Source organism: Streptomyces sp. HNM0574 (assembly GCF_012726235.1).
GTDB lineage: Bacteria > Actinomycetota > Actinomycetes > Streptomycetales > Streptomycetaceae > Streptomyces.
This window is the reverse complement of the sequence record NZ_JAASAH010000023.1, coordinates 1-57,671: the sequence shown is the minus strand read 5'-3', so window position 1 is coordinate 57,671 and position 57,671 is coordinate 1. Positions and strand designations below refer to the sequence as shown.

Genomic DNA, 57,671 nt, shown 5'->3' with positions numbered 1-57,671 from the left:
GGAACTACCCGCTGTACTGGTGGTGACCGCCCCCGGCGGCGGTGCGGCTTCCGGGAGTCTGCGGCCGGGGGAGGCGCGGGCGCTACCGGTGCGTGCGTGGCTCGTTGAGCGGAGATGTGTCGAATCTGTGGTCAGCGCCACGTCGACTCCCTACCATCGATCTTCGCCAGGTCGTGTGCCGTCGCACGACCCTCGCCGCCGCCGGGAGGCCACATGCACAGCCGTCGCCGCAGGTCCGCGCTCGCCGTCTCCGCCGCCCTCCTCGTGGGAGCACCCCTGCTCACCGCCTGCGGCCAGGAGGCGCACCCCGGTGCGGCGGCCGTGATGAAGGGCGACCGGATCAGCACGGGGGCGCTCCAGGGCCGCGTCGAGGCGGTGCGGACGGCACAGCGCTCGGCGCCGCAGAGCGAGCAAATGATCTCCGGCAGCGGGCAGTTGACCCGCGCCAAGCTGGACGGGATGCTCCGCGACCGGATCGTCGCCAAGGCCGCCGAGGACGCGAAGGTGTCCGTCAGCCGGGGCGAGATCCAGCGCACCCGCGCCGAACTCGCCAAGCAGGCGGGCGGCCGGGAGCAGCTGGAGGTGATGCTGCTCCAGCAGCAGGGCGTCGCGCCTGACGAGATCGACGACCGCATCCGGATGCAGCTCGCCGTCGACAAGATCGCGCGGAAGGCGGGCATCGACCCGCGCTCCCCGCAGGGCAACGCGCAGTTGAACGCCGAGCTCGCCAAGACCTCCGAGGCGATGGGCATCGACGTCAACCCGCGCTTCGGCACCTGGGACGCGAAGAAGGCCACGCTCAGCTCCACCACCGAGCCGTGGCTCCAGGACCTCAGCGCCAAGCAGGCCGACCGCGCCGCCCAGCAGCAACAGGGCGCGATCCCGCAGTGACGCCCGGCTCCGGGCGGGGGCGGCCGGGGGCCGGGCCCCGCCGCCGCCCGGCCTGCGCTACGTTCGAAGCGTGAACGCCTCCGACGCCTCCCGCACCGCCCCCGGCCACCACGGCGACCCCGGCACCGGCCGCATCGTCCTGCTCACCACCACCCACCGGGTGGCCCCCGGGCTGCTGTCCTGGCCCGCCTGGCAGGCGCTGCGCACCGCCGACCGCGTCGTCTGTGCCGACCCCGCGCACCCCCAGCTCCCGTACCTCCGCGAGGCCGGCGTCGAGGTCGAGTCCGGGGTGCGTCCCACGGCGCGCGAGCTGGTCGACCTGTGCCGCGAGGGCGGGCGCACGGCGGTCGTCGTCGCCACCGCCGAGGGGGAGCCGCGGCTGACGGACGGGCTGGCCCGGCTCGCCGGTTCCGGACGCGAGGACATGCCCGAGCTCGAACTGCTCCCCGGCAGCTACGACCTGCCCGGCGCCCGGCTGATCGACGTCGTGCAGGTCATGGACCGCATCCGCGAGGAGTGCCCGTGGAGCGGCGCCCGGGACCACCGCGGGCTGGCGAAGTACGCCGTCGAGGAGGCGTACGAGCTGGTCGAGGCCATCGAGGAGGGCGACCGGGGCGCGCTGTGCGAGGAGTTGGGCGACGTCCTGCTCCAGGTCGTCTTCCACGCGCGGATCGCGCAGGAGGACCCGGAGGCACCGTTCGCCGTCGACGACGTCGCCGCCGGGATCGTGGAGAAGCTCATCCACCGGCACCCGCACGTCTTCGGCGAGGAGGAGGCCGCCACGCCCGAGGACGTCCGGGCCCACTGGCTCCGCGCCAAGGCCGCCGAGAAGGGGCGCACGTCCGTGACCGAGGGCGTCCCGCTCGGCCAGCCCGCGCTCGCGCTCGCCGCGAAGCTCGCCGGACGCGTCCGCACGGAGGGCCTCCAGGTGCCCTTCCCGCAGCCCGCGGAACTCCCCGAGGGCGGCGCCTTCGGCTACGAACTGCTGGCCCTGGCCGCCCGGGCCGAGGCCGAGGGCACCGACCCGGAGACCGCCCTCCGCGCGGCGGCCCGCACCTACCGCGACGCGATCCGCGCGGCCGAGGGCGCTGGCGCGGACGACGACGAGGCGTGAGCACAACACCCGCCGCCCGGCCCCGAGTTACCCCCGGGTATTGACCGGGGGCCCGTCGCTCGCCAGCCTGTACGCCATGACGATCACGGCGAGTGCGGCAGGTGCGGTGCGGACGGCGGTCTCCGGGCCGGGAGTGCGGACGCTGCTGAAGGAGGCCACGGCCCGCTTCGCCCGCGCGGACGGGCACGGGCGCGGCGCCCTCGTCGCGTACGGCGCCTTCGCCGCCGTCGACCTCCTGGCCACGGCGCGTTCCCCGCGCGGCGCCCGGCGCGCGGCCAAGCCGCTGCTGATGCCCGCGCTCGCCTCGTACGCGCTGCGCCGCCGCACCCCGCGCGCCGGTGAGCCCGAGCGTGCGCCGAAGGCGCTGGTCGCCGGGCTCGCCTGCGCCACGGTCGGGGACACGGCCCTGCTGTGGGACGAGCGCGAGGCCGCGTTCCTCACCGGCATGGCCGCCTTCCTCGGCACCCAGCTCAGCTACACGGCGGGCATGGCGGGCCAGTTGGGCGGCCTGCGCGGCATCCGCGACCGCCCCGCACCGGCGCTCGGCTGCCTCGCCGCCTGGGCCGCGGCCAACGCCGCGCTCGCCCCGACGCTGCCCGCCGCGCTCCGGCTGCCGACGGCCGGGTACAGCCTGGCGCTCGCCGCGATGGGGGCCGCGGCGCTGGGCGTGGGCGGCAAGGTGGCCGTCGGCGCGGCCTCGTTCCTCGCCTCCGACCTCCTGATCGGCCTCCAGGCCGCGGGCCACGAGTTCCCCTCCCAGGAGGTGCTGATCATGGCGGGCTACATCCTCGGCCAGTACCTGATCGCCACGGGCTGGGCGGAGGCGGCGGAGGCGGCCGCCTAGGGGTGCTTCGCGGGGTGCCCCCTCTTGTACGTCGCGGGGTGCGGGTCCGTCGTGGCTCGGGTTTTCGCGCAGTTCCCCGCGCCCCTTTTCGCGGGCCCGCCCCGCTTGGGAGAACTGCGCCATAGGCGCAGCGCCCGCCACCCCCGCGCGGGGTGCTCAACTGCCGTCACCGGGCCACCCCGTACACCGTGCCCGTTCGCGCAGTTCCCCGCGCCCCCAACGCCGAGCAACCTGGCGTGAATTGGGCCCCCGAGGAACAGGCGCGGTTTGCGCTCCGCGTGCCCCGTGCAGGATGCATATACATAGGTGGCCGATACACATGACCTTTGGTGCAGCCTGTGCAACTGAGCGTGACAACGGGGGAGTTGAGACGAACCGTCGGCCACGCACCAGAGGTCGGAGCCGGAGGACGACATGTGCGGAATCACCGGGTGGATCTCCTACGGGAGGGACCTCGCCTCCGAACGCGACACCGTCGACGCCATGACCGCGACGATGTCCTGCCGGGGACCCGACGACACCGGCACCTGGATATCCGGGCCCGCGGCACTGGGACACCGCAGGCTCGCCATCATCGACCTGCCCGGCGGCAGGCAGCCGATGAGCGTCGACACCCCCGAGGGCCGGGTCGTCCTGGTGTACTCGGGCGAGACGTACAACTACACCGAGCTGCGCCGCGAACTCGCGGGCCGCGGGCACGAGTTCCGCACCGACTCCGACACCGAGGTCGTGCTGCGGGCCTACCTGGAGTGGGGTGCGGCGTTCGCCGAGCGGCTCAACGGCATGTACGCCTTCGCCGTCTGGGACGGCCGGACGCGGCAGCTCGTCATGGTCCGCGACCGGATGGGCATCAAGCCCTTCTACTTCGCCGAGACCGCGGACGGGGTCCTCTTCGGCTCCGAACCGAAGGCGATCCTCGCCAACCCGCTGGCCCGCCGCGAGGTCACCCTCGACGGCCTGCGTGAACTGTTCGCCTTCGTCAAGACACCGGGCCACGCCGTCTGGGAGGGCATGCGGGAGGTCGAGCCGGGCACGGTCGTCACCGTCGGCGCCGACGGCGTCCGCACCCACGTCTACTGGCGGCTGGAGACCCGCCCGCACCCGGACGGCCGGGACGAAACCGTCGCGCACGTACGGGAGTTGATGGACGACATCGTCGCCCGCCAGCTCGTCTCCGACGTGCCCCGCTGCACCCTGCTCTCCGGCGGCCTCGACTCCTCCGCGATGACCGCGCTCGCCGCCCGCCGGCTCGCCGGGAGCGGCGAGACCGTACGCAGCTTCGCCGTCGACTTCGTCGGCCGGACCGAGAACTTCGTGCCCGACGAGCTGCGCGGCACCCCCGACACCCCGTTCGTGTACGACGTCGCCCGCGTCAGCGGGACCGAGCACCAGGACATCGTCCTCGGCTCCGCCGAACTCGCCGACCCCGAGGTCCGCTCCCGCGTCATCAGGGCCCGCGACATCCCGGCCGGCTTCGGCGACATGGACGCCTCCCTCTACCTGCTCTTCCAGGCCATCCGGCAGCACTCGACCGTCGCGCTCTCCGGCGAGTCCGCCGACGAGGTCTTCGGCGGCTACAAGCAGTTCTTCGAACCGGAGGCGCTGCGGGCCACCACCTTCCCCTGGCTCACCGGCGCCTCCGGCGCGACCTTCGGCGAGGACGACGGCATCCTCACCGGCTCCCTCGCCCGCGCCCTCGACATCCCCGGCTACGTCGCGGACAGCTACGCCACGGCCGTCGCGGCGGTCCAACGCCTCGACGGGGAGAGCGACTTCGAGTACCGGATGCGCCGCATCTGCCACCTCCACCTCACCCGCTTCGTCCGCGTCCTCCTCGACCGGAAGGACCGCGCGAGCATGGCCGTCGGCCTGGAGGTACGCGTCCCGTTCTGCGACCACCGGCTCGTCAGTTACGTCTACAACGCGCCCTGGTCGCTGAAGTCCTTCGACGGACGCGAGAAGACCCTGCTGCGCGAGGCCACCGCCGACGTCCTGCCGCGCTCCGTCTACGACCGGGTGAAGAGCCCGTACCCCTCCACCCAGGACCCGGGATACCACCAGGCGCTCCAGGAGAGCCTGAAGGACCTGCTGTCCCGCCCCTCGCACCAGGTCTTCGACCTCGTCAGCCGCACCTGGCTGGAGCGGGCCGTGAAGGTCGACACCCCGCAGATCACCCAGTCCGCCCGCCGCGGCCTGGAGCGCACCCTCGACCTCGCCCTCTGGATCGACATGTACGCGCCCACCCTTACACTCTCTTGACCTGATCAGGACGAGCCCATGGGGGAGCGATGGGGGCCCGCGAGGACGACGGTGCGGCACTCGAACTGGTCCTGTCCCTGCACCGGTTGCTGCGGTCCCTGCGCAGGGCGGGGGCCACGGGAGGGCTGCAGCCGACGCAGCTGATCGTCCTCTCGCTGCTGACCGAGGGCGGGCCCAGCCGCGTCGGCGTCCTCGCCGAGCGGGTCCCGTGCTCCCAGCCGACGGCCACCGCCGTCGTCGCCGAACTGGAGTCGGCCGGCCTCGTGCGGCGTGAGCCCGACCCGACGGACGGCCGCGCCACCCGCGTCGCCGTCACCGAGGCAGGCGGCCGGACGCTGAGCGGCGTCGCGCACGGGGAGGCCGAGGCGCTCACCCGGCGCCTCGGCCTCCTCGCGCCCGAGGACGCGGCGCACGTCCTCGCCACGGCCCCGCTGCTCCGGCGCCTCGCGGACCCGGCCGTCCCGGGCGCCGGGGGCTGACGGGCCGCGCCCCGCCGCGCTCCGTTAGCGTCGGAGGGTGCACGACGCGACCTCCCCCGACCCGGCCTCACCGCCCGTCCCCGCACCGGCCCCCGGCTGCCCGTACGCGGAAGGGGACGGCGCGCCCCCGATGCCGACGCTGTTCGACTGGGAGTTCGCGGCCGACCCGTACCCCGCGTACGCCTGGCTGCGCGCGCACGCGCCGGTGCGCCGGACGCGGCTGCCCAGCGGGGTCGAGGCGTGGCTGGTGACCCGGTACGCGGACGCCCGCCAGGCCCTCGCCGACCAGCGGCTGAGCAAGAACCCGGGGTACCACGGCGAGCGTTCGGCGCACGGCAAGGGCAAGGTCGGCATCCCGGGCGAGCGCAGCGCCAACCTCATGACGCACCTGCTCAACATCGACCCGCCGGACCACACCCGGCTGCGGCGGCTGGTGGCCAAGGCGTTCACCCCGCGCCGCGTCGCCGCCTTCGCACCGCGCGTCCAGGAGCTGACGGACCGGCTCATCGACGACATCCTCGCCCGCCAGGAGGGGGACGGTCCCGGCGAGGCGGACCTGATCCACGAGTTCGCGTTCCCGCTGCCCATCTACGCCATCTGCGACCTGCTCGGCGTCCCGGCCGAGGACCAGGACGACTTCCGCGACTGGGCCGCGATGATGCTGCGGCACGGGAACGCCCCGCGCGGCGGCGTCGGCCGGGCCGTGAAGAAGATGCGCAACTATCTGGCGCAGCTCATCCACCGCAAGCGCGCCGAACTCGCCGAGCAGCCGGCCGGCGCCGACGAGGACCTGATCTCCGGCCTGATCCGCGCCAGCGACCACGGCGAGCACCTGACGGAGAACGAGGCGGCCGCGATGGCCTTCATCCTCCTCTTCGCCGGTTTCGAGACCACCGTCAACCTGATCGGCAACGGCACCTACGCGCTGCTCCGCCACCCCGAGCAGCGGGCCCGGCTGCAACAGGCCGCCGGCCAAGGGACGGACGGGGACGAGGAGTTCCTCGCCCGCGCCGTCGAGGAGCTGCTGCGCTACGACGGGCCGGTGGAGCTGGCCACCTGGCGCTTCGCGACGCAGCCGCTGACGCTCGGCGGGCAGCGGATCGAGGAGGGCGAGCCCGTCCTCGTCGTCCTGGCGGCCGCCGACCGCGACCCGGAGAAGTTCGCCGGCCCGGACGTGCTGGACCTCACCCGCGCCGACAACCAGCACCTCGGCTACGGGCACGGCATCCACTACTGCCTCGGGGCGCCGCTCGCCCGCCTGGAGGGACAGACCGCGATCGCGACCCTGCTGCGCCGGCTGCCGGACGTCCGGCTGGCCGCCGAACCGGAGGATCTGCGCTGGCGGGGCGGCCTCATCATGCGGGGTCTACGGACACTGCCCGTCGCGTTCAACCCCCCGGAGCACCCCGGAAAGTGACGCGGCGTCACCGGTGTGACCGTGGCGTGATGTACGCGACACGGACTTGTGACTCCCGGGATTCGACGCTACGTTCGGGCGCCACTCGCTGTTGCGGTTCCGCTGTCCTACGAGAGGTCACCCATGCGTTCCGGTAACGGTCGCCACCGACGACCCCGCCAGGCCCCCACCGTGCTCGTCACGGCGGGCGTCACCGGCGCGGGTCTCGCCCTGCCGCTGCTCGGCGCCTCGGGCGCCTCCGCGGCCGACGCCGCCACCTGGGACAAGGTGGCCGAGTGCGAGAGCGGCGGCCTGTGGAGCGCCAACGAGGGCAACGGTTACTACGGCGGGCTCCAGCTGACCCAGCAGACCTGGGAGCAGTACGGCGGCACCGACTTCGCCGACCGCCCCGACCTGGCCAGCCGCGGCCAGCAGATCACCGTCGCCGAGAAGATCCTCGACGCGGAGGGCCCCGAGGCGTGGCCCAGCTGCTCGGCGGGCGCCGGCCTCGACGCGGGTGACCAGGAGGACCCCGGCGTCGACCCGGGCAGCATCCTCGACCCGCCCCTCGACCTCCCGTCCCCCGGCGAGGACACCCCGACCCCCGGCGGTGACGGCACGACGGACGACGCCACCCCGGTCCCGGGCGACTCGACGCCGCCCACCGGCGACCCGTCCAACCCGCCCACGGACGACGCCACTTCACCCGGCGAGGACACCTCCGGCGAGCCCACGGAGGCGCCCACGGACGACACCTCCGCCGACCCGACGGCCCCCGGCGCGGAGGACCCGTCCCAGAACCCGTCGGGCGACGCGTCCGACGCTCCGTCCGACGGCTCCCCCGAGGGCGACGGCGGCGACACGGCTCCCGGCGGCCACCCCGGCCAGGGCGGCGACGCGGAGCAGGACCAGGAGCCCTCCCAGCCCGGCACCGGCAAGCACCGCGGCGAGCCGGCCGAGGACGGCGGGCACCCCTCCGGCGAGGACGGCGGCGACCGCGACGGGCACCCCTCGCGCGGCGGCAAGCACGCGCGCCCCGGCACGGGCGTCGAGGTGCGGCCGGGGGACTCGCTCTCCCGGATCGCCGCCGAGCACGACGTCGAGGGCGGCTGGGCGGGGCTCTACGAGCGCAACGAGCGGACCGTCGGCGCCGACCCCGACCTGATCCTCCCGGGCCAGCACCTCACCCTCTGACCCGGCGGGAAGCACCCGGCCCCGAGGCATTTTCTTCCCGGGCGAAACAAAAACATTCCCCGCCGGCCGCACCCCGGCGTCCCTCCGCCCCGCCACCGCTGAACAGCGGTTTCCCGCGGTACGCCGGTTCCGGCGCGCGCCCGCGCCGCGCTCCGGCACCGGGCGGGACAGGAGTGGCCCGCCGGAATCGTCATCCGGGCCGGTTAGGCTCTGGGCAGCAAGCCAGACCCAGATGAAGGAGATCCTCGTGCCGTCCATCGACGTCGTCGTAGCCCGCGAGATCCTCGACTCGCGAGGCAACCCCACGGTCGAGGTCGAGGTCGGCCTCGACGACGGCAGCACCGGTCGTGCTGCCGTTCCGTCCGGCGCCTCGACCGGTGCCTTCGAGGCCCTTGAGCTCCGTGACGGTGACTCGGCCCGCTACCTCGGCAAGGGTGTCGAGAAGGCCGTCCTCGCCGTCATCGAGCAGATCGGCCCGGAGCTCGTCGGTTACGACGCCACCGAGCAGCGCCTGATCGACCAGGCGATGTTCGACCTGGACGCCACGGCCGACAAGTCCTCGCTCGGCGCCAACGCCATCCTCGGCGTCTCCCTCGCCGTCGCGCACGCCGCCTCCGAGGCCAGCGACCTGCCGCTGTTCCGCTACCTCGGCGGCCCGAACGCGCACATGCTGCCCGTGCCGATGATGAACATCCTCAACGGCGGCTCCCACGCGGACTCGAACGTCGACATCCAGGAGTTCATGATCGCTCCGGTCGGCGCGGAGTCCTTCTCCGAGGCCGTCCGCTGGGGCGCCGAGACGTACCACGCGCTCAAGGCCGTCCTGAAGCAGCGCGGCCTGGCCACCGGCCTGGGCGACGAGGGCGGCTTCGCGCCGAACCTCGGCTCCAACCGCGAGGCGCTGGACCTGATCCTCGAGGCGATCCAGAAGGCCGGTTACACCCCCGGCCAGGACATCGCCCTCGCCCTGGACGTCGCGGCCTCCGAGTTCTACAAGGACGGCCAGTACGAGTTCGAGGGCAAGCAGCGCTCGGCCGCCGAGATGACCGAGTACTACGAGCAGCTCGTCGCCGACTACCCGCTGGTCTCCATCGAGGACCCGCTGTACGAGGACGACTGGGACGGCTGGAAGATCATCACCGGCAAGCTCGGCGACAAGGTGCAGCTCGTCGGCGACGACCTGTTCGTCACCAACCCCGAGCGCCTCTCCCGCGGCATCGAGGAGGGCGCGGCCAACTCGCTGCTGGTCAAGGTCAACCAGATCGGTTCGCTGACCGAGACCCTGGACGCCGTCGAGCTGGCCCAGCGCAACGGCTTCAAGTGCATGATGTCCCACCGCTCCGGCGAGACCGAGGACGTCACCATCGCCGACCTGGCCGTCGCCACCAACTGCGGCCAGATCAAGACCGGTGCCCCGGCCCGCTCCGAGCGCGTCGCCAAGTACAACCAGCTGCTGCGCATCGAGGAGATCCTCGACGACGCCGCCGTCTACGCGGGCCGCAGCGCCTTCCCGCGGTTCAAGGGCTGACCCCCACCGCAGGACCAGCAGGCCCTCACTGACGCCGGGCCGTGGCGGAGCCCCGGTGGCGAAGCCCCGGCGAGGCTGAAGTGCGCGAGTCCCCGTCGCCGTTCCCGTACGGTGGCGGGGACTCGCTTCCGTCCGACCGTGGGCGGAGGCGGTCCGTCCCCGGACGGACGAGGACAGCCATGACCGGCGCAGCCGTGCCGGATGGACAGGGGAGAGGAACGTGCCCGCGGACCGGTTCTCCACCGCGACAAGGCTCAGGGCTCTCGGTACGCAGGCCGCGGAGCGCGTCTACCGTGCGCAGACCCGCCGCGTACGCGCCCCCCGCAGCAGGCTGACGGGCCGCGCCGCGCTGCTCGCGCTCGTCGTGTGCTCCCTCGTCGTGGCCCTGGCCTATCCGATGCGGCAGTACGTCTCGCAGCGTTCCGACATCGCCGATCAGCGCCGTCAGGCCGAGCAGGCCCGCGAGCAGGTCAGGAAGCTGCGCGAGGAGAAGGCGCGCTGGCGCGACCCGGCCTACGTCGAGCAACAGGCCCGCCGCCACCTGCACTTCGTCCGTCCGGGCGAGCTCGGGTACATCGTCCGGGACGGCACGGCCGACCCGACCAGACCGGCCGACCGGCGCCCCGCCGACCGCCCCTGGTACCAGAACCTCTGGGACGGGGTCGACCGCGCCGACCAGGGCGACTGATCCCCTGCCGCGTCCCGCCCCCGCCCTGCCCCGTACTGTCTCCGAGCCCGTCCCTGTCCCGTACGCAGAAAGTCAGCGAAAGCACCCGATGGAAACGCCCCCGCCGCAGACCGAGCCCACCCCGCCGACCGACGCCGACGTCGCCGCGTTCCAGGAGCAGCTCGGCCGCCCGCCGCGCGGCCTGCGGTCCATCGCGCACCGCTGCCCCTGCGGGCTGCCGGACGTCGTGGAGACGGCACCGCGCCTGCCCGACGGCGCCCCGTTCCCGACGACGTACTACCTGACCTGCCCGCGCGCCAACTCCGCCATCGGCACGCTGGAGGCGAACGGCGTGATGAAGGAGATGACGGACCGGCTCCAGGAGGACGAGGAGCTGGCCGCCGCCTACCGCGCCGCGCACGAGGACTACATCGCCCGCCGGGACGCCATCGAGGTGCTCCAGGGCTTCCCCAGCGCGGGCGGCATGCCGGACCGCGTGAAGTGTCTGCACGTCCTCGTCGCGCACTCGCTGGTCGCGGGTCCCGGCGTCAACCCGCTGGGGGACGAGGCCCTGGCGATGCTGCCCGAGTGGTGGAGCAAGGGCCCCTGCGTCTCCTGCGGCCCCGAGAAGACCCCCGGTGAGGAGAAGGCCCAGTGACCGTCACCCGCGTCGCCGCCGTCGACTGCGGCACCAACTCCATCCGGCTGCTCGTCGCCGACATCGACCCGGCGACGGGTGAACTGACCGAGCTGGACCGGCGGATGGAGATCGTCCGCCTCGGCCAGGACGTCGACCGGACCGGCCGGTTCGCGCCGGAGGCGCTGGAGCGCACCTTCGCCGCCTGCCGTACGTACGCCGGGGTGATACGCGAACTCGGCGTCCCCGCCGGGCGCCTGCGCTTCGCGGCCACCTCCGCCTCCCGTGACGTCGCCAACCGGGACGAGTTCGTCGCGGGCGTCGTGGCCATCCTCGGGGTGGAGCCCGAGGTCATCACCGGGGACGAGGAGGCGGAGTTCTCCTTCACCGGTGCCACCAAGGAGCTCGCCGGCCGCGGCGACCTCGCGGCGGCGCCGTACCTGGTGGTCGACATCGGCGGCGGCTCCACCGAGTTCGTCGTCGGGGACGCGCACGTGACGGCGGCCCGCAGCGTCGACGTCGGCTGCGTCCGCATGACGGAGCGGCACTTCGTCCAGGACGGCGCCGTCAGCCCGACGCCGACGGACGCGCAGATCCGCGCCGTGCGCGCGGACGTCGAGGCCGCGCTCGACACCGTCGCCGCGACGGTCCCGCTGGAGCGGGCCCGTACGCTCGTCGGCCTCGCCGGTACGGTCACCACGCTCGCCGGGATCGCCCTCGGCCTGGAGGCGTACGACTCCGCGGCGATCCACCACTCGCGGCTCGGTCACGAGCAGGTCGCCGAGATCACCGAGCGGCTGCTGGCGGCCACCCACGACGAGCGCGCGGCGATCCCGGTGATGCATCCGGGGCGGGTCGACGTGATCTCGGCGGGCGCGCTGGTGCTGCTCGCGATCATGGAGCGCACGGGTGCCGAGGAGGTCGTCGTCAGCGAGCACGACATCCTCGACGGCATCGCCCACAAGGTGGCCGAGGAGGCCGTGGCCGAGCGGTAGTTCCGCGAGCCCGAGCACCACGGCGCGGTCCCGCCCGCCGTCCCCGGAGGACGGCGGGCGGGACCGCGCTTTTTCGTGTCCGCGTCCGGGTACCGTCCGCTCCGGTTGATAGGTAGCCGTTCGGCTGCCTATGCTGAAGGCAGCCAAACAGCTGCATATCCGGGGAGGGAGCACGTGATGGACGAGGTGTTCAAGGCGCTGGCCGACCCCAGCCGCCGTGCCCTGCTCGACAGCCTGAACGCACACAACGGGCAGACCCTGCGCGAACTGTGCGCGGGACTGGACATGGCGCGGCAGTCCGTCAGCAAGCATCTGGCGCTGCTGGAGGCGGCGCATCTCGTGACGACCGTCCGGCGCGGCCGGGAAAAGCTCCACTACCTCAACGCCGAGCCGATCCACGCGCTCTCCGAACGGTGGATCCGGCAGTACGACCGAGAGCGCGTGCGCGCCCTCGCCGACCTGAAGACCGCATTGGAGCAGCCCGCCATGACCAGCAACGACGCCTTCGTCTACATGACGTACATCCGCACCACGCCCGAGCGCCTCTGGCAGGCGCTGACCGACCCGGCGTTCACCCGCAGGTACTGGGGCGTCGCCCTGGAGACGGACTGGGCCGTCGGCTCGGCGATGGTCTGGGAGGAGGGCGGCGACGGCGCGCAGAGCCGCAGCCGGACCGAGGACCCCGGCCAGGTCGTCCTGGAGGCGGAGCCGGGCCGCAGGCTGGCGTACACCTGGCACACCTTCACGCCGGAGTGGGCCGCCTCCGTCGGCGTCGACGAGGAGACCCGCGCGCGGCTGGCCGCCGAGCGCCGCTCCAAGGTCACCTTCGACCTCGAGCCGCTCGGCGAGATGGTCAAACTCACCGTCGTGCACGACGACTTCGAGCCCGACAGCACCCTGCGCGGCATGATCGGCGAGGGCTGGCCCGCGCTCCTCGCGAGCCTCAAGACCCTCCTGGAGACGGGCGACCCGCTGCCGCAGTGAGCCGGGCCCGGAGGCCGGCTCAGGGGCGCGCGAGGGCGTACGCGCGCAGCTCGCGGAAGTTGTCCCGGTAGGCGTCGTGCACGGCCGCGCCGGGGACCCGCAGGACGTTCTCGTCGTCGTCCACCAGCGAGCTCATGTTCAGGTTGTGCGAGCCGACCCAGACGGTCTTGCCGTCCGGCGAGCCGGCCAGATTCCCGTCCACGGCCAGGTACTTGGAGTGGACGGTCTTCGCGCCGCTCGCCGCCCCGTCGAGGTGGTGCAGCGTGATGTTCGGGTGCTCCAGCATCGGCCCGGCGGACGCCCCCATCGCCGTGTACGCGATCTCGACCTTCGCCCCCGCCCGCGCGCGGGAACGCAGGGCCTCGGCCACGGACGTCCGGGTGAGCGAGGGCGTCGCGACCCGGATGACCGCGGGCTCGCCCCCGCCGTCCACCGCCTCCACGCCGCTCACCGCTTCGGCCAGCGGGTCCCCGGAGGCGCGGGGGAAGGTGGCCAGCTCCAGGCCGCCGGGCAGCGAGGACGTCGTCCCGTAGTCCTCGGTGCGGACGGTGCCGCTCGCCTGGTCCGTCCAGAAGTCGCGGTAGGCGCGGTGCAGTTCGGGGCTGTCCGGCTGGGTGTAGACGTTGTTGAAGAAGCGGGTCAGGTTCAGCCCGGTGAAATTCGCCGACGAGGTGACCACCACGTTCTCCGCGTCCCCCGTGCGGGAGAACAGGAAGAACTTGTTGTGGTTGATCGACGGCCGCACCGTCGAGACACAGCCCGTTCCGCGCGGGCACACCACCACGTGCGAGGGCCGGCTCCGGTCCGTCCCCAGGGCCCGCAGGACGGCCCGGGAGGCGGGCGCGGCCGAGTGCTTCTCGTCGAGGACCAGCCGGACGGCGACGCCGCGCCGGTGCGCCGCGATCAGCGCGTCGGAGACGACGGTGTCGTCCAGCGCGTACAGCGAGGAGTGGATCACCGCGCCGCGCGGGGCCAGGCCGATCAGCCGCACGATGTGGTCCCGCACCCGGCTCTGCTCCGCCGCGCTCCCACCCGGATCGTTGAAGACGGCCCCGGTCCCGACGCCGGGCACCTCGTGCGCGGTGGCCGGGGCGGTGGCGAGGACGGCGAGCGCGAGGGCGCTCAGCACGGCACGGGCGGCGAGGTACGGCTGCTTCACGGCGCTCTTCTCACGGGGGACCGGCGGGGAGAGAGGCCACAACGTAGTGACCGCCGCGCGCGCCGGGGCGGAGGTGCCGCCGCCGCATCCCGTGAACGGCCCCACGACTCCTGCCGATCGGGCGACGGGACGACGGCCGGGCGGGCGTTCCTCCGGGACCGGTCGGGTGTCCGTCGGCGCGGCGCTGCCACACGCGGGCCAACTGGCCCTGCGTACACGGGAGTTCGGACCGGGAATCCGGTCGCCACCGGACCCGGTCGTCCGTAGGGTGGCGGGATGTCACGCGCGAGGACCTCGTACGTCTGCCTGCCCTGCCGGGGGGCGTACAAGCTGGAGTACGGCCCCGGGCGCGAGCGGCGCTGTCCGCGCTGCGCCGCGCCGATGTTCCATGCCGGGTCCGCCTTCGCGGCGCCGAAGCGGCGGGACGCGGAGGGCTGGCGGGTGCTGACGGTGCTGCTGAACGCAGGGGCGGGCTTCCACAAGAGCTGCTGCGGCGGACCGGGATACCGGCCGCGCACCTGGGGCGAGGTGCGGGAGCGCATGGCCTGGGCACGGCGTACGGGGGAGCCGCCGGAGCGGGCGCTGGTGCGCCGGGAGCTGCCGTAGGGGCGGGATCGCCGCGCCGGGGGTGCGTGGGTCCGGACCGCCGTGCCGAGGGCGGGAGTTGGCGTTCCGCGCGGTCCCGGCAGCGGGACTCACTTGAGCGCCCCGTGTCTCCCTTGGTAGACATGAGCGGCCGCTCACGGGTCGGGAGGCGGGTCTCGGCGAACGGGCTTCGTGAATTTCTTCACATGAGAAAGTGCCCCGCGCGGCCCAAAAAGTGACGCCAAAGACAGGATAGCGGCCGATCCGGCGGGCCCAATCCAAGGCCAAGGCTCCTCGGGCGGCGCCGCGGGAAACCGTGCCACCGCCCCGTCCGCCGGGCTCCCGGGCGGCGATAAGCGCAGTTCACGCGGGCTCTGAACGGCCAGTGGATCCGTACGGTTCCCCGGAAACGCTGTGGTCTCGATCACGAGGGCGGCGGAGTGTAGCAGAGGGGGCACCGAACCTTGTGAAGGCCCTCACGAGGGTCCCCTCCGCAGGAGGTGGATACTCGAATCCATGAGCACCACGGAGCGTCCCCGAATCCTCGTTGTAGGTGGCGGGTACGTCGGCCTGTACGCAGCACGGCGCATCCTCAAGAAGATGCGGTACGGCGAGGCGACCGTCACCGTCGTCGACCCGCGCTCGTACATGACGTACCAGCCCTTCCTGCCCGAAACCGCGGCCGGCAGCATCTCCCCGCGCCACGTCGTCGTCCCGTTGCGGCGCGTGCTGCCGAAGGCGGAGGTCCTCACCGGCCGTGTGACGACCATCGACCAGGACCGCAAGGTCGCGTCGGTCGCGCCGCTCGTCGGCGAGCCGTACGAACTGCCCTTCGACTACCTCGTGGTGGCGATGGGCGCGGTCTCCCGCACCTTCCCGATTCCCGGCCTCGCCGAGAACGGCATCGGCATGAAGGGCGTGGAGGAGGCCATCGGCCTGCGCAACCACGTCCTGGAGCAGCTGGACAAGGCCGACTCGACCACCGACGAGGAGGTGCGCCGCCGCGCGCTGACCTTCGTCTTCGTCGGCGGTGGCTTCGCGGGCGCGGAGACCATCGGCGAGGTCGAGGACATGGCCCGCGACGCCGCCAAGTACTACCCGAACGTCCGGCGCGAGGACATGCGCTTCGTGCTCGTCGACGCGGCGCCCGGCATCCTGCCCGAGGTCGGCCCGAAGCTCGGCGCGTACGGCCTGGAGCACCTGAAGCAGCGCGGCATCGAGGTCTACCTCAACACCTCGATGGACTCCTGCGTCGACGGTCACGTCGTGCTGAAGAACGGCTTCGAGGCCGACTCCAACACGATCGTCTGGACCGCCGGTGTGAAGCCGAACCCGGTCCTGTCCGAGTTCGGTCTGCCGCTCGGCCCGAAGGGCCACGTCGACGTGGACGCCACCATGCAGGTCAAGGGCGTCGGGTACGCCTGGGCCGCCGGTGACAACGCGCAGGTGCCGGACCTGGCCTCCGACAAGGACCCGGCGTTCTGCCCGCCCAACGCGCAGCACGCGCTGCGTCAGGCGAAGGTCCTCGGCGACAACGTCATCTCCGGGATGCGCGGCTTCCCGCAGAGCGACTACAAGCACGCCAACAAGGGCGCGGTCGCCGGTCTGGGTCTGCACAAGGGCGTCGCGATGATCGTCCTCGGCAAGACCAAGATCAAGCTGAAGGGCCGTCTGGCCTGGTACATGCACCGCGCGTACCACGGCATGGCCGTCCCGACGTGGAACCGGAAGATCCGGGTCTTCGCCGACTGGACGCTCGGCATGTTCCTCAAGCGCGAGGTCGTCTCCCTCGGCGCGATGGAGCGCCCGCGCGGCGAGTTCTACGAGGCCGCCGCACCGGTGACCGCCGCGGCGCAGGCCAAGGCGAAGGCGGCCAAGGAGTCCGAGGGCTCCGAGGGCAAGGCCAAGGCCGAAGCCGGCGCCAAGGCGTCCTGACGCCAGGCACGTTGCCGCTGCCGTGACCCCGGCGGCCGCCGCGGGCTCTGAGGGTGAGCCCGCGGCCCCGCGAGGCAGGTGAGGCCGGTCCGCCGCACGCGGACCGGACTCGCACCGGGCCACGCGTCTCCTGACCTGCGGTCAGGAGGCCGCCGAGGGCCGGGAGTCCGGTACGCCGCACCGGCCGCGCCCGGTCCGCGCGTATGCGCCGGGCCTCCGGCGCCGGTACGCGGGCGCACCCGGGCCCAACTGTCCCGCGCGGGCAGGGAGTTCCGGTCCGGCCGGGCAGCGAAACACAGCACAGCACCCCGTCGAAGGGGGTATCCGCCATCCGTGGGGCGGATACCCCCTTCGGCTTTTTTGTGCCCGCACGCGGGCGCACAGGGCCCGCGCGCGGGAGAGACATGCACCGGGAGGCGCGAGCGGCGCGGTGGGCGTGCCCGACCGCGGCCCCGGGGAAGAAAATCACCGAATACCCGCCCGGGACCGGCATACACCGCAGCACGATCTTGTTAGCTGTATGGGGAATCCACCCCTTCATTCCACGGAGGTGTGTTTCATGACTGACACAGCGTCGCGGATCGCCGCGCTCGCTGAACGGATCCTCGGCACCCCGCTCCCGGTGCGCGTCCGCGCATGGGACGGCTCCGAAGCGGGCCCCGCCACCGTGGCCCGCACCGGGCCCCCGAGCCCCTCCGATCCCGCCCCCGTCCCCGCCCCCGTCCCCGCCCCCGTCCTCGTGCTCCGCAGCCGGCGTGCCCTGCGCCGGGTGCTGTGGTGTCCGGGCGAGCTGGGCCTGGCCCGCGCCTGGGTCGCCGGTGAGATCGACGTCGACGGCGACCTGTACACCGCGCTGGACCTGATGGCCGGCCTGATCTGGGAGCGCGGCGAGGACGGCGGGCCCCGGCGCGGCGCCCTCGCGCTCGCCCGCGACCCGGCCGTCCGGTCCGCCGTACGCGAACTCCTCGCGCTCGCGGGCCCGTTGCCGCCCCCGCCGCCGCCCCGCGAGGAGAACCGGCGCCGCAAGGGCCTGCGGCACACCCTCGGCCGCGACCGCGAGGCGATCAGCCACCACTACGACGTCGGCAACGACTTCTACGAACTCGTCCTCGGCCCGAGCATGGTCTACTCCTGCGGCTACTGGAGCGACGGCGGGACGCTGGAGGAGGCCCAGCGCGACAAGGTCGACGTGATCTGCCGCAAGCTCGCGCTGCGCGAGGGCCAGCGGCTGCTGGACGTCGGCTGCGGCTGGGGCTCCCTCGCGCTGCACGCGGCCGGCGAGTACGGCGTCCAGGTCGTCGGCGTGACGCTCTCCCAGGAACAGGCCGCGTACGCGCGCAAGCGCGTCGCCGACGCGGGGCTCACCGACCGCGTCGAGATCCGGGTGCAGGACTACCGCGAGATCCCCGACGGCCCCTACGACGCGATCTCCTCCGTCGGCATGGCCGAGCACGTCGGCAAGGTCCGGTACCGGGAGTACGCGGACGACCTGTACGCGCTGCTCAAGCCCGGCGGCCGGCTGCTCAACCACCAGATCGCCCGCCGCCCGCTGCGGGACGAGGAGACGTACGAGGTCGACGAGTTCATCGACGCGTACGTCTTCCCCGACGGGGAGCTCGCGCCCGTCGGGACCACGGCCGGGCTGCTGGAGGACGCCGGATTCGAGGTGCGGGACCTGGAGAGCATCCGCGAGCACTACGCGCTCACGCTGCGCGCCTGGGTCGCCAACCTGGAGGACGGGTTCCGCCGCGCCTGCCTGCTCACCACGCCGGGACGCGCGCGCGTGTGGCGGCTGTACATGGCCGCCTCCGCGCTCGCCTTCGAACGCAACCGGATCGGCGTCAACCAGATCCTCGCCGTCCGCACCCCGGACAGCGGCGCCTCCGGCCTGCCGCTGCGGACGCGGGAGTGGCGCGCGGAGTAGCCCGTACGCCGCGCCCCGAACGCACGGTTCCCCGCGCCCCGGGAAGGGGGCGCGGGGAACCGTCACGTCGGGAGCGGGTCCTTCACTCGCTCTTGATGGACGCCAGCATGTTCAGCCGGGCCGCGCGGCGGGCCGGCCACAGCGCGGCCAGGATGCCGACCAGGGCGGCCATCGCCAGGAACACGCCGATCCGGCCCCAGGGCAGCACCAGTTGGTACGTCGGCAGCGAGGACGCCAGCAGCTCACCGGCGGCCCAGCCGAAGAAGACCCCGAGCCCGATACCCATCACGCCGCCGAACAGCGAGATGACCAGCGACTCCATGCGGACCATCCGCTTCACGCCGCGCCGGTCCAGACCGATCGCCCGCAGCATGCCGATCTCCTGCGAGCGCTCGAAGACGGACATGGCCAGCGTGTTGATCACGCCGAGCACGGCGACCACGACGGCCATCGCGAGCAGCCCGTAGAGCATGTTCAGCATCAGCGTGAAGATCTGCGCGATGCCCTCGGAGACGTCCTTCTTGTCCTGGACGAGCACCGCCGGGTTGTTGCCCAGCGTCTTCTCCAGCGAGGACTTCACCGCGTCCGTCGCGCCGTCCGCCGTCTTCACCATGACCTTCATGTCCGCGACGTGCTCGATGTGCGGGGTGAGGGTCTTGGTGTCGACGATGATGCCGGTCACCATCTCGTTGCCCTCGTAGACGCCGGAGACGGTCAGCTCGCCCTTCGCGCCGTCCTCGTAGGTGACGGGGAAGGAGGAGCCCTGCTTCCAGCCGTGCTCCTTCGCGGTGTCCTTGTCGACGACGACCTTGCCGCCGCCGAGGGCGCTGTCGTCGCCCGAGGTGAAGTCGAGGTTCGTCAGCTGCGCGAAGGCGGAGCCGTTGACGCCGGTGAGGTACTCGGTGCCGCCGTCGACCTGCGCGGCCGAGTTCCGCATCGGGCTGCTGGCCGTGACCTGCGGGTCCTTCGCCAGCTTCTGCCCGACCTCGGGGGAGAGCGGCATGAAGTTGGCCATGGAGACGGTGTAGTCGGCGGCGAGCGACTCCGTCGCCATCCGGTCGATGCCCTTCTGCACGCTCCCGGCGATCACGGTCATGCCGGTGATGAGCGTCAGACCGATCATCAGCGCCGAGGCGGTGGCGGCGGTACGGCGCGGGTTGCGCACCGCGTTCTGCCGCGCGAGCTTGCCCGAGACCCCGAAGATCCGCAGCAGCGGCGAGGCGGCGGCGATCAGCGGCCGGGACAGCAGCGGCGTCAGCACGAACACGCCGATCAGCATCAGCCCGGCGCCCAGCCCCATCGGGCCCTTGCCGGAGTCCGCGTCCGACATCCCGGACGCGGTGACGACGAGCGCCGCGCCGGCGCCGGTCAGCAGCGCGCCGAGGGTGTTGCGCACCAGCAGGGAGCGCGTCGTGGCGACCGCGTGCACGCTGCTCATCGCCGCCACCGGCGGGATCTTCGCCGCGCGCCGCGCGGGCAGCCAGGCCGCGAGGACGGTGATCAGCACGCCCGTCACCAGCGAGGCGACCACGGCGGTCGGGGTGACCACGAGCGGCCCGTCCGGCATCGTCGCGCCGAAGTTGCCCATCAGGGCACGCAGTCCGGCACCGATGCCGATGCCCGCCAGGAGACCGGCGACGGCCGCGACCGTGCCGACCACGAAGGCCTCGATCAGCACCGACCGCGTCACCTGACGGCGGCTCGCGCCGACCGCCCGCATCAGCGCGAGCTCCTTCGTACGCTGCGCCACGAGCATGGTGAAGGTGTTGGCGATGATGAAGACGCCGACGAACAGCGCGATCCCGGCGAAGACCAGCAGGCCGGTCTGCATGCCGCTCATCGACTGCTCGATCATCTCCGACTCGTCCTCGGCCAGCTTTTCGCCGGTGACGACCTCGGTGCCGTCCGGAACGGCCTTCTCGACCGCGGACTTCAGCTGCGCCTGGGACGTCCCCTCGGCGGCGGCGACGGTGATCTCGGCGAACTGGCCCGGCTGACCGAGCAGTTGCTGCGCGGTGGCGGTGTCGAACAGCACCAGCGTGCCGCCCGCGGCGACGCTGCCGCTCTCGGTGGTGAAGACGCCGGTGACCTTCTCGGTGCGGACCGGGCCGTCCACCGACAGGCGGGCCTCGTCGCCGACCTTGTAGCCGGTGCGCTCGGCGGTCTTCGCGTCGATCGCGATCTCGCCGGAGCGCTGCGGGGCGCGGCCGTCCCGCATCGGGTAGCGGTCGTCGCGGCCGTCGGCGCCGTCCGCGTAGTAGTTCGCGCCGGAGGAGGTGAAGCCCTCGCCGACGGGCTTGCCCTTCTTGTCGGCGAGCGCGGTGAACCCGGTGACGGAGCCGGTGACCTCGCCCGCGCCGGGCAGGTCACGGACGGCGTCGAGGGTGCGCTGGTCGAGCTTCGGGCCCTCGTCGGCGGCGCCGGGCGCACCGGGGCCCGCGGGCTGGCCGGCGCCCGGGCCGGGGCGGACGGCTACGTCGACGTTGCTGTAGCCCTTTTCCGAACTCTTCTGGAAAGCCTGGGAGATGGTGGAGGTGAAGACCAGGGTGCCGGACACGAAGGCCACGCCGAGCATGACGGCGAGCACGGTCATCAGCAGCCGGGCCTTGTGCGCGAGCACGTTGCGCAAGGCGGTACGGAGCATGGGTGATCGTCCCTAGAGGGGGCTGGAGAAAAAGCAGGGGGAGGGTGCCGGGCGGGGCCGGCCGTGACGCGGCGCGGTGGCCGCCCGGCTCAGCTCGTACGGCGTCCCGCCTCGAAGCCCTTCATCCGCTCCAGGACGGAGTCGGCGCTCGGGTCCCGCAGGTCGTCCACGATCCGCCCGTCCGCCAGGAAGACGACGCGGTCGGCGTACGAGGCGGCCACCGGGTCGTGCGTCACCATGACGACGGTCTGGCCCAGTTCGCGGACGGAGTTGCGCAGGAAGCCGAGCACCTCGGCACCGGACTGCGAGTCCAGGTTGCCGGTCGGCTCGTCACCGAAGATGATCTCCGGCTGTCCCGCGAGCGCCCGGGCCACGGCGACGCGCTGCTGCTGGCCGCCGGACAGCTGGTTCGGCCGGTGCTTCAGCCGGTCCGCCAGGCCGACGGTGCGCAGCACGCGGTCCAGCCACTCCTGGTCGGGCTTGCGGCCCGCGATGTCCATGGGGAGCGTGATGTTCTCGATGGCGTTGAGCGTCGGCAGCAGGTTGAACGCCTGGAAGATGAACCCGATCCGGTCCCGGCGCAGCTGCGTGAGCTTCTTGTCCTTCAGGCCGGTCAGCTCGGTGTCGCCGATGCGGGCGCTGCCGCCGGAGATCGAGTCGAGGCCCGCCATGCAGTGCATCAGGGTCGACTTGCCGGACCCGGAGGGCCCCATGATCGCGGTGAACTCCGCCTTCCGGAATTCGACGGAGACCCGGTCCAGGGCGACCACCTTGGTCTCCCCCTGTCCGTAGACCTTCGTCAGGTCCGTGGCACAGGCGGCTGCGGTGCCGGAGGCGGCCTGCGCGTCGGCCGTGCTGGCGCCGGCGTGGGTGGTCGTGGTCACGGGTGGTGCTCCTGTCTGTTCCGTGTGGTGTCTGCGGGTCGTGCCGTGTGCGGTCGGGCGGTGCGGCTCCGGCGGGCTCGGTGCCCTCGGGCTCCGGTGGTGCGGGACGAGCCGCGTTGCTCGTCTCCGTCACGTGCCGCTCGTCCGGCGGGTGCCGCCGGTCCGTGCCGCCGGTCCCGGGTGCGGTGCGGGTGCGCCGCGTCGGCCGGGACGGGTGACGGGCCTGGTGCGGGAGCGGTGGGCGCCCGCACCGGCACGGGTGTGCCGGGGCCGCGGCTCCCTCCGCCGCCTGCCGTGGCGTGCGCACGCCGGTGGCTCACGGGTGAGGGAACTTTTCCGTCTACTTCATCGTCGCGGCCGAGCGGCCCCGCCGGATCAGCCCCCGCTCCCGTTTCCGGGGCAGCCTTCGGAGGTAGCCGGACCCGCCCCCGTCATCCCTGGGTAGGAGAGCGACCCTGAGCCCCGGTCGGACGCTCGCGCGCCGAGCCGGGGCGCTCGCGGCTTCGCGTACGGGGGCCCCGAACTCCGGAAGTCGCGTTCGCCGGTGCCGGGTCTTCCGGCCGAACTCCGGAAGTCGTCTTCTTCCCGAAGGTGATCTTGGTGCATATACCGGGCGCACGGTTTTCACGTGGCCGCCCCGTGGGTGCCCCCGCTGCGCCCTGTGTGCTTCGGCTCGTACTGTGCGGTCCAGGCCCCTCTCCGGGGCCCCGCGTTACCGCTCGTCACCACGGAGAACAGGCGTCGAGGGGGGTGCGGCACCCCCACCGGGGACAGCGAGTTTCCGTCATTCCGCAGGCCACAGGCCGCCTCACGGGCGTGGCCCCGAGGTGGCACATGCGGCACTGACGTCACGTCAGTCGCCAATAAAATAAGACAACATCCGTACACCGCGCGGCTGTTCGGACTCTGACGCTGGATAGGCTCGTACCTGCGCCCTGGGGAGGGCTGCACGCGCTCCGAACGCACCCGATGCGGTCTGGAGCCGGTGCCCGGATGGTGGAATGCAGACACGACGAGCTTAAACCTCGTTGGCCCACGGGCCGTGCCGGTTCAAGTCCGGCTCCGGGCACCTTCAAATCCCCTGGTCACAAGGGTTGTTGAAGATTCTGACGCTCCATCATGGGAACACGCGCTCCGGCACGGTGTGATCTGCTCGCCTCAGCGAGGCTGTGCATTGGAGGGTGTGCAAGGGGTGGTCGCAATCCGGTGATACCTGATGTTGCCGCTGAAACGGAGCCGCGTCCCCGAGGGCGCGGTGACGACGGCGTCCCAACGGTCCCCTCGCGGCATCGAGGGGCCTCAAGGGAGCCGCGCCCCCGGAGGAAGCGGTGACAACGGCCCAGGCCCCGGTGCAACTTCCGGTCGGAGGTGCCGCAACGGATCCGCGCCCCCGAGGGCGCGGTGACTGGTCGACGAACCGGTCCGCATCGAGCTGGTAGTGCTGCCACAACGGAGCCGCGGCCCTGAGGACGCGGTGACAGAAGTGCGTGCCGGGGTGGACGTCGCCGATGACCTTGCCACAACGGAGCCGCGTACCTGCGGACGCGGTGACCGGTTGATTACCTCAAGGGCGCGCACAAGCGCTACACGCGGCAATGGAGCCGCGCCCTGGCGGACGCGGTGATACTCGACCTGGCTACCGAGCTGCACAACGTCCTGCTCGCCACAACGAAGCCGCACGCCTGAGGACGTGGTGACCGTCGCCTTCGTCGTGTGGAAAGTCTGCGAAGAAGACGGTGCCCACAACGGAGCCGCACGCCTGAGGATGCGGTGACCGAGTTCCAGGGGTGCCTGGAATGCGTACATCTCAGCCCGCCGCAACGGAGCCGCGCCCCTGAGGACGCGGTGACCCTCGCGTCGTGCCCGCATGCGTAGTCGATGTGCTCGCCGCAACGGGGCCGTGCCCCTGAGGACGCGGTGACACCCCCGCGCCCTCGTCACGCCGACGGTCGACGCCACGGGCCGCAACGGAGCCGCGCTCTTGAAGACGCGGTGACACGGACAGGGCCGGCGAGTCCATGCGGTGCGGGGTCACGCCGCAACGGAGCCGCGCCCCTGGGGCGCGGTGAAAGGCCGATCTCGCCAGCGAGTCGGTCGCAGCAGTGCCACAGCGGGGCTGCGCCTCTGGTCGTGACCGCCGACTTCCAGTTCCTCCCTCAACTCGTTGGCCGCCCCAACTGGACCCCTCCCCCGAGGAACGCAGCGCTGGATCGTTCATGTGGCCTGGTGCACCCGGACGTTGAGAGAGGTGAGTACGCCAGCCGATTTCCGTCCTGGGATGGTGACACGGCGGGCGGCGCCCGCGGTGAAGATCGACAGCGGTTGCCACAGGGTGGGGTCCAGTGTGGGTGGGGTGTTTCGGTCGGTCGTTGGGAGCGGGCGGAGGGCGGGGTGGTCGAGGACGGCTTGGACGCTGGGGACGGTGAGGGGGGTGTGCCACAGGGGCCAGATCATCACGGGGCGGTTGGCGATGGTGTGCCAGAGGGTTGCCTGGACGCGGGTGCCGTCGCCGGAGAGGTGGAGGAGCGGGAGTGCCATGGTGGCGAGCCAGGTGGCGCCGGGGATGCCGCGTTCGCTGCTTTCGCCGTGTGGGTCGTCGGCGGCGCTGTTGAGGACCTGGTGGTCGAGGTATTCGCCGGTGACGCCCGGGATGCGGCGCCATTGGACGAGGGCCTCGCGCAAGTAGGCCGGGGTGCGGCGGACGAGGCCGAGGGGTTTCTCGAAGAAGGTGCGGACCGTCTGTTTTCCGCTGGGCGCCATGTAGGGCGTGAGGGCGACTCTGCCGCGCTGGTCCTCTGCCTGATCCGTGACGAGGTGGGGGAGCCAGCGATCGGCGAAGCCGGGGTCGATCTTCCTGATTCGCTGGTCGAGTGTGCGGTAGTCCCCACGGAGGGGGCGCATGGGGTCGCCGCCTGTGCTTCCGGCGGGGAAAGGGAGGTCGGGGTGGACTCCGGGCAGGACCGCGTCCTCGGAGACCGAAGTTGCGATGCTGGAGAGCTGTTCGGTGATGCTCTCCAGGTCGGGGAAGTGGCTGGTGAGGATGGCTGAGCCCGTGGTGCGGGAGAAGGACAGCCGTGGCCAGGCTTCGGCGGGGTCGTCGGGGGTGAGGAGGCGGAGGAGGCCGAGGGCGGCGAGGAAGCCGAGCTGGTGACGGCCGTCCAGGGCGGGGAGTTCGACTTGGTGCTGGCTCATGAGCCGGCCTCCTCGGGTGCCGGGTGTTGTTCGTTGCGTACGGAGGCCCAGATGTCGGCGAGGCGGACGAGGGATTCGAGGCGGGCCAAGCCCCAGTGCCCGTAGCGCTGGTTGAGGAGCTGGAATCGCACCGGGGCTTCGAGATCGACGGTGTCGGCGCTGGAGAGCCGGCGGTCGTGTTCGTCGAGGTGGGTGGGGGAGGGGTCGGTGACCGGTGGCAGGAGAGCGCGGTTGCGTCCGTGGTGGCTGGTGACCAGGTGGATCACCAACTCCGGGTCGAGCGGTTCGAAGTGGGTGTAGTCCTGCTTCTCCAGGCGGGCCCGGGCGACGAGGCCGGAGAGGGCTTCGTGCCGCATGCCGTGCGGGTAGCCGGAGCGTTGCTGCGCTCGGACGAAGGCAGCGTGGTCGGTGGGGTCCAAGCCGGACTTGGCTCTCGGCTCCGGAGACAGCATCTGTGCCCAGTGGTCGCCGCCGTGGAGCATGGTCTGGAAGCGCAGTTCGCGCTTTCCCTCGTCGTGCAGAAGGGCCGCCAGCCGGACGCTGTTCCTCAGCTGTTCGGGCAGGCCGAGATTGCGGGCGAACTCGTCGGCCCGGCGCTGAACCGCCTCCTGATGAGGAGCCAGGTTCATCGTCACACCGAGGGCGGTGGAGCCGCCGGATTCCAGGTCGCCGCCCACGGCTTGTGGCGAGGCAGTGAGGAGGTAGTCCGCGGACGGCCGCTCGGTTCCCGGGATCTCGTAGGGGAGCAGCCGAGGGGATCCCATCAGCGAGCGCAGGACACGCAGGTGCGGCAGCGGACTCCCGTCATTCCCGCCGGCTGCGGGGAGCGCCGCCCCCAGAGGCGCCAGCATGGTGCTGAGATCGTCTCGCGCGAGACCGCCGTCGGAGTGGAGCCGTTTCACGCATTCTTTGGCGAACACCCCCCACAGACAGCCGAGTTCATGCTCATCCGGGACACAGTGGGCGACCGCGGCGCCGAGTGCAGGCCCGACGCGAGCGGTTGCCCGCCTGCGCAGGCTGCCTCCCGTCAGGTCGCCCAGGTCGATGACGGGCTGCCGGTGAGTGGGATGCCAGCCGAAGGCGTCGCAGCCTCCTGACGTGGCGGGCACGACGAGCGTGTCCTCGGGGCGGATCTGCGTGGCCGTGACGGGCTCGGGCTCTTTGCCGGTGTGGACGCGGAACGCGACCGGCTTGGTGCTTCTGGGTTCCGGTTCGTCGGGGACCGGTGCGGCTTCGAGGTCGCTGACATCCTCGGCGCCTGCCAGGTCGCCGTCGGAGTGGGGGAGGGAAGCGAGCCAGAGGCGGGCCGCGGCCAGGGGCACTTCGACGGATTCGGAGGCAGCAGGTGGCAGCGCGGCGAGATGGGCTGCTGCTTCCTGCGGTGCGTCCAGGGCGACGTCGTGGCGCCACACCAGGTTGACCTGCGGGCGGGAGTGGTCGATGCCGTGCAGAAACGGTGCGACGTTTGCTTCCTGACCGGGTGTGGGCGTGGGTGAGGTGCGGGCCCACCGGGTCAGGTCCTGGCGGCGCAGCACCGGAACGGTCACCGGGTCGGCGTTGAGTTCCGACCACTCCTCGGGCGACAGCTCTTGCAGAAGGAGCCGAAGGGGCGCGGGAGCGATGTCCAGGCCGGGGCCGGAGAGGTCCAGAGGCTTGTGCGGCTGGCGGGTGAGGAGCGGCGCCTGTTGGCTCTTCAGCCACCCCCAAGTCGCCGCTCGGGCAGTGCCGTACACGTCCTCAGGCGTGTGGGTGCCCTGGATGACCAGGCAGCGGCTGGCGGGCCGTTCACCGAGCCGGTTGAGCCGGCCCAGGCGCTGGGTCAGGGCCGACAGGGAGGCGCATTCGGTCACCAGCGCGTCGCTGTCCAGGTTCGCGCCGACTTCCACAGTCTGCGTGGCGACGACGTACAGGGTGCCGGTGAACGGCTCCCGTTCCCCGGCGCGGATCTTCCCGTACCACCGGGCCAGGAGGTACTCGCGGGCGAGCGGCCGGTTGCGCCCGATGAGGAGGATCGCGCTGCTGCCGTCCCGGTCCAAGTCTTCGCCGTCACAGCTCAGTTCGGTGTGGACCGCTCGGGCGCGGGCGACGGTGTTGCACACCACCAGCACGACGCGGTCCTCGCGCGTCAGCTCGTCGGAGAGCTGACGCGCCGCGGAGGCCATCGCGGAGGCCAGCTTCTGGGGCGCCGTGCTCTTGGTCGTCTTCACCTCCAGCAGGCGCAGCTCCTTCCCTGCGTACAGGCGCTTCCGTGCGAAGGGGTGCGCTTCGTCCTCGGCGTCGATGCCGTGCACGACGGCATCGTCGTCCTGGCGGCTCGCCGACATGGCGACCAGGGCCGGGGTGCGGCCCCGCACGTCCGCCGACGCACCATCCGGCAGCGTTCGCGACTCCAGCTCGCAGGCGGCCCGGACACTGGTGAGGAACGGGTCGGACAGGTGCGCCTCATCGACGACGATCAGGCTGTCTGTACCGACCAACGCCGCGTCGATGGGCCGCAGATGCTCGCCGACGCCGTAGCCGCGGAAGAACAGCCGGCTGCCGACCTGGTCCACCGTGCCCACGACCACCGCGTGCCGGTCGGGGCGCTCCAGCCAGTTCCACGACCAGTCCACACCGCCGCGCATGCGCGTGCACTCCAGGACTGGCCCGTCATCTCCCGGCTGCCGGAGCCGCTCCGCGACGCGTTTCGTCACCGGCCCTGCGTTCGCCGTGTCGGAGAGGGCCTTGCTGATGGCGACGGCGTGCTCGTAGGCCTCGTCCACGACCAGGCGGCGGTCCACCACGAGGAAGGTGCGGCGCCGGGCGGCCGGAACTCCCAGCGCGGCAGCGAACAGCGACACGTCGATGAGGGATGTCTTACCGAGCCCTGTGGGCACGTCCACCGCGCCGGGCCAGCCCTCCTCGACCACCCGCTCCATCAGTTTCCGCTGCCAGGGGAACGGCTCGTACCCGTGCACCTCCTGGTAGAAGGCGCCGAAATCCTTGGTGGACAGAGCGTCCGTCATGCTTTCTCCGCTCCTTCCTTCTGCCTGTGCGGACGCCAGGGAACGAACAGTCCCAGCCCTCCCGAATACCGCATGGCACCGGCAAGGACCGGCCCGACGACAGGCCGTTCGAACGAGACGCGGGCATGGACCAACGGCCGGTCCCGGTAACGCTCCGGAACAGACCCCTTGGCCGGGCGCCGCACCGCCCCTTCACTCATCGGCGCCGGAGACGTGGCCACCTCCGCCGGCTCCGGATACCCGGCCTTGCGCAGGGAGGCGCGCACCAAGTCGTCATACGAGCGGCCGCGCCGCATCCGTCCGTCCGTCAGCACGGGAGTGGCAGTGACCCACTCCCGGACACCGCCCTCCTCACCGGTCCAACGCCGAGCCTGCAATCCCCAGGGCGACCCCGCGTCCACCCCGGCCAGCCGCAGCACCGGAAGACGCGGCGCGACCCGCAGCTCGCTCAACCGGTCCACCAGGACAGCCCGTCCGATACGGATCCAGTCGTCCTGCGGAAGGTCCCGGGGCAGGGCAATGGCCACCCCCAGGACATGACCGTCCGCGTGCCTGCTGCCGACATGGGGAAGCGCCAGGAACGCGACATGCGCCCGCCCGTCCACGCCATGCCCGTGAACCTGCGGCGGCATCTCCTCAGCGGGGCCGTCGATTCGGCTCATCACCGCCTTCCGCAACGCAGCCGCAATGCGGGCCACTTCGGGGCCCGGCACCGGTACGTGACCACGCTCCAGTCCCCACACGAGAAGATCACGGAACGGCCCCTCTACCGGCTCCTCCTCCGCGGCTGCCGCCTCAGATCCCTCGGCCACGTATGAGACGGTCCTGGCCACCTCGTGTGCCCGCATTCCCCGGTCGTAGGCATCGTCGAGAGCGGCCAAATACCCCGGGTAGGGGGCTGCCAACGGCTCGCCCTGCCGGTGCAGTTCGGTCGGTTCGAAGACCCGCCACCCCGCGGGGCCCGGCTCCTCCGGGACTTCCCGCTGCACGTTCACCTCGGCCATGCTCGTCGAACGCCCCACGTACGGAACCCGGAGGGCCAAGCGGTGCAGGCGCTTGAACACCCCCTCGTCCGGCTCCGCCTCCGGCCACACGATCGCGAACCGCTCGGCAGGCGGGACCGCGGACGCCCGGTACCGCTCGTTGTTCGTCCGCCCTGGCCACGACTGACTTCCGCCCTCCGCCTTGATCCGGTTCGTCACCACGAACGACCGCGTAGAACTCGTCGTCGCCGGCCCTGGATCCCACACCTGCGGCAGCGACTGCCGCTCCAGCCACCGCAGAGCCTCCCGGTCCTCCTCGCCTCGCATCGAGGCGACCAGCGCGCAGAACACCCGCGCCGGCGCCGGGGGCCACTCCGCCTGCGAGCGATGAGACCGCGCCGCGTCGTACCTGCCATGACGCAGGCGGACGACCACACTCAGCGTCATCTCACTCGTCCCCGTCGTCCGCCGCCTGCGAGACCGCGTACGACAACGCATTCGCCAACCCGGAAATCGGCTCCACCACGATGGTGTCCTCACCCATCACGACGCCGAACCCGTCAGCCTTGTCCCGCAGTTCATGGAACGCGTCCAGAGCCTGCTGGACAGAGACATCGAGCTCGTCCACACCCCCGCCGGGCCGCTCCAACCCCACCGTCTCGGACTGCTTCGCCAGGTCACATCCCGACCGCAGCCACACCGACGGCTTACCGAAGGCGAGCCGGTCCCCGGCAAGCGCAAGCGCGGCCAGCGTCGCCCGCGCAGCCGTCGCCGCATCCTCCGACACGTCCCCGAACTCCAGCCGCTCCAGGCCCGCAAGCGAGACGGACGCCATCCGGCGCACCTCCCGCACCGTCACCCCGCCCGGCACCGGATTGGGCGCGATGTTCCCGTGCCCGATCTCGGACAACTTCTCTCCCGGGGCCTTCTTCGCCTCGCTGCTCGGCGGCAGGTGCCCCCAGTCCCCCTCCGCCTTCTTCTTGTCGTCCACACGGCCGGTCAGATTCTGCGGATCCAGCCGGCCACCACGCCGAACACCCAGTACAGGGTCCACTCCGTGCATGTAAGCCGCGTACAGACGGGCGAACTTCGGCCAGCGCCCCTTCCTGTGCGAATCCCACGCACCGAACACCAAGGACCCCGGATCGCGCGTGAACAGCGGCCGCACATCCCCCGCAGAGGTCTGCCGCAGGAGCTGCCCGACCTCCGACTTGTCGAACCGGACGCCATCCACGGTGCTGTCACGCAGATACGCATCCGCGTAGCGGTGCGGGAAGTCCAAGGACGTCAACCGAACCTCCCCGTAAGGGGTTTCGGACCGCATCTCGAACAGTGGGTACCGCAGCCGGCCCTTGTCGCGAGCCCGCAGAAGCGCCTCTTCCACGCGATTTGCCTGTGCCTGTTCCTGGTCCAGCGTCACCACAGGGACCCGGCCCTCACCCGGCACCAGCCGATCATGCAGCAGGTACTTCTTGTGGATAGGGTCGTTGTCCCCGATCGGGTACGTCGGCGGCATCACCGTGGCCCCCGTGCCTCCGGCCCCTTGGTACACCGCCTGTACCACCAGCGCCGTGTGCTGACGTTCCTCCCCCACGGCATCCCAAAGCCGCGCTGACAGACTGGCGTTCGCCATCGATCACACCTCCATCGGTAAGTGATCGGAAGGCTGCCACCGGGCACTGACAGCCCGTGCCCGCCTGAGGCGGAATCTCGCCACCTCTTCCACCGTAGATATATCGGGTCAACCGTGAGTAGTAAGCCCGTGAACAGGAAAAACGTGCTCACGGCCTCAAATTCTCCTGGGCCGGAATCAGAGGGGGCGCTCGCCCACGCCCGCGCGCCCCATCGACTTCCTGGACTCCCGGGCCGCTATCGCGCCCCGAACGTTCGTCCGGTCGGAAACGACTGGACCGACCGAGCCGCGAGGCCAGGCGCCAGCAGACGCGGTTCGCGCCGTGAAGGAGTCGCGCCCCGGAGGGCGCGGTGACGCCGGGCAGACCACCGCCTCCCGGTCACCCGCCGGGCCGCAACGGAGCCGCACCCCCGAGGACGCGGTGACCGGGGACGTGAAGTCCGGCTCCGGCAGCGTGCTCTGGCCGCAACGGAGCCGCGCCCCGGAGGACGCGGTGACTTCCAGAGATCCGGTGAGCATGCCGAGGCTCATGCCGCCGCAACGGAGCCGCGCCTCTGAGGACGTGGTGACCAGAGCAAGGTCGAGCGCCGCGCGGTCAAGGCCGGGCCGCAACGGAGCCGCGTCCCGGAGGACGTGGTGACGCGACCGAGCCCGAGCGGCAGCACGAACGCGACACCTCCCCGCAACGGAGCCGCGCCCCTGAGGACGCGGTGACCATGGATGTCCAGCGCATCCCGCACCGACTCCAGCGCGCCGCAACGGAGCCGCGCCCCTGAGGACGCGGTGACCACCACGAGCGCGCGTGAACGCGACCTGGTGAGTGAGCCGCAACGGAGCCGCGCCCCTGAGGACGCGGTGACCGAGCAGACCGACGGTGACGTCCAGGGCGGCGCGGACTGGCCGCAACGGAGCCGCGCCCCTGAGGACGCGGTGACGGCTTGCTGATTCTAAGGGGTTTGACCTGCTGCTTTGCGGGCTTGTGCGAGCGGTCTGCGACCGGTGCTTCATTGATCATGGGAGTGGGGCAGTGAAGCTGGCCGAGATGCTCCCTGACCTGCATGCGAGCGGTGCCCGGGGTCTCGTGTACCACTTGACCTCTCGCATGAACGGTGTCTGCCGTTCATGCGCGGCTGTGCCGGGCTTTCGTGTCTCAGGGGCAGGTGTGCAGTGCTACAGGCGGAGCCGCCGCTGGACGTTCTCGAAGAGGTGCTCCTCCGCGCCGGGCGGGCCGAGATTGCGGAAGCGCGCACAGCCCCCGGCGCCGACGCCGCTCCGCCGTCAGAACCCCTCCAGATCGATCCGCAGCGCACTCACCCCGTACGGGCTGCCGACGGCCAGCAGGCCGTCGTGGGTGAAGGCCAGGGCGTTGGCCGGCTCGGTCAGGGACAGGGTGCGGGACTTGCCGGAGGGGAGGTGCCAGATGTGGAGTTCGCTGTCGTTCCAGGCTGCGGCCAGGAGAGGGCCGGCCGAGCTGTCGGTGGCGGCGAGAGCGTTGACCAGAGCGGGGCGCTGGTCAACGGGCCCCGGCATCGGGTCCGTCGAGGTCTCCCAGAGCCGGATCGTGCCGTCCAGGCCGGCGGAGAAGACGAAGGTGAGGTCTTGGTCGGGCAGGGGGAGGCAGGCGGTCGCGAGGACCTTGCCGCGGTGCAGGTCCATGGTGTGCGGTTCGGGCTGGTAGCTGTGCAGGGGCCACAGGTGTACGCGCCCGTTGCTGTCGCCGACCACCGCGTACCGGCCGTCCGGTGTGCCGCCGAGGGCGGTGGCTGCGGTGTCCGGGGTGGTCAGGGCTGCTGCGCCGTGGTGGGCGGCGATGTGGGCCAGGACGTGGTGTGTGTCGGTGTCCTCCGGGTCGCACAGCGGGTGGAGGGCTCCGGTGTCGTCCAGGGCGAGCAGTGACTGACGGTCGCGCAGGGCGAGTTGGTGGGGGCGCAGGTGCTGCGGAGCGGGAGGTGGGGCTGTGGCGTCCTCGCCTCTGGGGCCGTATCCGGCGAGGCGGCCCTGCGCGTCGGCAGCCACAAGTTCGGGTGCACCGCCCGGCGTGACGGCGAGAGCCGCAACAGGGAAGCCGGGACGGGACCATGACGCTGACCAAGAGTTCTGTTCGGCGAGGGGGCGGAGGTACTCGGCGAGGCGGTCGTTGAGGCCGAGGGCTGTGGCGTGCAGCAGGGCGGCGCGTTCCGTCGGCGTTCGGCCGGTGGCGGTCAGCTGGGGTGCGGCGCGCTGCCAGAGGGCGCGGCCGCCCTGGGGGAGGGGGATGCGGTCGTCGGCGACCGCGGCGGTGAGGGCGCGGGCCGGGCCGAAGACGAGGTAGCCGGGGTCGGACAGCAGGTGCAGGACCTGTGGCGTCGGCCGGCCCTCGGCCTCTCGGAGCGCCACGTCGAGGGCTTGGTCGCGGAGTTCCTCGGGAGCTCTGGTCCAGTCCGGTGCGCCGGAGGGGGTACGGGGCACCGTGGAGATCAGGTCGTCCCAGGTGGTGGGCTGCTCCTTGGCAGGACGGGGTGTGCCGGTGCAGGTGAGGGGCGTCGCTTCCTGGTCTGCGAGCAGTCCGGAATCGCCGACCTCGACGACCGCGCGGACGTGCTCCAGAGCCAGGAGGTGCCGGATCAAGTCCTCGGCGAGGGCTTCCGGTTGGCACTGGGGAAGGTCGGTGGGGCCGCGTCCGGAGCGGTGCAGATCGGGTATCAGGACGAACAGCTCGCGCTGGTCGAGGGCCACCCGGTTCAGCAGCCTGTCCGGGGACGTGGGGCCGTAACCGAGCTGGCGGCCCAGTTCCCAGGCGAAGACCTCCGTGGTCAGCCCTTCGGCAGGCACCGTGGCATGCACCGTGGTGGCCGGGCTGCCCGCCGTGGAGCAGCCGAGGAGGAACCAGGCCAGCAGCCTGCTCTTGCCGCTTCCCTCCGGCCCCTTCACCAGGCAGGTTCGTGGGCCCTCCTGGGCAACCGCCCAGTCGAACAGCTCCCTGCCCTGCTCGACCCCCTCCAGTTGCGGCCACGCCGTGAACTGCGGTGCGGTGGTCATCGCGCCCCTCCCCTCCGTCACGTTCCTACTCGGTCGGGGCTTCCCGCAGCAGGCGGATCCCCTCGGCCCGTGACGCGGCCGACTCTCCGTACGGGAAACTGTGGCTCAGTTTCGCGTCGGGGAAGACTTCGCCGAGCCACAACGAGCAATAGTGCCCCGGCATGAAACAGGCCTCCAGATCGGTGTGGATGCGCAGCACCTGCTCCGGCTCCACACCGGCGGCCTGAAGCGATTGCCACAGCTTCTCCTCGGGGTGGATGCCGATACCCCCGGACTGCGTGACGATGTGCTTCTCCCCCTGGCCGTCGAGGACTTCGAAGGCGGAGTACCACTCGGCGCCGGCGGTGTCCCGGATGTCGTCCAGCACCAGCGGCCACCAGTTCTCCCGCTCGGCGCATGCCTGCGGGTCGAACTGCTGGAGCTGTTCCTGCAGTTCCCGGAAGGCCGTGGACGCCGCCTGAGGGCTGTCGGCCCCGAATATGAGGCCGAGAGCGCGGTCCAGGGCGTCAAGTGACCTCGCGAAGGCTTCCGTTGACGCATTCACGAAACGAGTGGGCTCGGCCAGCGCGAGGAACACCGCGTGTACCGCCCCCTCGTGGTCGGCACAGATCTCTGCGCCCCCGTCCGTCCCGATCCGCGCCCACTCCCGGGTGTGCGGCTCGACCACCCGGCGCCCCACGCTGTCCGCGTACTCACGGAGGACCACGTGGTCCTCCTCCGCGGTCGTGAAGTACGGGCTCACCGCCAGCGGCACCTCAACCCCCGCCAGCTGGTGCACGCTTCGCGGCGTACTGAAGTCGTCCCCGGCGGCAACCTGCCCGAACTCACGGGTACGGGGGCTTGAGAGTGACATGTGACGGCTCCTGATCAGCCTTCGTGGATCTGCCAGAGGAGGAAGTCCCAGGTGGGCATGCGCGGGCCGTCACCATCCCAGTCGAACGACTCCGACCAGCCCGGCTCATGCCCTTCGAAGGGGAGGGCGTCGACCTGCTGGAGGGATTCTCGCAGGGCCGTCACCGCGCTCCGCGGGTCGATGGGTTCGTCCGCGGCCTCCGGGTCCCACTCGGAGCGCCGGCCTTCCAGTACGTACAGGAAACCGGCGAAAGACTCGACGCTGCTGTTCAGCGGGTCCGCCCGGTACTCACCGTCCGGGAGTGCGTAGACCACGCCCGAGCGCGGATCGAGGGCGACCACGTCAACGCTGATCTCGCCGAGGACCAGCCAGTTCTCCCAGCCGTCCGGCATTCCCCGGTAGTCGGAGAAGCCCGCCAGGCTCGCGCAGCGAGAAAATCCCTCGGGGCTGTCTTCATCTTGGAGAAGTGCGTCGTCAAGGACGAAGTACGAAGCCGGGTCGTCCGGCAGTCCGACCTCTTTGAGGAATTCCCTCGGCGCGCCCTGAAGGTCTTCCGGAAGTTTCGACTCCGGCCAGACGGTCAGGTCTTCCGCTTCGAAGGCCGACTCCATCATTGAACGGTCCACACGCACTATTCATCCACCTTTACGGCAACTCAGGAAACGGGTAAGAAAATTACCAGACGCGGAACTTCGGTGTCAATCTCTATTTTCCGCCGGACCGGAGTCCCGTAAGGTAGTCCCGCATTTCCTGGTTCCCCTTCTGTTTGGACTCCTCGGTATTGCCGTACTCCACCGAGTGCGAAACCTTCATATCCTCCGGGAGGTGCTCTCCCATCCAGGCGCTGCAGTCCATCGCGCCCTTCCCGGACGTGCATGGCTCGCGTTCCGTGTACAGTTCCGTCAGGCCCCCTTCGGAGCCGGAATTCAGGAAGGGTATTCCCACCTGGTCCTCGGAGTGGGCTCCTGGGAACTTGCTGCGGCCGACGAGTATGAACTCGTCCTCCGACCCCGACTCCCCGTGTCGCACGGCGGCGTAGTTGCGACTGGTGAACCTGCCGTCCTTGTGCTCCGTGCCGTAGTCTTCGTTGACGTTTCGCGCTGCTCGCGTTGCCTTCGCCAGGTCGGACTCACCGAGTTCGACCTGCTCCGATGATTTCCGCGTCCGGTCCCCCTGGGCGGGCAGCGGGTAATCCTTGCGGCTCCGCTTTCCCACGTTGTCGCCCTGGAGGCCCAACGGGGCCAGTCTCCTGCGGTCGTCGTCCGTGAGGGGCTGGTGACCGGTTGACGAAAGCCGCGTCACGGCGCCTCGGTCGCCGACGTGGTAGACGCTCTTGTTGCCGATGCCTTTCAGGTCATCGGCAATCGCCTGGTCATTGTCCCGATGCTTCTTGGCCGCCCCTTTGAGATTCTTCGGAACGGTGTCCCCGATGTGCTTTCCGGCCCTCGCGACAACCTTCTCGGCGGCACCGAGGGCACCCTCGGCCACCTCGTCGACGGCCTGGGTGAGCACCTCCCCCTTGCCCTTGGCCCGGCCGTGCGCCGTACGGGCGCGTTTCAGTGACTTGAGCCCGTCGTTCTGCATGTCCGTGCCGAAGCCGGCGAGTTTGGTGGCGCCCTGGTCGTGCTCGTCGGGGTCGATCTTCATCTTCCCGCCGCCGTCGCCGCCTCCTCCGGCGGAGTTGAGCTGCATGGCACCGGGGCCGTCGGCCGAGTTCAACTGCGTACCGGTCGGGCCCCCGCCGTGGTTCCCGCCGCTGTTGCCGCCACCTCCGCCGGGTGCGTAGGTGCCGGGCGGCAGGGACAGGGCGTCGTCCGCCAGGTCCAGGAGCGCGTCTTCGACCAGCTCGTTGAACTTGCCCACCACGGGCTCGGTGAGCTGGGAGACCACCTCGTCGACGATGCGGTCGACGGCCTCGTCGATGAGGCGCTTCATCAGCTGACGCATGGCCTGGATCTCCGCCGCGCCGATCAGCGCCGACAGGCCGCCCGTGACCCACGCGGCGCCGATGGCGATGCCCACGGAGGCCGCCATGACGCCGAGTTCGATCTCGGCCTTCGTCTTCATCGCGAAGATGATTTCGGCGGTGCCGTCCAGCGCGGTGGCGAAGGTGCGGCTGACCTCGGGGATCTTGTCCAGGTGGCCGGACTTGACCTTCTGCCAGTGCCCCTCGAGCGAGTCCTTCGCCCACCCCTCGGAGCCCGACAGGATCCGGTTCACCGCGACATGCGCGTCCCCGCCCTTGCCCTCGAAGCCGTCCGCGAACTCCCGCAGGGCATCGGCCATTTCGCGGTAGTCGTCCTCGTCCACGTTGGGGAAGTTGATCCCGATGAACTCCAGGATCTCGTCCATCCACCCCGGAATCGTGTAACCCATGTCCCCCGTACCCCCACTGCCTGAACGAACAGTCGCTCAACTGACCGATTGTGCAGGGGGAGTTGGGCGCTACGGGAGCCCCTGAGCTGACGCCGTGGCAGAGATGTGACAGAGGGGCGGGCGCCGCGCGGCTGCTGCGGTCCCGATCCGGTGACCGAGATCGCCGCAACGGAGCCGCACCCCGGAGGACGCGGTGACCAAGGACAACGACCGCAAGGACCGGCCGAAGAGCAAGCCGCAACGGAGCCGCGCCCCGGAGGACGCGGTGACCGGACCCAGCCCTGCACCCGCGTCGACAGACCGGAGCCGCGCCCCGGAAGACGCAGTGACCGGCGATCGCGGCGACGGCGCGGCCGGGAAGCGAGCGGCCGCAACGGAGCCGCGCCCTTGAGGACGCGGTGACCGGGCGACGGCCATCTCCGGGCCGCCCGCCCACGTCGTGCCGCAACGGAGCCGCGCCCCTGAGGACGCGGTGACGGACAAGGAGGCGGCGGGCGCCCTCCACGCCGACGACGCCGCAACGGAGCCGCGCCCCTGAGGACGCAGTGACGCCGGCAGTGATGCCGCGCTCCTCCGCGATGCGTACGCCGCAACGGAGCCGCGCCCCTGAGGACGCGGTGACGCGGGCTACGAGTCGGCGGCGCACATGGTCGCCCACATGCCGCAACGGAGCCGCGCCCCTGAAGGCGCGGTGACGCGGCTTGACGGTGCAGGGCGATCGGGGCGATCGCAGGGGCGCCGCAACGGAGCCGTGCCCTTGAGGACGCGGTGACCCGCAGGTCCCGCTCGGCAAGGCGGGCTGACCAGCCAGCCGCAACGGAGCCGCGCCCTTGAGGACGCGGTGACGGGCCGCGGCCTGGGACGACCAGGCCAAGTCCGTGCTGCCGCAACGGAGCCGCGCCCTTGAGGACGCGGTGACGTCCTGCGCACCCGGCCCCGCAGCTCGACCTACGAACTGCCGCAACGGAGCCGCGCCCCTGAGGACGCGGTGACGGCTTGCTGATTCTAAGGGGTTTGACCTGTTGCTTTGCGGGCTTGTGCGAGCGGTCTGCGCAGAGGGCTTCGTTGATCACGGGAGTGGGGCGGTGAAACCGGCCGAGATGGCCTCTGACCTGCATGCGAGCGGTACCCGGGGTCTCATGTGTCACTGGACGGCTCGCATGAACGGTGTCTACCCTTCATGCGAGTGCTGTGCCAGCTTCGTGGCCCAGGGGTAGGTGCGGCACTCCCCCAGCCATCACGGCTGATCGCTCGGTGTTCCCACGGGAACACCGACGGGTCCCCAGCTGAACCAAGCGGGACCGAGCCCGGCAGGGGAAGCGCAGGTCAGGGCATCACCGCTGGTCAGAGGGCTACGCGGGAAGAATTCAAGTCCGGCTCCGGGCACCACTGACTCCCCGGGCTGGCGGGGGTGTTGAGGGTCCTGGGGCTCCTTCCGCGAACGCGACGACAGCACCGACTCGACCGGGTTCCCGCAGTCCCAACTCATCGCGGAGGCCTGTGACTTGGCTGCCGGACTGAGTGGGGTCGGCTTTGGCGCGCAGTGGCTGCCTGGTAGCTACGGAAAGGTCCTCTTTGGTTGACTCTCCGAAAGTTGCAGAAACCGAGCCGCGTGCTCAGTAGACCGGCAGGTCACGAAGGTGGTCCCCGCGCGTGCGGGGGTGGTCCCACCAAGCCGCACACCCGGCCTGGGCACCCGGCGTGGTCCCCGCGCGTGCGGGGGTGGTCCCGAGCGTCAACGCGCCTACCTGCGGGAGCTGTTGTGGTCCCCGCGCGTGCAGAGACGGCCCCAGCGGATGCATGAAGGCCGCCGATGGCATAGGGCGCTCCCCGCGCCCCGAGCCCCCGCCGGCCCACCCTCACCCCCGACTCCCCACCCCCACCCTCCAGTTGGGGCCGAAGCTCCCCCCGTGCCCTACAACCAACCCCGGGGTTTCTGCGTCTGAGGGGGTGAACGTGTCGTGAGGACCGGAGGAAAATTCGATGTCACTGATACGACGCAGCGGCGGGCGGGGCCTGGGGCCGGGGCGAAGAGGTGCGGCGCGTGGGGCGGTTGCCGTGGCGGCCGCGCTGCTGGTCACCGGGGGGATGAGCGGTGGGGCGTGGGCGGCGGAGAAGCCGGTGCCCGCGGCGGACGACTTCGACGGGGACGGTTACGCCGATCTCGTCGTCGGCGCCCCCGGTGCCACCGTCTCGGGCAAGGAGCGGGCCGGGTACGTGGCCGTCACGTACGGCTCGGCGGACGGGGCCGACCCGTCCCGCAAGAAGCTGATCAGCCGGTCGACGGCGGGGGTGCCCGGATCGGCTGCTGCGGGGCAGCAGTTCGGGAAGAGCTTCAGCAAGGGCGATCTGGACGGTGACGGATACGGTGACCTCGTCATCGGCTCGGCCGACGGCGCCTCCGGTGCCGTGATCCTCTGGGGCTCGCCCGAGGGGCTGACCGGCGGCACGGCCGTCGACGGCCTGGGGAACGCGCCGCAGACCGGTGACTTCGACGGGGACGGGAAGACGGACCTGGCGCTCTTCGGGGACGCGGAGGTCGGCGGCGACGACCCGGTGAAGCAGGACGCGCACCTGTTCAAGGGTCCCGTGTCCCGCGCGGGCGAACCGGCCGGGCTGCTGGACTTCATGGACAAGTCCGAGTGGTGGGGCTACGGCAGCGACGGCGCCGCGTGCGCGGAGGACGACAGCTGCATCTCGGGCCCGCGCTCGGTCAGCGGGCCGATCACCCCGAAGGCCGTCGGCGACCTCAACGGCGACAGCCGGGACGACATCGTGACCTGGGAGTACGAGGGTGACGGCGTATGGGGCACCCACACGCTCATGGGCGGCACCGCGGGCTTCACCAGGGGCGCGAGCATCGGCGCCTTCGGTTCGAGCGGCGGTGAGGCGGCCACCGACGTGGGTGACGTGAACGGCGACGGGTACGACGACGTCGTGGTCGGCAGCAGCGACGACTCCGCGCAGGTCACCGTCGCGTACGGCTCCTCCTCGGGGACCTCCGGCGACCGGGTGCAGGAGTTCGACCAGAGCCTGCCCGGGTTCTACGGCGCCCAGGAGAAGGGCGACCGGGTCGGCTCCTGCGTCGCGGTGGCCGACGTCACCGGTGACGGCCGCGCCGAGGTCGCCCTCGGCATCAGCGGCGAGGACTTCAGCGGGCTCACGGACGCGGGCTCGGTCGCGCTGCTGCGCGGCACCGGCAAGGGCGTCAGCGGCGAGGGCAGCCAGGTGCTGCACCAGAACACCCCCGGGGTGCCCGGAGTCGCCGAGAAGGGCGACAAGTTCGGCGCCGCCTGCTCCCTCCTCGACACCGACGGCGACGGCACCCGCGACCTGGCCGTCACCTCCGCCGCGGAGAACTCCTCCGCAGGCGCCGTCTGGACCTTCCGCGGCACCTCCGACGGCGTGACGACGAAGAACGCCGCCGCCTTCGGCCCCGCCGACCTCCAGGCCCCCACGGCGAAGGCCCGCTTCGGCACCTTCGTGCGCTGAGCCACGGCCCGAGCCGCCCCCGCGCCGACGCGTGCGCGGGGGCGGTCGTGTGTGTACCGGGGTTACCAGCGGTCACGTAAGGGATCCCCGTCACTATCCGCCCCTCCCCGGTTTTTCCGGGCAACTGCCTGATAAGACACAGGACATGACAGGAATGACAGGCAGCACGGCCAGGACGGGCCGGACGGGCAGGACAGGTATACGGACGGCATCAGCGGCAGCGGCGGATCCCGGCACCCCGGTCCGGCGCTTCACCTCCTACGCCGCCATCGGCGACAGCTTCACCGAGGGGGTCGGCGACCCCGGCCCGGACGGGGTGTTCATCGGCTGGGCGGACCGCCTCGCGGCCCTCCTCGCCACCCAGCTCCCGGACGACGGATTCCGCTACGCCAACCTCGCCGTACGCGGCCGGCTGCTGGGCGCGATCGTCGAGGAACAGGTGCCCCGCGCCGTCGAACTCGCCCCGCAGCTGGTGACGTTCTGCGCCGGGGGCAACGACATCCTGCGCCCGGGCTCGGACCCGGACGCGCTCGCGGAACAGTACGAGGCGGCGCTCGCCGAACTCCTCACCACCGTCGGCACGGTGGTGGTGTGCACCGGCTTCGACACCCGCGAGTTCCCCGTGCTGCGGCATCTGCGCGGCCGGATCGCCACGTACAACGAGCTGCTGCGGGCCGTCGCGGACCGGCACGGGTGCCCGGTGCTCGACCTGTGGTCCCTGCGTCCGGTGCAGGACTCGCGGGCCTGGGACGAGGACCGGCTGCACCTCTCCCCGGACGGGCACCGGCGCGTGGCGCTGCGCTGTGCGGAGCTGCTGGGGGTGGACGGGGTGGAGCCGGGCGAGGCGGACGTGCCGTGGCCCGAGCCGTCGGCGCCGGCGCACGGGAGTGCGCGCGGTGAGGATCTGCGGTGGGCGCGGCAGTATCTGCTGCCGTGGATCGGCAGGCGGCTGCGGGGGGAGTCCTCGGGGGATTCCGTGGAGCCGAAGCGGCCGGATCTGGGGCCGCTGTAGGGGCGCCCCGGTGCGGGGTGCGCTTACGTTTCCGGGGGCGGCGCCGTCGTGGCTCGGGGTTTTGCGCAGTTCTCCGCGCCCCTTGTCGCGGGCTCGCCCCGCTTGGGAGGTCTGCGCCTAGGCGCAGGGCTGGCAAGCGCAGCGCCTCAGCCCCGGCGCAGGGTGCTCCATGCCGTCACCGGATCACCCCGCCGCCGTGGCCGTTCGCGCAGTTCCCCGCGCCCCTTGTCAGGGGCGCGGGGAGTGCGTCAGTCGGAGTCCTTGGTGAGGGTGGGTGGGGCGGTGGCCTGGGTCGGGAGGGTGCCGGAGGCCTTCGCCCCGCGGCGCAGGACCGCGTAGCCGATCAGCAGGAAGATGACCCAGACGCCCATCACGTACACCGCGACCCGCGTCTCGGTGTTGTACACGATCAGGGCGCTGACCAGCGCGAAGAAGGTGAGCGCCAGCCAGTTGGTGTACGGGGCGCCCGGCATCCGGTAGTGCGAGGCGGTGGCCGTGCCGGCGGCGACGGCGCGGCGGTACCGCAGGTGCGTCACGAGGATGACGCTCCACACCATGATCGCGCCGCCGGTGGAGACGGACGTGATGTAGACGAACGCGTTGTCCGGGTCGACGGCGTTGACCCACACGCCGAGCCCCATCACGCAGGCCGAGACGAACAGCGCCAGCGCCGGCACCCCGCGTCCCGTCATCTTGGCGAGCGGGCGCGGGCCGTGGCCGTTGACGGAGGCGGTGCGCAGCATGCGCGCCGTCGAGTACAGGCCGCCCGCGTTGCAGGAGGACAGCGCGGCGGTGAGCACCACGAAGTTGACGATGCCCGCGGCCGCCGGGATGCCGATCTTCCCGAACGCGGCGACGAACGGGCTGACTCCGGGCCCGAATTCGGACCAGCTGACGACGGACAGGATCACCAGCAGCGTGCCGACGTAGAACAGGCCGAAGCGCAGCGGCAGGCTGTTGATGGCGCGCGGGATGTTCTTCTGCGGGTCCTTGGCCTCACCGGCCGTGACGCCGACGAGCTCCACGCCGAGGTAGGCGAAGAGCACGATCTGGAGCGTCATCACCGAGTCCCACACGCCGTTCGGCGCGATGCCGCCGTCGGCCCACAGGTGGGTCGGCGAGGCGGTGTCGCCGACGTCGCTGAACCCGATGACGAGGACGGCGAGTCCGATCAGGATCATCGCGACGATCGCGAGCACCTTGATCAGCGCGAACCAGAACTCCAGCTCGCCGAACGCCTTCACCGAGACGAGGTTGACGAAGAACAGCACGATCAGCGAGATCAGCGCCGTCTTCCACTCCGCGAAGTCGGGGAACCAGTAGCGGATGTACTGTCCGGCCGCCGTGATCTCGGCCATGCCGGTGGTGACCCACATGATCCAGTACGTCCACGCCGTCGCGTAGCCCCAGAAGGGGCCGAGGAAGGTGCGCGCGTACTCCGCGAAGCTGCCCGCCACGGGGCGGTGGGTGAGGAGTTCGCCGAGCGCCCGCATGACGAGGAAGAGGATCGTTCCGGCGATGATGTACCAGATGATGAGGCTCGGCCCGGCCTGCGAGATCGCGGTACCGGCGCCGAGGAAGAGGCCGGTGCCGATGGTGCCGCCGATGGCGATCATCTGGATCTGCCGGGTGCCCAGCGCCCGTTTGTAGGTTCCGGAGTCACCGGGTTCCCCGGAGCCGCCGGAGGCTGCACCTGTTCCGGCGGTCGCGGTTCCGGTGTCGCCGGAGAGGTCCACGGCGGGGTCTCCGGGACCGTCCGCCGGCCCGGTTGTCGGTGGTTGCATGAGTTCGGAACGCTCCTTCTCCCAGACTGCCGGGGGTCTCCCGGCCTGCTCCTGAGGTGAGTCAAGCACCCGCGTGCGCTCACCTGTCCGAGTCGTACCGTGGAACACGTCCGCTGTGTTCGCGGGTACGTAACGTTCAGGTTCCAGCTCGGACGGCCTGCCGCGGCGCAACGCCACGACGGCGTCCGGAGCGTCGGATTCCGGAGTGGGTGTCAGCTTCCGGAACGGCGCCGTCCGCGGGTGGGCCGTTCCGGCGGCGGGGGAGCCTGCCGGTCGTCCGGGTTGACGATCGAGCAGCGGGCCATGGACAGGCAGCCGCAGCCGATGCACTCCACGAACTGGCTGCGCAGCTGCTGGAGCGTCGCCAGCCGCTCGTCGATCGCCTCCCGCCACAGCCCCGTGAGGTGCTCCCACTCGGCACGGTTGGGGGCCCGGTCCTCGGGCAGCCCGGCGAGCGCCTCGCGGACCTCGGCGAGCGGGATGCCGACGCTGGTCGCCATCCGGATCAGCGCGATGCGGCGCAGCAGGTGGCGGGGGTAGCGGCGCTGGTTGCCCGTCGTGCGGTGCGGCGTGAGCAGGCCGAGCGATTCGTAGTGGTGCAGGGCGGCGATCGTCGCTCCGCTGCGGTGTGCCGCTTCCCCGACGGTGAGCAGGGTGTGGGCGTTCGGCATGCCCGGGACGATACGCCAACGCCCGGACAACGGCGACGAGTTGGGCCCGCGGATCCCGGCCGCACGGTCCGCCCGGCCGGGGGGTTGAGCGGAGACCGGGTGACGTTTTCGACAGCGAACGCCGCACATCCGCCCTACGGCGGGCTGCGGCCCCCGAAGCCCCTGTTGTGACGTTGATCTCGCCCGCCCGTCGTACGCAAAAGGGAACCTTCTGCCCTTCCGCGAGGTCTGAACATGTGGCAAGTCCGGTAATTCAGGCAAGAGGTTGCAGGCGTGTACAAGAGGCGGGTTCCGCGGCCCAGCGCCGTGGCCATGGCGACGGGTACGGGAACGGCGCTGCTGGGGCTCCTGCTGGGTCTGGCCGTACAGGGCCAGGGCCACGCGGGATCGGCCGGCCCGAAGGAGCAGGCGCAGGCCCAGCAGCAGGAAGAGCGGCGCGCCGAACGGAAGGCGCGGGAGAAGGCCGAGCCGAAGCCGACGGCGCGCTCCATATCCCACGGGGTCGAGGGCGATTTCCGGAACGTCGCGCTCACCCTCGACGACGGCCCCCACCCCGTGTGGACCCCCAAGGTGCTCGACCTGCTGGACAGTTACGGCATCAAGGCCACGTTCTGCCTCATCGGCCCCAACGCCGAGGCCAACCCCGGCCTTGTCCGCCGGATCGTCGACGAGGGCCACCGGCTGTGCAACCACTCCGTGCACCACGACACGGCCATGGACCAGGGCGAGGACGGCAAGGCCCAGGCGTACCGCGAGTCCGAGATCCGCGACGCCCGCCGCATGATCGACAAGGCGTCCGGCGGCGCCCCCGTCCCCTACTACCGCGCCCCCGGCGGCGCCTTCACCCCCGACAGCCGCCACTACGCCGCCGCCCACGGCATGCGCCCCCTCGGCTGGACCGCCGACTCCAACGACTGGCGCCTCCCCGGCACCGCCACCATCGTCCGCACCGTCCAACAACAGGTCACCACCGGCGCCCAGGTCGTCCTGCTCCACGACGGCGGCGGCGACCGGGCTCAGTCGTACGACGCGCTGCGACAGTTGATCCCCTGGTTCAAGGGGGAGGGGTACGGGTTTACGTTTCCGGAGGGGTGAGGGGGCTCGTGGCTCGGTCGGGGAGGTGCTCCGCCACGGCCCTTTTGCTGAGGTGCCCGTGCGCTTTCTCCAAGTCCGGTACGCACGGAGCGCATGCGTTCACTTCTTCATGGCCAGCAGGCAGGAAGTGAGGATGCCCATTCCCGCCAGCCCCACGATCGCCTGAACTGCTGCGATACCGAGACCCTTGCCGCCGGTCAGTGTCACCACTGATCCAGCGATCCCGCCCACCGTCATCAGCGCACCGAGTACGAGTGCGCGGGATCCAGTCGGTCGCAGCAGCCCCAGCAGCACGGGGGTCCCTCCGTCCCGCTCGTGTCGTTCTCCTGTGTGACGCCCGGAGGAAGAAGCACGGGATCGCACGTCAACTCACTTTCCCGCTGGGCGCCTTGGGCGCCAGCGTGTTTGTCTGCTGCTCTTTCTCTTCGGGTTCCCGAGCAGGGGTGTAGACGAAATCGACCACTGTGGCGACAACACCCACTGGGGCAGAGAATATTTTCCCGCCCGCGATCCCGAGTTTGTTCAGCGGGGTGAGCTTGCGATGCTTTCCGGAGCCCCCGCCGTACTTGTCGTTCAGGGCTCCGCTGGCTTCACCGGCGGCGAAGGACGGGACTCCTCCGAGGAAGTCGTCCCACGCTTCCGGGAACTCGCCATGAATCAGGTGGTCGAACGAGTTGATCCAGGGGCGGAAGCTGAGAAACTCTACCGCAGGTTTGATCGTCTTACTGCCGAACATGCCGGGAGGCGTGTAGTCGGCTACGGCATCATCGGGTTTTGATATATCACCGTTCGGGCTGCTCTGGAATCCGTTCCCGCCTCCGGAGATATTTTTTGCGATCGTGGCTGCGGCATCCGCGTCGGCTTGAGTCGCGTCGCTGAGGGTTCTCGATATTCTGGCGGCGAAGGCGTCGACAGCGGACTGGTCGGGCTGATCTCCGTGCCCGTCCGCCGCCGGTGAAACAGCCCCGGTCGCGCTGACTCGCAGGTTCTGTTCCGCGGCTTCTACGTCGGCAAGGTGGCGAAGGCTTTCCCGCAGGGAGTGGAGTCGCTCTCGTATTTCCTGCAGGTTGGCATGGGTCGCCTTTGCGATGCCGTGCGCATCGTCGATTTCCTTCTCGATGTCCCCGTACTGCTTGTCGGCCTTTGCGCTGGCACCGTCAGCGCTTGCCCATCCAGCTGTGCGGTACGACGGTCCGACGTCCGTCGTGTAGTCGTTGCTGATGCCCTTGAGGTGGGTCGTGGTGTTTCGCCACGTTTCGATCGCGGCATCGAGCTTCGAGAGGTTGAGATGGTACAGCTGTGCGTAAGTGATGCTCATCCGAAGTCAGCCTTCATCTGCTGGTGAACCGTTGAAGCTGCTTCGGTATTGGCCTTCTCCGTTTCCGAATAGGAGTCCGCAGTCCTGGTGCACCGGTCACCGAAAGAATTGCATGTGGCGGCCAATCTTCGAGACTTGTCCCCCCAGGTATCGGAAAGGAGTCGAAGAGACCCTCCGATGCTCCCTCCCCAGTTCCCTCCAGAAAGTGAATCGGCAGCTACCCCGGTTTCCTTCTCGGGGTAGCTGCCCATTCTTCGCAGGCGGCCGGATATCTGGATTGCCCAGTTGCCTGCTTCGCGAAGAGAGTGAGTGCTGTCGATGTTCGACGCTCCCGACAATTCAACTCTCCCTATCGGTCAAGCGCTAGTGGTCATATCGTGACCGTAACATCGCAGCTCGACAGGGCATTATCTGGGTGTTCGCACTTTGGGAGCTCATCGCCATTTTCAGAGGGTGCCTCACTCCCCACCCGCCTCGCGATACTCAGCGAGGCGTCGTTCGTCGTTGGCTGTCCAGGGGTGGTCGGGGCCCAGGGCCTGGAAGCGGGAGGTGGCCACCTGTTCGCCGTGGCGGATGGCCTCGGTGGTGTGGCCGGCGGCGAAGAGGGTGCGGCTGAGGAGAGAGTGGGCGGCGATGGTGAGGGGGTACTCGGCGCCGAAGTGTTCGGTGAAGCGGGCGAAGCTCGCGAGGGCTAGGGGCAGGGCCTCGTCGGGCCGGTCGAGGACGAACAGGGCGTGGCCGAGGTTGAGCCGTACGGTCAGGGTGACGGGGTGCTCCTCGCCCAGCAGCCGGGTGCAGTTGTCGAGGACGGCGGGCGCGGAGCGCACCTCCTCCTCCAGATCCGCCCCCTGGAGGACCGCCAGGCGTACCGCGCGGGAGTAGAGCACCAACGGGTTCTGCGGGCCCAGGACTTCGGCCCGTCCCTCGGCCGAGCGGCGGATCAGCCCGGCCACTTCGCCGGTGTCGCCGAGCACGTGCAGCGCCACCCCCAGCCGCTCACAGCACTCCAGCGTCTCCAGCGCCTTCGGTCCCAACACCCGCTCGCACTCGGCCAGTAGGGCGCGCAGCCGTCGTTCCGCCTCCTCGAAGCGGCCGGTGCGGTGTACCGAGCGCGCTGCCCGGATGCGGAGCCGCAGCGTCCACGCGTCCTCCTCGCCCAGGCGGGCGCCCGTGAGGTCCGCGGCCGCCTCGCCGAGGCTCAGTGCTGCCGCGTAGTCGCCCGTGCGGTGGAGGGCGGTGGCGAGGCGGTGGGTGGCGTCGGCGGCGCGGGACGTGGTGGTCGTGCTGACTGCTGTGCTGTGCGCGCAGCGGCGCAGCAGGGCCAGGGCGTGCGGTGCGAGCAGGGCCAGTCCCGGGTCGTACGGGCCCCGTTCGGGTACCTCCGGCAGCATCGACAGCAGCAGCCCCGCCGCTGTGGACGCGAGTTGTTCCCGCTGGTCGTCCGGGGTGCCGCGGGCGACGCTGTCGAGGAGGACGCCGTGGGTGCGGAGGCTGCGGGGGGTGCCGGGGGTGAGGGTGGTGAGGGACTGGTCGAGGAGGCCGCGGAGGGCCACGTCCAGCCGGTGGGCGGGGAGTTGGGGGCCGAGGTCGGCGCCGGAGAGGAGCGTCAGGGGGAGCGGGTCGCCCGCCCAGCAGGACAGGAGGCGGAGCAGGGTGACGGCCTCGGGGGTGCCCTGGTCGACGAGGGCGGTGAGGGAGAGTTCCCAGGTGCGGCTGACCAGGTGGCGCGAGTCGGTGCCGTACGCCGCGGCCACGGCGCCCTGGTCGAGGAGTTCGATGGGGTCGCCGGGGCCGCCTTCCAGGTTCCGGCCGTACTCGGACATCGTCCACGGGCTGAGCACCTGGTGGGAGAGGAAGCCTCCGGCGAGGGTCAGGGCCAGCGGGAGCCGCCCGAGCCGGTCGGCGACGGCGGCTGCCTCCTCCTCGGTGCCGGCCTCCGGCGCCAGGTCGCACAGCACCCGCGCCGCGTCCTCCCGGGGCAGCACGCCGACGTGCAGGAGCTCGGCGCCGGGCCACCAGTGCGGCCCCGCCTGACGGCTGGTGACGAGGACGGTGCCGCGCGGGCTGCTGCGCAGCCAGCCGCCGTCGCGGAGCACGGACGGGTCGTCGGCGTTGTCGAGGACGAGGAACCAGGGTGCGTCGGAGGCGTCCAGCCGCCCCCACACCAGGTCGGCGGCGGCCCGTAACCCGCTGCGCGCCGCCTGGAGTTCACCGTCGCCCGCGCCCCGGTCGGCGGCGACGGCGAGCATGCCGGAGCGCAGCGAGGCCGGGTCCGAGGCGTTCACCCACAGGCCGAGCCGGCCCCGGTCCGTGGCGTGGCGGAACAGGGCGTACGCGACGGCGGTCTTGCCGCAGCCGCCGAGCCCGTGCAGGACGTACACCTGCCCGCCCTGCTCCGCGGCGAGGACGGGGCGCAGCCGCTCCATCAGCTCCGTACGGTCGCGCAGGGTGACGGGGGCGCGGCCCACGGCGGGGTGCCGTACGGAGTCGGTGCCCTTCCACGCGGACTCGGCGTGGTGGTGGTGCTCGACGATGTGCTGGTCGCCGGTGGCCTGGTAGACCCGCCCCTGGCCGTCGGCGTGCCCGTCGTACCGGCCGCCGTTCACCGCGGACCGAGGTGCAGGTCGCGGCCGGCCTGGTACACCCGGGCCGAGCCGGAGGCGGTGGCCGTCTGCGTCACGGCCGCTGGTGCCTGCGGTGGCGCCAACTCCTCGAGCAGCGTGCGCAGTTCGTCGGCGACGTCCGGCCGCGCGGCGAGCAGGCGGCGGATGCGGCCCTGCCACTCGGCGCTGAGCTCGGGGGCGGTGTCCGGGTCGCCCGCCTCGTCGGCGGCGAGCAGGTCGTCGCGGGTCGCCTCGATCTCGGCGGCGAGGCCCTCGGCCCGCTCGGGCCTGGCCCGCCGCCAGAGCGCGACGAACCGGTCTCTGGCGCCCTGCCACGCCTCCGTGGTCAGTTGCGTGACGAGTGCGCTTCCGGCCGTTGCCGCCAGTGCGGCGATCTCCGCGTCCACTGTGCCCCCGCGTCTCCGATTCGGTGCGCCGGCCTGCCGCCGCTGCGCAACTCCTGGGTCATGCGCTCCACTTGCGTGCGGCGTTTCACTCTAGGTCAGCCCTCCACGGATGGCACGGGCGTTCCTGGGGCGGGGCCGGCTCCCCGCCACGTCGAATGGGCGGGCGCCCCGGCGGCAACCGGCACCCCCACCCGCCCCGGCGCACGCGCCGCGCGTGGCTCGGGGTGGGGTTCGGCCATACCTGCGGAAAGGGTCCTGCCAACTGCCCGGGGCGGGCATGATGTTGCGGGATGAGTGAGACGTGGGGAGCCGGACGCGCGGGACGTGACGGGAGCGGCGGGGACGAGGAGCGGCGGGCCAGACCGGCCACCGTCCCCGGGCAGGACCCCGGGCCGGGGGGCGGGGGAGCGCCCGGCCCCGGCCGGTTGCTGGGTGACCGGTACCGCCTCGTGGAACGGCTCGGCCAGGGCGGCATGGGCACCGTGTGGAAGGCGCACGACGAGGTCATCGCCCGCGACGTCGCGGTGAAGGAGCCCCGGCTGCCCGAGGGGGTGCCCGACGAGTTCCGGGACACCGTCTTCGCCCGCCTGGAGCGGGAGGCACGGGCCGCCGCGCGGATCGAGCATCCCTCGGTGGTCGGCATCCACGACGTGGTGTCGGTGGACGGGCGGCCGTGGATCGTCATGGAGCTGATCCACGGCAGGTCGCTCGCGGACGTGCTGGCCGAGGGCGTGCTGACCCCGCCCGAGGCCGCCCGGATCGCGCTGCCCGTCGTCCGGGCGCTGGCCGCCGCGCACGCGCGCGACATCCTGCACCGGGACGTGAAACCGGCGAACATCATGCTCGGCCCGGCGGGACGCGTGGTGCTCACCGACTTCGGCATCGCCCGCATCGAGGGCGAGGCCGCGCTGACCCAGAGCAACGCCTTCGTCGGCTCACCGGAGTACACCGCTCCGGAACGCGTACGCGGCCGGGTGCCGGGCCCCGCCTCGGACTTCTTCTCGGTCGGCGCGCTGCTGTACCGGGCGGTCCAGGGCGTCGCCCCGTTCCACCGCGACGTGCAGCAGGCGGCCTGGCACGCGGTGCTCTTCGACGACCCGCCGGCGCCGTCCCGGGCGGGCGCGCTCGGCCCGCTGATCACGGAGCTGCTGCGCAAGGAGCCGGACGAGCGCCCGTCCAGCGGGGAGATCGTCTCCGTCCTGGAGGGCGTCGCGGCACCGGCCACGACCTCGGTCGCCACCCGCTCGGGGGACGCGGAGACCGGGGGCTCCGCGGTCGTCGGCCGGCACGGCCGGCGGAACGTGGTCCTCGCGGCGCTGACCTCCGCCGTCGTCGCCGGCGGCGTGGTGACCGCGGTGCTGGGCCCCGGCGGGTCCGGGCCGCCCTCGGACTGGGAGTCGCACGACTACCTCGGCGCGAGCCTCTCGCTCCCCGCGAAGTACGAGTACGAGCAGGACATCCCGCCGGACCTCCAGCAGTCCCTGAAGGGCGAGGCCACGGCCTACCGCGTCGAAAGCGGCAAGTACCACCAGGAGTTCCTCCTCTTCCGCGGGGACACCGACGGCGCCCCGCAGGACGTGTCCCCGACGCGGCGTGCCCAGTGGTGGTTCGACAAGTACACGTCCGAGTACGAGAACTCGCAGGTCACCGTCACGGACCGGGAGGTGAACGGGCGGGACTGCAAGGTCCTCACGTACACCCGCCGCCCGGACGGCGAGGGCACCGCGCTCCGCCGCAAGAAGGAGCTGTACTACCCGGAGAGCGGCGGCCACGTCTGGAAGATCGCCCTGGACTGGGAGACGTTGAACGGCGAGGCCGACGCCGGGGGCGACCGGCTCTTCGAGCAGGTCGTGGACACCTTCGAGCCGCCCGAGTAGGCACGCCCCCTCGCTGATGCCGCCGTCCGCCGGTCGGGTGCACGCTGGAAGGAGGAAGCGGACGTACGGAGGTGTGCACCATGCAGACGATCGTCGGATGGCACATCGAGATGGAGTTCCAGGAGATCGGCCACAGGACCGAATGCGCGGCCATGGTCAGACTCCAGGACGGCACGGAGATGCGCGCCCGCGGCGAGGCGATACGGCACCCCGACGACCAGGAACAACCACGCGTCGGTGAGGAGCTCGCGGCTGCCCGCTGCCTCAACGATCTCGCGCATCAGCTGATGAACAAGGCGGGCTCCGAGATCGAGGAGGTGACCCACCTCAAGGCCCACCTGGCGCTGTGACCAGGACCGGTTTCCACCCCGCGGGGCCGCACGGACATCCGTGCGGCCCCGCGGGCGAATCGGAGCACACCGGAGCCGGATATGTCCGGGCGCAACCGTTCTGAGTGTTAGACGTAGATCACACCGCGCGGGGCGATGCCGCACCGCCCGCCCGCGCCGGTCACCCCGTCAGCACTGCCCGCCCTCCGCATCCGGTGAGGTAAGGAATGCACGTACTGCCCGAGACGACGCACGTGCTTCCCGGCCCGATCCTCGGGCCACGTCCCTTCCAGCGCCCGCGCCGGGCGCTGCTCACCGTGGGCGGCGTCGCCGGCGCCTACCTCCTCGCGCAACTCGTCCTCGTCGTCCCCGGATCGGGGCTCGGCTGGGACGAGACGGTCTACGTCAGCCAGGTCCACGACGGACCCGCCGCCTTCTTCAGCGCGCCCCGCGCCCGCGGCATCAGCTACCTCGCGGCGCCCGTCACCGTGCTGACCTCCTCCACGCTCGCGCTCCGGCTCTGGTTCGCGCTGCTCTCCGCCGTCGGGGTGTTCCTCGCGCTGTGGGTGTGGCGCAGGCTCGTCCCGCCGGCCGTGCTCGGCTGGGGCGGCGCGCTGTTCTGCGGGCTGTGGGTGACGCTCTACTACGGCCCGCGCGTGATGCCCAACCTGTGGTGCGCGCTGGCTGCCCTCGCCGCCGTCGGCTGCTTCCTCCGCCTCGCCGCCTCCCGCCCCTGGACCCACTACGGGCCACCGCCCGGCGGCGCCTACGGGCTGGCCCGGCTGCCCGGGCCGGACCGCGGCGCGCTCGCCGGACTCGGCCTCTCCGTCGCCCTCGTCGCGCTGATGCGCCCCTCCGACGCGATGTGGCTGACCCTGCCGCTGTTCGTCGCGGGGCTGCTCGTCCCCGGGCTGCGCCGTCCGGCCGGGCTGGTGGTGATGGTGCTCGCGCTCGCGCTCGGCTGCGCGCCGTGGATCGCGGAGGCGTACGCGCACTACGGCGGGCCGCTGGAGAGGCTGCACCGCGCCGGGGAGATCCAGGGCGGGCTCAGCTGGAACCTCGCCTTCGCCGACCAGTTGCGCGGGCTGGAGGGCCGGACGCTGTGCCGCCCCTGCGACGTGCCCTGGCAGCAGCCCCTCACCGGACTGTGGTGGATCGCGCTGCCCCTGCTGACCGTCGCCGGGATCGCCGCCGCGTCCCGCGCCGGACGCGCCCCGGCCTCCGTCGTCGCCGCCGTCACCGCGGTGTCCACCGCCGTGCCGTACCTCTTCCTCGTGCACTACGCCGCCCCCCGCTTCCTCCTCCCCGCCTACGCGCTGCTCGCGATCCCCGCCGGTGAACTCGCCGCCCGCGCGAGCGGCCGCGCACGCGGCGGCTGGCGCACCCTCACCGCCGGGCTCGGACTCCTGCTGCTGGCCGGGCACGTGGTGGTGCAGTACGCGGTGCTCTCCGGCACCGTGCAGCGCAGCGAGGACAAGAGCGCACGCCAGACGCAGGCCGCCGCGGTCCTGCACCGCCACGGCGTACGCCCGCCCTGCGTGCTCGCCGGCCCCACCGCCGTCCCCCTCGCCCACTACGCGGGCTGCTCCTCGCGGAACTGGTACGGGCACGACCGGAGCATCAGCCGCGCGGGCCTGGCCGAACTGGCCCGGAAGACGCCGACCGCCGTACTGCCCTGGGCCGGTGGCGAGGTGCCCGCGTTCGCCCGCGACTGGCCGTCCGTCACCCTGCCGGGCCCGGACGGCGGCGAGATCCGCGTCCGCATCGGCCCCGCCGCAGCTCCCGCCGACACCCGTGCCGACGCCACGGCCGCGCCCGGCGGCCCGGCGCCCGAGCCCGCCCCGACTCCGGGAACTCCGGCCGCCGTCCCCGCCGGTGGCGGCCCGGAGCCCGTCGTCGTCGGCCTGCCCGACTAGGGGGCCGACGGCGGCCGGATGCCGCGCTTCAGCAGCCCGGCCCACAGGCGGGCCCGGCCGGTCCGGTCGAGGGCTTCGTGAGCGGCGAGCAGGCCACCGGTGACCGCGCCCATGAAGCCGCCGGCCAGGCAGTCCTGGCCCGAGAGGTACAGGCCCTCGACCTCGGTGCGCGGGCGCAGCCAGTCCGCGCGGCCGGGGGCGCGGCCGTCGCCGAAGGTGGTGACGTCCTTGGCGAGCCCGTACAGGCTGCCGCCGGGCCAGCCGGCGAAGTGCTCGGCCGTCAGCGGGGTGCCGAGCTCGTGGTAGACCACCCGCCCCTCGGTGCGGGGCAGTTGGCGGTGGAGCTGGGCCAGGAGCTCCTCGGTGATCTCGGCCTTCAGCGCGAGGTAGTCCGGGTCCCGGTGACGTCCGCGGAAGGGCTCGAACAGCTCCGGTCGGACGTACGCGAGGATCTCGCCGGTCGAGCGGCCGGGGTGCCGCGCGGTCCAGGTCGGGTCCTTGGCGCAGGAGAAGGAGAGGAAGCGGCCGCTGGTGCGCCCGCCCTTGCCATCGAAGAACGCGTCGACGTCGCCGTCGGTGACCATCACGTTGTGCCGGGGCAGGCCAAGTTCCTCCGGGTCGCCGTCCAGGCCGAGGAAGAGCAGCACGAACGGGAAACCCCGCCGCATGCCGTCGAGTTGGTCGGCTCCCGCGCCGGGCATCAGCGTGCGGTAGGTGTGGTGGGCGCCGGCCGCGCTGACCACCACCGGGGCGTGCACGCGGGTGCCGTCCGCCAGGACCACGCCCGTCGCCCGTGACCCGTCCAGCGCGATCCGGTCGACCGGCGCGCGGACGAAGACCTCCCCGCCGGCGGCGCGGATCGGGCCGAGCATCGCGCGGGCGATGGCGGCGCTGCCGCCCACCGGGTACCAGGCGCCCTTCCGGAAGTGCTCGAACAGCACCGCGAGGAGGAAGAACGGCAGCCTGCTGCTGGAGTCGGCCAGCAGCAGCGCGCTCGGGGTGAGCACCGCCTGCCGCAGCCGCTCGTCGCGGACCAGCCCCGCCACCACCTCCCGGGCCGGCCGCCGCGCCTCGTCCGGGACGGCCGCGGTCCGCAGCAGGCCGGCCAGCCGTCGTACCACCGGACCGGACAGGCGCCCCAGCGCGAGCGCGGGCAGTACCGCGCGGCACCGCTCGACCAGCCGGAACAGCGCCTCGATTCCTGCCCGTTCGGCGGGGAAGCGCGCGGTCAGGGCGGCCCGGTAGGCGGCGAAGCCGACCGGGGCCCGGTGCACCTCGTCCGCCAGCCGGTACTCGTCGTAGGGGTCACCGAGCGGGGCCCAGCGCAGCGCGCCGCCCGTCAGGTAGTCCGACAGCACCCGGACCGGCTCGCGCGGCGAGAGCTGGCCGACGTAGTGGATGCCGACGTCCCACTCCCAGCCGCGCCGCCGGTAGGCGTGGGTGTAGCCGCCCGCGGTGTAGTGCTGCTCGAACACGGCCACCCGCCGCCCCTGCCGGGCCAGGCAGACCGCCGTCGTCAGCCCGCCGGCCCCGGAGCCGATCACCACCGCGTCGTACGCGCCCGCCGGTCCGCCCTTCGACAGCGGCCGGCCCACCAGCACACCGCGTGGCACCTCCCCGGTTCCGGTCTCGGGGGACGTCACGGCGGCGGGGCGGGTACGCACGGGCGCTGCTCCAGGGGTGGGAGGAGGGGGCACCCGAGGGAACGCGCCGGCGCGGGGCCCGGTTACGGCCCTGCGTCCCCCGGTCTCCCGTGCGCTCCCAACGCCTCTGTCACAGCTGGTAGTTGGGGTCGCCCATGATGATGCCGAAGACCGCGCCCGCCGGGTCGCGGACCATCGCCAGGCGGCCGACGCCCGGCACGTCGACCGGCGGGACCAGGGTGGAGCCGCCGTTCCCGGTGGCGGCGGCGTACGTGGCGTCGCAGTCGTCGACGCAGAAGTACGGGTGCCACTCCGGGCGGGAGCCCGCGTCCAGGTTCTCCTTCGGGAGCGTCATCATCCCGCCCTGCGCCGCGTCCCCCTCGGCGCCGCCGCCGGGGGAGGAGGCGAGGGTGTACGTCATGCCGCCGCCCATCTCCTGGTCGTCGTAACTCCAGGAGAACACCGCGGAGTAGAAGGACTTGGCCGCGCCCGCGTCCGTCGTGTACAGCTCCGTCCAGCACATGCTGCCGCGGTCCATCACCTTCTCCAGGCCGCCGATGTCCCGGGGCTGCCAGACGGCGAACTCCGCGCCCTGCGGGTCGGTGAACGCGGCCAGGCGGCCGGCGGTGAAGACGTCGTCCGGCTCCACCCGGACCGAACCGCCCGCGGCGCGCACGGCGTCGGCGGTGGCGTCCGCGTCCTCGGTGGCGAAGTACAGCGTCCAGCCGGCGGTGGCGCCCTCCTCGGTGAGCGGGCCGAGCGCGGCGACGGTGCTGCCGTCGAGCCGGAAGAAGCCGTACCCGCCGGCCTCCGGCAGCGGCTCGTACGACCAGCTGAGGACCGTCATGTAGAAGCGCGCGGCGGCGTCGGTGTCGGGGGCGCCGAGGTCGAGCCAGTTCGGCGTCCCGGGAACGAAGTTGGTCGTCAGCATGGTGCTCCTCGGGGGTGGGTGCCGGAGGGGTGCTCTTCCACCGAGCGCTTCTCAGCATGGCAGCGGGCACTGACATCGGCCCTCCGGATAGCGCGGCGGACGCGTACCGCCGCGCTCCGGATGCCGTCTCACTCGTTTGGAGTAATCGTTGAGGTGGCCGTGGGGACGGATCGGCAGCTCAAAGGAGGCCCCGTGCGGAACGCGGCCCCGTCGGGCGCCCTGCCCGACTCGCTGACGTCCTCCCGGCGGCGCGCAATGTGAGGAGCGCGTGCTTCTTCCTGCCGGCACGTGACTGAAAGGAAGGTGCGAACCGCCATGGACACACCATTCGGAGGAAGCCCCCAGGACCTCAACGGTCTGACCGTCGTCGACGGCGAGGGCCACAAGATCGGCTCGGTGCAGCGGGTCTACAAGGACGACGCCAGTGGAGCGCCCGAGTGGGTCACCGTGCGCACCGGGCTGTTCGGCTCCAAGGAGACGTTCGTTCCGCTCGCGGACGCGCGGAAGGAGGACGACAAGCTGCGCGTCCCGTACACCAAGGAGCGCATCAAGGACGCCCCCCGGATCGAGGCCGAGAGCCACCTCGACGCCGCCGAGGAGAACGACCTGTACCGCTACTACGGGCGCACGCGTCCCGGCACGGACACGGCGGCCGGCGGCATGGGCGCGGGCGGGGTCGCCGGCGGTATCAGCGGCAACCGCGGCACCGCGGGCACGGGCGGCGAGGGCCGGATGGGCGGCGGCCCGCGGCACGCGGCGGCGCCCGGACCGAGCGAACCCATGGCGGGCGCCGGAGCCGGCGCCGGGCCGATGGCCATGAGCCGCGGCCGCGAGGACACCTCGGCGAAGGGCGAGGGCACCGCGGCGGACGCCGGTACGGGCAAGGGCGCGGACACCACCCGCGGCGCGATGCCGGACACCGAGTCCCACCAGGCCATGGCGGAGCGCGAGATGACGCTCTCCGAGGAGCGGGTCGACATCGGCACCGAGGAGTACGAGAGCGGTCACGCCAGGCTCAGCAAGCACGTCGTCACCGAAGAGGTGAAGCGCACCGTCCCCGTCAGCCACGAGGAGGTCCACGTCACCCGCGAGAAGCTCACCGGCGAGGAGGCCCGCGCGGGCCAGGCGGGCGAGCTGAAGGACGGGCAGATCGAGATCACGCTGCACGAGGAGCGGCCCGTCGTCAGCAAGACGTCGGTGCCGTACGAGCGCGTCCGCATCGAGACGGAGCGCGTGACCGAGCAGCGCGAGGTCTCCACCGAGGTCCGCAAGGAGGAGGCCGAGTTCGACGACGGCACCCAGGGCACCCGCGGCGCCCGCGGCAAGGGCGAGGGCGAGGGCGGCACCGGCCGCAAGGGCCCCGGCGAGTTCCGCTGACCCGGCCCGGGGGAGAGATCCGGGCGGTCCGGGCGGG

Annotated in this window: 42 protein-coding genes, 1 tRNA gene and 1 CRISPR repeat array (1 of these 44 running past the window's edge); of the genes, 24 read left to right on the top strand and 19 right to left on the bottom strand. The window is 71.9% G+C overall.

From position 1 onward, the window contains the following. The 13 genes from HCC30_RS27015 to HCC30_RS26955 form a co-directional block, all read left to right on the top strand. Positions 1-26 carry the end of an HPP family protein gene (locus HCC30_RS27015; RefSeq protein WP_346776832.1) on the top strand. 586 nt of this gene lie to the left of the window's left edge, so the window shows 26 of its 612 coding nt (coding positions 587-612); the start codon falls outside the window, past its left edge; its stop codon occupies positions 24-26. Positions 27-213: 187 nt separating this feature from the next. Beyond that, positions 214-891, top strand: coding sequence for a SurA N-terminal domain-containing protein (locus tag HCC30_RS27010; protein ID WP_169445531.1), 678 nt, complete (start codon positions 214-216; stop codon positions 889-891). Between the two features lie 70 nt (positions 892-961). Then, a complete protein-coding gene (locus HCC30_RS27005; RefSeq protein WP_169445530.1) occupies positions 962-2,005 on the top strand; it encodes a nucleoside triphosphate pyrophosphohydrolase in 1,044 nt (347 codons plus the stop codon). A gap of 76 nt (positions 2,006-2,081) precedes the next feature. Then, a complete protein-coding gene (locus HCC30_RS27000) occupies positions 2,082-2,849 on the top strand; it encodes a lysoplasmalogenase (protein WP_169445529.1) in 768 nt (255 codons plus the stop codon). Between the two features lie 414 nt (positions 2,850-3,263). Continuing rightward, a complete protein-coding gene (gene asnB / locus HCC30_RS26995; protein WP_169445528.1) occupies positions 3,264-5,108 on the top strand; it encodes an asparagine synthase (glutamine-hydrolyzing) in 1,845 nt (614 codons plus the stop codon). Positions 5,109-5,137: 29 nt separating this feature from the next. Beyond that, positions 5,138-5,587: a MarR family transcriptional regulator gene (locus HCC30_RS26990; protein ID WP_169445527.1), complete on the top strand. Its 450-nt coding sequence runs from the start codon at positions 5,138-5,140 to the stop codon at positions 5,585-5,587. Between the two features lie 130 nt (positions 5,588-5,717). Further along, positions 5,718-7,004 carry a cytochrome P450 gene (locus tag HCC30_RS26985; RefSeq protein ID WP_169445542.1) on the top strand — a complete coding sequence of 429 codons (1,287 nt, stop codon included), beginning with the start codon at positions 5,718-5,720 and terminating at the stop codon, positions 7,002-7,004. 171 nt (positions 7,005-7,175) lie between these two features. Next, positions 7,176-8,177 (top strand): transglycosylase family protein, encoded by a 1,002-nt coding sequence (locus tag HCC30_RS29100; protein ID WP_346776831.1) that lies wholly within the window; start codon positions 7,176-7,178, stop codon positions 8,175-8,177. Between the two features lie 247 nt (positions 8,178-8,424). Further along, positions 8,425-9,705, top strand: coding sequence for a phosphopyruvate hydratase (eno, locus tag HCC30_RS26975; RefSeq protein ID WP_169445525.1), 1,281 nt, complete (start codon positions 8,425-8,427; stop codon positions 9,703-9,705). Between the two features lie 220 nt (positions 9,706-9,925). Next, positions 9,926-10,393: a septum formation initiator family protein gene (locus HCC30_RS26970; RefSeq protein ID WP_169445524.1), complete on the top strand. Its 468-nt coding sequence runs from the start codon at positions 9,926-9,928 to the stop codon at positions 10,391-10,393. An 88-nt stretch (positions 10,394-10,481) separates the two neighbouring features. Then, on the top strand, positions 10,482-11,030 hold the full coding sequence (locus HCC30_RS26965) for a DUF501 domain-containing protein (protein WP_169445523.1): 549 nt from the start codon (positions 10,482-10,484) through the stop codon (positions 11,028-11,030). Beyond that, positions 11,027-12,004, top strand: a complete 978-nt coding sequence (locus HCC30_RS26960; RefSeq protein ID WP_169445522.1) for a Ppx/GppA phosphatase family protein — start codon at positions 11,027-11,029, stop codon at positions 12,002-12,004. The genes HCC30_RS26965 and HCC30_RS26960 overlap by 4 nt, the downstream gene beginning before the upstream one ends. 177 nt (positions 12,005-12,181) lie before the next feature. After that, a complete protein-coding gene (locus HCC30_RS26955) occupies positions 12,182-12,988 on the top strand; it encodes a metalloregulator ArsR/SmtB family transcription factor (RefSeq protein WP_169445521.1) in 807 nt (268 codons plus the stop codon). A 19-nt stretch (positions 12,989-13,007) separates the two neighbouring features. Here the strand turns inward: HCC30_RS26955 and HCC30_RS26950 are convergent, their stop codons facing one another. Next, positions 13,008-14,147 (bottom strand): phospholipase D-like domain-containing protein, encoded by a 1,140-nt coding sequence (locus tag HCC30_RS26950; RefSeq protein ID WP_169445520.1) that lies wholly within the window; start codon positions 14,145-14,147, stop codon positions 13,008-13,010. Positions 14,148-14,423: 276 nt separating this feature from the next. Here HCC30_RS26950 and HCC30_RS26945 point away from each other — a divergent pair, with 276 nt between their 5' ends. From HCC30_RS26945 to HCC30_RS26935, 3 genes are all read left to right on the top strand, one after another. After that, positions 14,424-14,753 carry a deoxyxylulose-5-phosphate synthase gene (locus HCC30_RS26945; protein WP_169445519.1) on the top strand — a complete coding sequence of 110 codons (330 nt, stop codon included), beginning with the start codon at positions 14,424-14,426 and terminating at the stop codon, positions 14,751-14,753. Positions 14,754-15,248: 495 nt separating this feature from the next. After that, positions 15,249-16,667, top strand: coding sequence for an NAD(P)/FAD-dependent oxidoreductase (locus HCC30_RS26940; RefSeq protein WP_169445518.1), 1,419 nt, complete (start codon positions 15,249-15,251; stop codon positions 16,665-16,667). Positions 16,668-17,226: 559 nt separating this feature from the next. After that, positions 17,227-18,591 (top strand): cyclopropane-fatty-acyl-phospholipid synthase family protein, encoded by a 1,365-nt coding sequence (locus tag HCC30_RS26935; RefSeq protein WP_169445517.1) that lies wholly within the window; start codon positions 17,227-17,229, stop codon positions 18,589-18,591. 82 nt (positions 18,592-18,673) lie between these two features. Here HCC30_RS26935 and HCC30_RS26930 read toward each other — a convergent pair whose 3' ends face one another. Continuing rightward, positions 18,674-21,235, bottom strand: coding sequence for an ABC transporter permease (locus tag HCC30_RS26930; protein WP_169445516.1), 2,562 nt, complete (start codon positions 21,233-21,235; stop codon positions 18,674-18,676). Between the two features lie 89 nt (positions 21,236-21,324). Beyond that, positions 21,325-22,119, bottom strand: coding sequence for an ABC transporter ATP-binding protein (locus tag HCC30_RS26925; protein ID WP_169445515.1), 795 nt, complete (start codon positions 22,117-22,119; stop codon positions 21,325-21,327). Positions 22,120-23,106: 987 nt separating this feature from the next. Between HCC30_RS26925 and HCC30_RS26920 the strand changes: the two genes are divergently transcribed. Then, positions 23,107-23,188: transfer RNA gene (locus tag HCC30_RS26920), tRNA-Leu, on the top strand. 1,145 nt (positions 23,189-24,333) lie between these two features. Here the strand turns inward: HCC30_RS26920 and HCC30_RS26915 are convergent. From HCC30_RS26915 to HCC30_RS26880, 8 genes are all read right to left on the bottom strand, one after another. After that, positions 24,334-25,311, bottom strand: a complete 978-nt coding sequence (locus tag HCC30_RS26915) for a hypothetical protein (protein WP_169445514.1) — start codon at positions 25,309-25,311, stop codon at positions 24,334-24,336. Further along, positions 25,308-28,316 carry a type I-U CRISPR-associated helicase/endonuclease Cas3 gene (cas3u, locus tag HCC30_RS26910; protein ID WP_169445513.1) on the bottom strand — a complete coding sequence of 1,003 codons (3,009 nt, stop codon included), beginning with the start codon at positions 28,314-28,316 and terminating at the stop codon, positions 25,308-25,310. The genes HCC30_RS26915 and cas3u overlap by 4 nt, the downstream gene beginning before the upstream one ends. Continuing rightward, the gene (csb2, locus tag HCC30_RS26905) at positions 28,313-29,746 is read right to left on the bottom strand and encodes a type I-U CRISPR-associated protein Csb2 (RefSeq protein WP_169445512.1); all 1,434 of its coding nucleotides are present in this window, start codon (positions 29,744-29,746) and stop codon (positions 28,313-28,315) included. Before csb2 ends, cas3u begins: the two co-directional genes overlap by 4 nt. Before the next feature lies 1 nt (position 29,747). Further along, positions 29,748-30,932, bottom strand: coding sequence for a type I-U CRISPR-associated RAMP protein Csb1/Cas7u (gene cas7u / locus HCC30_RS26900; RefSeq protein WP_169445511.1), 1,185 nt, complete (start codon positions 30,930-30,932; stop codon positions 29,748-29,750). Positions 30,933-31,251: 319 nt separating this feature from the next. After that, positions 31,252-31,867: direct repeats of the CRISPR family, unit length 36 nt; unit sequence GCCGCAACGGAGCCGCGCCCCTGAGGACGCGGTGAC. 343 nt (positions 31,868-32,210) lie between these two features. Beyond that, complete coding sequence (locus HCC30_RS26895; protein ID WP_169445510.1) at positions 32,211-33,950, bottom strand: hypothetical protein; 1,740 nt, start codon at positions 33,948-33,950, stop codon at positions 32,211-32,213. Between the two features lie 25 nt (positions 33,951-33,975). Next, on the bottom strand, positions 33,976-34,728 hold the full coding sequence (locus HCC30_RS26890; protein ID WP_169445509.1) for a nucleic acid/nucleotide deaminase domain-containing protein: 753 nt from the start codon (positions 34,726-34,728) through the stop codon (positions 33,976-33,978). An 89-nt stretch (positions 34,729-34,817) separates the two neighbouring features. Further along, a complete protein-coding gene (locus tag HCC30_RS26885) occupies positions 34,818-35,429 on the bottom strand; it encodes an SUKH-4 family immunity protein (protein ID WP_346776830.1) in 612 nt (203 codons plus the stop codon). A 79-nt stretch (positions 35,430-35,508) separates the two neighbouring features. After that, entirely contained in the window at positions 35,509-37,155 is a 1,647-nt protein-coding gene (locus HCC30_RS26880; RefSeq protein WP_169445508.1) for a nucleic acid/nucleotide deaminase domain-containing protein, read from the bottom strand. A 2,007-nt stretch (positions 37,156-39,162) separates the two neighbouring features. On the opposite strand from HCC30_RS26880, the gene HCC30_RS26875 reads away from it, so the two are divergent. Both HCC30_RS26875 and HCC30_RS26870 read left to right on the top strand, forming a co-directional pair. Beyond that, a complete protein-coding gene (locus HCC30_RS26875; RefSeq protein ID WP_169445507.1) occupies positions 39,163-40,671 on the top strand; it encodes an FG-GAP-like repeat-containing protein in 1,509 nt (502 codons plus the stop codon). A gap of 145 nt (positions 40,672-40,816) precedes the next feature. Next, a complete protein-coding gene (locus HCC30_RS26870) occupies positions 40,817-41,683 on the top strand; it encodes an SGNH/GDSL hydrolase family protein (RefSeq protein ID WP_240979933.1) in 867 nt (288 codons plus the stop codon). A gap of 248 nt (positions 41,684-41,931) precedes the next feature. Here HCC30_RS26870 and HCC30_RS26865 read toward each other — a convergent pair whose 3' ends face one another. Together HCC30_RS26865 and soxR are read right to left on the bottom strand one after the other, a co-directional pair. Further along, complete coding sequence (locus HCC30_RS26865) at positions 41,932-43,467, bottom strand: amino acid permease (protein ID WP_169445506.1); 1,536 nt, start codon at positions 43,465-43,467, stop codon at positions 41,932-41,934. 212 nt (positions 43,468-43,679) lie between these two features. Further along, on the bottom strand, positions 43,680-44,138 hold the full coding sequence (gene soxR / locus HCC30_RS26860; protein ID WP_169445505.1) for a redox-sensitive transcriptional activator SoxR: 459 nt from the start codon (positions 44,136-44,138) through the stop codon (positions 43,680-43,682). 312 nt (positions 44,139-44,450) lie between these two features. On the opposite strand from soxR, the gene HCC30_RS26855 reads away from it, so the two are divergent. Beyond that, positions 44,451-45,233: a polysaccharide deacetylase family protein gene (locus tag HCC30_RS26855; RefSeq protein ID WP_169445504.1), complete on the top strand. Its 783-nt coding sequence runs from the start codon at positions 44,451-44,453 to the stop codon at positions 45,231-45,233. Between the two features lie 99 nt (positions 45,234-45,332). On the opposite strand, the gene HCC30_RS26850 is transcribed toward HCC30_RS26855, so the two are convergent. From HCC30_RS26850 to HCC30_RS26835, 4 genes are all read right to left on the bottom strand, one after another. Beyond that, complete coding sequence (locus HCC30_RS26850) at positions 45,333-45,527, bottom strand: hypothetical protein (RefSeq protein ID WP_169445503.1); 195 nt, start codon at positions 45,525-45,527, stop codon at positions 45,333-45,335. 70 nt (positions 45,528-45,597) lie between these two features. Then, positions 45,598-46,551 (bottom strand): hypothetical protein, encoded by a 954-nt coding sequence (locus tag HCC30_RS26845; RefSeq protein WP_169445502.1) that lies wholly within the window; start codon positions 46,549-46,551, stop codon positions 45,598-45,600. 458 nt (positions 46,552-47,009) lie between these two features. Continuing rightward, positions 47,010-49,157, bottom strand: a complete 2,148-nt coding sequence (locus HCC30_RS26840; protein ID WP_169445501.1) for a tetratricopeptide repeat protein — start codon at positions 49,155-49,157, stop codon at positions 47,010-47,012. Beyond that, positions 49,154-49,561, bottom strand: a complete 408-nt coding sequence (locus tag HCC30_RS26835; RefSeq protein WP_169445500.1) for a hypothetical protein — start codon at positions 49,559-49,561, stop codon at positions 49,154-49,156. Before HCC30_RS26835 ends, HCC30_RS26840 begins: the two co-directional genes overlap by 4 nt. A gap of 290 nt (positions 49,562-49,851) precedes the next feature. Between HCC30_RS26835 and HCC30_RS26830 the strand changes: the two genes are divergently transcribed. From HCC30_RS26830 to HCC30_RS26820, 3 genes are all read left to right on the top strand, one after another. Next, on the top strand, positions 49,852-51,438 hold the full coding sequence (locus HCC30_RS26830) for a serine/threonine-protein kinase (protein ID WP_169445499.1): 1,587 nt from the start codon (positions 49,852-49,854) through the stop codon (positions 51,436-51,438). Positions 51,439-51,518: 80 nt separating this feature from the next. Then, positions 51,519-51,788, top strand: coding sequence for a DUF1876 domain-containing protein (locus HCC30_RS26825; protein ID WP_169445498.1), 270 nt, complete (start codon positions 51,519-51,521; stop codon positions 51,786-51,788). Between the two features lie 206 nt (positions 51,789-51,994). Further along, positions 51,995-53,683 carry a hypothetical protein gene (locus HCC30_RS26820; RefSeq protein WP_169445497.1) on the top strand — a complete coding sequence of 563 codons (1,689 nt, stop codon included), beginning with the start codon at positions 51,995-51,997 and terminating at the stop codon, positions 53,681-53,683. On the opposite strand, the gene HCC30_RS26815 is transcribed toward HCC30_RS26820, so the two are convergent. Beyond that, the gene (locus tag HCC30_RS26815; protein ID WP_169445496.1) at positions 53,680-55,347 is read right to left on the bottom strand and encodes an NAD(P)/FAD-dependent oxidoreductase; all 1,668 of its coding nucleotides are present in this window, start codon (positions 55,345-55,347) and stop codon (positions 53,680-53,682) included. The genes HCC30_RS26820 and HCC30_RS26815 overlap by 4 nt on opposite strands. A gap of 109 nt (positions 55,348-55,456) precedes the next feature. Then, positions 55,457-56,257, bottom strand: coding sequence for a VOC family protein (locus HCC30_RS26810; RefSeq protein ID WP_169445495.1), 801 nt, complete (start codon positions 56,255-56,257; stop codon positions 55,457-55,459). 315 nt (positions 56,258-56,572) lie between these two features. On the opposite strand from HCC30_RS26810, the gene HCC30_RS26805 reads away from it, so the two are divergent. Further along, a complete protein-coding gene (locus HCC30_RS26805) occupies positions 56,573-57,634 on the top strand; it encodes a PRC and DUF2382 domain-containing protein (RefSeq protein WP_169445494.1) in 1,062 nt (353 codons plus the stop codon). Positions 57,635-57,671 lie beyond the last annotated feature (37 nt).

What these genes read in the sequence shown, in the direction of transcription:
- HCC30_RS27010 (WP_169445531.1), top strand. Translation starts at nt 214, where the DNA reads ATGCACAGCCGTCGCCGCAGGTCCGCGCTCGCCGTCTCCGCCGCCCTC.
- HCC30_RS26930 (WP_169445516.1), bottom strand. Translation starts at nt 21,235, where the DNA reads ATGCTCCGTACCGCCTTGCGCAACGTGCTCGCGCACAAGGCCCGGCTG.
- HCC30_RS26895 (WP_169445510.1), bottom strand. Translation starts at nt 33,950, where the DNA reads ATGACCACCGCACCGCAGTTCACGGCGTGGCCGCAACTGGAGGGGGTC.
- HCC30_RS26945 (WP_169445519.1), top strand. Translation starts at nt 14,424, where the DNA reads ATGTCACGCGCGAGGACCTCGTACGTCTGCCTGCCCTGCCGGGGGGCG.
- HCC30_RS26820 (WP_169445497.1), top strand. Translation starts at nt 51,995, where the DNA reads ATGCACGTACTGCCCGAGACGACGCACGTGCTTCCCGGCCCGATCCTC.
- HCC30_RS26870 (WP_240979933.1), top strand. Translation starts at nt 40,817, where the DNA reads ATGACAGGAATGACAGGCAGCACGGCCAGGACGGGCCGGACGGGCAGG.
- HCC30_RS26825 (WP_169445498.1), top strand. Translation starts at nt 51,519, where the DNA reads ATGCAGACGATCGTCGGATGGCACATCGAGATGGAGTTCCAGGAGATC.
- HCC30_RS26940 (WP_169445518.1), top strand. Translation starts at nt 15,249, where the DNA reads ATGAGCACCACGGAGCGTCCCCGAATCCTCGTTGTAGGTGGCGGGTAC.
- HCC30_RS26855 (WP_169445504.1), top strand. Translation starts at nt 44,451, where the DNA reads ATGGCGACGGGTACGGGAACGGCGCTGCTGGGGCTCCTGCTGGGTCTG.
- csb2 (WP_169445512.1), bottom strand. Translation starts at nt 29,746, where the DNA reads ATGACGCTGAGTGTGGTCGTCCGCCTGCGTCATGGCAGGTACGACGCG.
- HCC30_RS26915 (WP_169445514.1), bottom strand. Translation starts at nt 25,311, where the DNA reads ATGAGCCAGCACCAAGTCGAACTCCCCGCCCTGGACGGCCGTCACCAG.
- HCC30_RS26935 (WP_169445517.1), top strand. Translation starts at nt 17,227, where the DNA reads ATGACTGACACAGCGTCGCGGATCGCCGCGCTCGCTGAACGGATCCTC.
- HCC30_RS26875 (WP_169445507.1), top strand. Translation starts at nt 39,163, where the DNA reads ATGTCACTGATACGACGCAGCGGCGGGCGGGGCCTGGGGCCGGGGCGA.
- cas3u (WP_169445513.1), bottom strand. Translation starts at nt 28,316, where the DNA reads ATGACGGACGCTCTGTCCACCAAGGATTTCGGCGCCTTCTACCAGGAG.
- HCC30_RS26805 (WP_169445494.1), top strand. Translation starts at nt 56,573, where the DNA reads ATGGACACACCATTCGGAGGAAGCCCCCAGGACCTCAACGGTCTGACC.
- HCC30_RS26990 (WP_169445527.1), top strand. Translation starts at nt 5,138, where the DNA reads ATGGGGGCCCGCGAGGACGACGGTGCGGCACTCGAACTGGTCCTGTCC.
- HCC30_RS26830 (WP_169445499.1), top strand. Translation starts at nt 49,852, where the DNA reads ATGAGTGAGACGTGGGGAGCCGGACGCGCGGGACGTGACGGGAGCGGC.
- HCC30_RS26965 (WP_169445523.1), top strand. Translation starts at nt 10,482, where the DNA reads ATGGAAACGCCCCCGCCGCAGACCGAGCCCACCCCGCCGACCGACGCC.
- HCC30_RS26985 (WP_169445542.1), top strand. Translation starts at nt 5,718, where the DNA reads ATGCCGACGCTGTTCGACTGGGAGTTCGCGGCCGACCCGTACCCCGCG.
- HCC30_RS27000 (WP_169445529.1), top strand. Translation starts at nt 2,082, where the DNA reads ATGACGATCACGGCGAGTGCGGCAGGTGCGGTGCGGACGGCGGTCTCC.
- asnB (WP_169445528.1), top strand. Translation starts at nt 3,264, where the DNA reads ATGTGCGGAATCACCGGGTGGATCTCCTACGGGAGGGACCTCGCCTCC.
- HCC30_RS26955 (WP_169445521.1), top strand. Translation starts at nt 12,182, where the DNA reads ATGGACGAGGTGTTCAAGGCGCTGGCCGACCCCAGCCGCCGTGCCCTG.
- HCC30_RS26865 (WP_169445506.1), bottom strand. Translation starts at nt 43,467, where the DNA reads ATGCAACCACCGACAACCGGGCCGGCGGACGGTCCCGGAGACCCCGCC.
- cas7u (WP_169445511.1), bottom strand. Translation starts at nt 30,932, where the DNA reads ATGGCGAACGCCAGTCTGTCAGCGCGGCTTTGGGATGCCGTGGGGGAG.
- HCC30_RS26880 (WP_169445508.1), bottom strand. Translation starts at nt 37,155, where the DNA reads ATGGACGAGATCCTGGAGTTCATCGGGATCAACTTCCCCAACGTGGAC.
- soxR (WP_169445505.1), bottom strand. Translation starts at nt 44,138, where the DNA reads ATGCCGAACGCCCACACCCTGCTCACCGTCGGGGAAGCGGCACACCGC.
- HCC30_RS26810 (WP_169445495.1), bottom strand. Translation starts at nt 56,257, where the DNA reads ATGCTGACGACCAACTTCGTTCCCGGGACGCCGAACTGGCTCGACCTC.
- HCC30_RS26845 (WP_169445502.1), bottom strand. Translation starts at nt 46,551, where the DNA reads ATGAGCATCACTTACGCACAGCTGTACCATCTCAACCTCTCGAAGCTC.